Origin of the sequence: Olsenella massiliensis, assembly GCF_001457795.1 — a bacterium.
GTDB classification, from domain to species: Bacteria; Actinomycetota; Coriobacteriia; order Coriobacteriales; family Atopobiaceae; genus Olsenella_F; species Olsenella_F massiliensis.
The window spans coordinates 575,581-632,854 of record NZ_LN898211.1 but is presented as its reverse complement, the minus strand read 5'-3'; the positions used below and the strand labels follow the sequence as shown (position 1 = coordinate 632,854).

Below are 57,274 nucleotides of genomic sequence, written 5' to 3'. Positions count from 1 at the left end.
AAGCTCGCCGGGCAAGGCTCGAGCGCCCTGAGGGCGTCAGGAAGGCGGATCTTGACGCACTCTCGCAACGGCGGGAGCGCGGCGGCAAAGGCGGGGGCGTCCTCTCGCGAGAGATGCTGGTCCTGCGACGGGCGCCACACGCTCGTCAGAAAGTCAGACGCACGCGACAGTTGCGACGAGCAGCACCAGAGCTTGGTGGCTCCCAGGGCATAGAGCCGCGTCGCCGTGGCGAAGAACGTCAGTCGCGAGGCGGGGCGCAGCAAAAACCCGCCCTCCCCTGCCTCGACGACGTCCAAGACGACCTCGGGGTCTCCCTGAACGACCTCCACCGCCTGCGCGCAGCCGCCGACAGGGGCGATCGCCGGCGACGCCTCCACGGCCAGGCGGCGCCCCGCCATAAGACCCATGAGCTCGTCCGTCTCGGGGTCAGAGAGAGGAAGGTCACGGGCAGAGGACGGTCCGACGGCACCCCATGACGCGCGACGACCGAGCTCGCCCGGCGCCCCCGGCCCCGGCGCGTAGGCCTGACGATTCTGCACCGCGCGCGTCAGGAAGGTGACGAGCGCACGCGCGCTCGGGTCAAACGCGCCGAGCTCGTGAGTAAACGCCAGATTCTTGCCATACTCGACCCAGGCGCCAGCCTGCACGCTCTGGGCAAAGGCCGCGACATCCCTGATCGCATACGACCCGCGCCTTCCGGACACCCGCAGGCGCAGAAGCCTGCGCTGGGCGGACGTCAGCACCAGCATGGGCTCCAGACCTATGGCGCCGTCCTGGTCGGCCTGGTCGCGTGACGCCACGAGACGCCGATGCGAGCGCGTCCGCACCCGCTCAAGATACGCGCCCAGGGCCTGCGAGGTGCCCGCGTGACGGTGGTCCTCAAAGCCCTCGAACGACGTGGGGTTCCTGTTGTAGTCAAGGACCAGCGCGACGCAATGCTTGCACGGCCCCGGATGGCGCCCATGCGAGAGGCAGCTGCAGTCGTAGTCGACGAGCTCGTCGGCGGTCTCGTCAAGGGCGACGGAGGCAAGGTAGTGGTCGGCGTAGCCGCTCGTGGAGTCCACGCGCGCAAAAACCTTGGTGAGCGCGCCTTCGAACCGTACCTCGCGCCGCCAGATACGACCGGGACGCCGCGCTATGATGCGCCCACGACTGAAGACCGCCGGCCGACATGACCTGCTCAGCGCGACCTCGGAAATCACCTGCGGCCCCTATCGGACGACTCGGCAACGGGGTCCGCGGATCGCTCGCGCACGCGCGGCACCATGAGCTCGCTCACCAGCACGGCAGCAAAGATGAGGGCAAAGCCCAGCACCAGGCGCGGCGTCAGGAGCTCCCCGTAGAAGATGACGCTGAACAGCACGGCGAACACGCTCTCCAGCGAGAGCAGCAGGGCCGTCTTTGAGGGGTCAACGTGACGCTGCCCCACGTTCTGGGCGAGCGTGGCAAAGATGGTGGAGAGAAACACCAGGTATAGCATTTGTCCCCAGAACCCCAGCGGCAAGGCCCCAGGCGCGGGCAGGGCCTCGGCGTGCAGCGCGTAGCCTAGGCACACCAGCGACGACGTGGCCAAAGACACCACGGTGATGGTCACCGCGTCATGGGCGCTGCCCAGGCGCCCCACGAGCACGATGTTGGTGGCAAACATGAGCGCCGAGGCAAGCGTGAGCAGGTCTCCGCGCGAGAGGGAGGGGCCCAGCTCGCCGTCCATCGAGAGCAGGCCCACGCCCGCGAGCACGACCAGCGCGGCAAGCAGGTTGTTGGCCCTGGGCCGGACGTGCGTCGCCGCCCAGTTGAGAAACGGGACCATGACGCAATAGGTGGCCGTGAGAAAGGCGTTGCGACCTGGCGAGATCTCGATGAGCCCAATGTTCTGGATGAGGTAGCCCACGCCCAGGGGAAGGCCGACGAGCACGCCGGCGAGCAGATGGCTGCCGTCGAGGCTCCCGGTCACGCGAGCGCGAAAGGCGACCGCGACAACCAGCGACGAGGCGGCAAAGCGCAGCGCGAGCAGCCAGCCGGGGGGCATGGCGTTGACGGCTCCCTTGAGCACCACAAAGGACCCGCCCCAGATCATGGCGGACAAGGTGATGGCAAGCTCGTAGGCCCACACGGGGATGTTGGAAAAAAATCTCATAAGGAACAGCTTACCACCCTCGGCGCGGCGTGCCGGGCACGCCGTCGCGCAGGCCGCCCCGTGCGGCGCGCGCTTCCGAGGCCGTCAGGTCTCGTGCGGCATGTGCGCCATGAGCCAGGAGACGACGTCGTCATAGACTCGCCCTCGATCCGCCTCGTTGAGAATCTCGTGACGCATGTGCTCGTAGATGGTGCACGTGACGTCCGTTGATCCCGCGTCGCGCGCCAGCTGGGCCGCCGCCCGCACGCCCGCGCCGTTGCCTCCCACCGGGTCGCCGTCGCCGGCGATATAGAGCAGCGGCAGATCGTGGGGAACCTTGGCCGCGCAGGAGGCGCTGCAGGCCTCGCCCGCGAGGGCCCCCACCGTCGCATAGCCGCCCACCGAAAACGTGAAGCCGCAGGCCTCGTCGGCAATGTAGCAATCGACGTTGTCCCGGTCGTACGAGAGCCAGTCGAGGTCCGTCCGCCGGTCGGCGATGGCCTTGGCATAGGCGCCGACGCCCAGGGAGTCCACGAACGCGGAGCGATGGTCCTCGCCGCGCACGAGGGCGACGGCCTTGCAGATGCCGCGGGTGGCCCGCGCCAGGCCTGCGGTGACCGTGCCCGTTCCGCACATGACGGCGCCGGCCAGGCCCTCCCCCTGCCGCGAGATGTAACAGCGCGTGATGAAGCTGCCCAGGGAGTGACCAAAGACGAAGCGCGGGAGCTCGGGCGACACGCGCTCGTCCATGCTGGCCCTGAGCTTGGCAACGTCACCAATGAGCAGCTCGCCGCCGTTTGCAAGCGGCAGGCAGCCCCAGCGGGACGGGTCGCACGACCTGCCGTGGCCCAGCTGGTCGTGCCCGGCCACGACAAAGCCATGCCCGCAGAGATGACGGGCAAATTCGTCATAGCGCGAGATGTGCTCGGCCATGCCATGCACGAGCAGCACGACGCCGCGGGGCGTCTCTTTCAAATCGAGCGCCGGCCACCAGATGGTGGCGTGGATGACGCTTGAGCCGTCCGTTGACGAAAACTCGACGTTCTCGGTGCAACCCATGCCCGACATGGCAATGCTCCCTCCCGTGGCCCACCGACAAGAAGTATGTCCTTGTGGCGCCCTGCGCCGCCCGCCCGATCTGTGGCCGCCACCCCCCAGCAGGCAGATGGCGCTCTCGGCGGACGATCACCCCTCTCCCACGTGGGGGGTCGGCGCAGGGCAGGGATGGTCGTCCGTCGCGGCGGCCTGCCGCCCGTCGCAGTGACCGCCCGTCGCGGCGACCGACTGCCGCCCGTCTCGCCCTCGCCCGTCGCGGCGACCGGCTGCCTTGGTGAGCGGAAACTTGTCCCTCGCCCCGGCCCGACCGCCCTTTGTGCCGTAAAATGGGGGTGCTGCGCAGATGCGCCGGCAACACCGAAGACGTGCGCCTGCGGAATGGGACCGCGGCGCCCAACGTGGTGGAGAGGAGAATCATGCAGTATTCCGCAGAAGTGGAACGGATGTGCCCGGTGGCCAAGGGCGCATACCACGGACCTGCGCCCATTCCCGAGGAGGGAAAGTGGGTCCAGGCCAAGGAGATCTCTGACATCTCCGGCTACACGCATGGCGTGGGCTGGTGCGCTCCCCAGCAGGGCGCCTGCAAGCTCAGCCTCAACGTGAAGGAGGGTGTGATCGAGGAGTGCCTGGTGGAGACCATCGGCTGCTCGGGCATGACGCACTCCGCCGCCATGGCCGCCGAGATCCTCCCCGGCAAGACCATCCTCGAGGCGCTCAACACCGACCTCGTCTGCGACGCCATCAACGTGGCCATGCGCGAGCTCTTCCTCCAGATCGTCTACGGTCGCACCCAGACGGCCTTCTCTGAGGACGGGCTGCCCGTGGGCACCGGCCTTGACGACCTTGGCAAGGGCCTGCGCTCCATGGTGGGCACCACCTACGGCACCAAGGAGAAGGGCGCCCGCTACCTGGAGCTCACGCAGGGCTACATCACCCACCTGGCCCTTAACGCACAGAACGAGATCATTGGCTTTGAGTACCTCAACCTGGGCAAGTTCACTGACGCCATCAAGAAGGGCGTCGATCCCAAGCAGGCCGTTGACGACGCCATGGGCCGCTATGGCCAGTGGGACAACCCCGCCAAGGTCATCGACCCGCGCCAAGAGTAGAAGAAGGGAGCTGAGCATAGTGGCAGTTACGTTCGAAGGCTACGAGCGCCGCATCGACAAGATCACCAAGGCGTGCGAGCAGTACGGCATCGCTGACCTGGAGGATGCCCTCAAGATCTGCACCGACCTTGGCTTTAACCCCTACGACATCACGGCGGACATCCAGTCCATCGCGTTCGAGAACGCCAAGTGGGCCTATGTCCTGGGCTGCGCGATCGCCGTGAAGAAGGGCACCAAGACCGCCTCCGAGGCCGCGGCGGCCATCGGCGAGGGCCTGCAGGCCTTCTGCGTCCCCGGCTCCGTCGCCGAGGACCGCAAGGTGGGCCTGGGCCACGGCAACCTGGGGGCCATGCTCCTGGGCGAGGACACCGAGTGCTTCGCGTTTTTGGCCGGCCATGAGTCGTTCGCGGCCGCCGAGGGCGCCATCGGCATCGCCAACAACGCCAACAAGGCCCGCAAGAAGCCCCTGCGCGTCATCCTGAACGGCCTTGGCAAGGACGCCGCGCAGATCATCGCTCGCATCAACGGCTTCACCTACGTCAAGACGCAGTTTGACTACTTCACGGGCGAGCTCAAGGTCGTCGAGGAGATCGCCTACTCCGACGGTCCGCGCGCCGCCGTCAAGTGCTACGGGGCCGATGACGTCCGCGAGGGCGTCGCCATCATGTGGGCGGAGAACGTTGACATCTCCATCACCGGCAACTCCACCAACCCCACGCGCTTCCAGCATCCCGTCGCCGGCACCTACTTCAAGGAGCGCGTGCTCGCCGGCAAGAAGTACTTCTCCGTCGCCTCCGGCGGCGGCACCGGCCGCACCCTGCACCCGGACAACATGGGCGCCGGCCCCGCCTCCTACGGCATGACCGACACCATGGGGCGCATGCACTCGAGCGCGCAGTTTGCCGGCTCCTCGTCCGTGCCCGCACACGTGGACATGATGGGCCTCATCGGCATGGGCAACAACCCCATGGTCGGCTGCACCGTGGCCTGCGCCGTCGCCGTTGAGCAGGCGCTTGGCAAGTAACGTCGGGCTTGTGACGACGTACGCGTGCGCCACGTCTGCAGGAGCGTCCGTGCACATGAGTTTTCCAGCTGTCCGCCGCCCTTTAGGGCGGCGGACTTGTGTGTGCCCAGGGTTGTGCCGCAACCAACGCCAAACAATGTGTTGCAGCGACCGTCGCCGTTGTGGGCCGCAGGTGTCAACCGTGGGTTATGTGCCATGAATCGTGGGTCATGAGCCGTGGGACTCGGTCGTGGGCAGCATGCCGTGCGCCAACGTTGCCCCTGGACGTCATACCACCCTTTCATATGCATATAAAACTTGAAAGTATGCACGTCATATTTTGAGGAGGCGGACCGAGTCAGCATTACTCGCACTTTTTCTGTCGATTTCGGGAAAAATGGTCGAGTAATGCCGACTTTACGCCACCCAGCCCGATAGACGTTGCATACCGCACGTCCCTTCAAGCAGAAGGCGCCTCGCCAGGCAGACGAAGCGCCCGGGTATGACCCCCGCAGCTGGCCTTTTGGGCGGCGTCATGCAGACAAGGACCCGACGACGGGACGCGTCCCGTCGTCGGGTCCTGAGAAAAACTAGTCGGAAGGCCTACGACGACCTGACACGAGGTTACTCCTCTTCGGACTCCCCGTCGTCACCCTTCTCGACCTGCGAGAGCAGGTCCTGCAGCGACCCCAGGTCCTCGTTGATGACCTGGTCGCCGCCCGTCGAGGACGCCATGGCGCCGATGAGCTCGTCATCGGAGCTGTGCGTCGAGGGGGCGGCGGCGCCGAGCATGACGTCGCTTCCCGCGTCGGGCGAGAACACCATGTTGAGCAGCTGCGAGAGGTCCTCGCTGTCAGCCTCGTCCTCGTCAGGCTCCAGGATGTACAGCAGGTTGTGCGCCTCAAGGCCGTCACGCAGCTCCTCGATGGCCTTCGCACCGATGCCGTCGATGCGCAGCAGGTCCTCCTCGGTCTTGCCGATGAGGTCGCCGACGGTCTCGATGCCCACCTCGCTGAACTTGTTGGTCCAGCGCTGCGAAACCTCGAGGTCGTCGTACAGATAGAGCTTGGCCTCGTCGCTCGTGAGCGTGCGGCCGTTCTTGGAGTACCCGCCGTAGCCGTAGTCACCGTCGATCCATTCGGCCTTCTTGGGCAGCTGCTCCTCGACCGTCTTGAGGAAGTCGGGCGCGGACTCGGGCAGCGGCTTGGTGTCGGCCTTGGCGATGCCGGTGAGCTTCTCGCCGTTGTAGGTGAGCTCAACGGTGTCGTAGGCGTGCAGCCCCGTGCCCGCCGGAATCTTCTTGCCCACGATGACGTTGCTCTTGAGGTCGAGCAGGTGGTCGACCTCGCCCTTGATGGCGCTCTCGGTGAGGACCCCGGCGGTCCTGATGAAGGACGCGCTCGAGAGCCACGAGTCGATGGAGCTGGCGACCTTGAGCGTGCCGAGGATGACGGGTTCGGCCTCGGGCGGAGTGCCTCCCGCAAGGGTGATGTTGTGCACGGTCTCGGCAAAGACGTAGCGATCGACGTACTGGCCCAGGAGGTAGGTGGAGTCTCCAGGGTTCGTGACCTGGACGCGCCTGAGCATCTGGCGGGCGATGACCTCGATGTGCTTGTCGTTGAGGTCCACGCCCTGCGAGGTGTACACGTCCTTGACCGAGCCCACGAAGGTGTGCATCGTGGATTCGATGTCGGTGAGCTTGCGAAGCTTGCGGAAGTTCACGAAGCCTCTCGTGATCTGCTCGCCGGCGTGCACCTCGACCTCGTTGGCCGCCTCCTCGTCCTTGATGACCTCGTCGATGCGAGGCATGAAGCTGACCGAGGCGGGAATCTTCCACTCGGACAGGACGCGCGAGCGGTCGTCGGCGTCCAGGATGCGCAGGGTCCTCTCGGCGCCCTCGGTGGTCACCTGGAGGATGCCGGTGTCGGGCGCGAGGTCGGCCTCGCGGCCCAGGATCTTCTCGTTGACGTTGCCGACGACGTCAAACATGCGGGCGACCGTGGGGAGGCCCTGCGTGATGTCGCTGGCGCCGGCGACGCCGCCCGAGTGAATCGTGCGCATCGTGAGCTGCGTGCCGGGCTCGCCGATGGACTGGGCGGCGATGATGCCCACCGAGGCGCCGATGTTGACGGGACGCCTCGTGGAGAGGTCCCAGCCATAGCACTTCTGGCACACGCCGTACTTGGACTTGCAGGTGAGAAGGGCCCTGAGCTCGACCTTCTGGAGGCCGTGCGACAGCAGCAGGTCGATGTCGGCCTCGGACTCGATGTAGCCGTCCTTGGCGATGAGCACCTCGCCCGTCTGGGGGTCGACGACGTCGTTGAGCGCGCAGCGCCCGATGAGGTCGATGTTGCGGACGCGCTTCTTGTCCTCGATCTTGGTGAGCTCGTAGGTCACGCCCTCGTCGGAGCCGCAGTCCTCCTCGCGGACGATGACGTCCTGCGCGACGTCGACCAGGCGGCGCGTGAGGTAGCCGGAGTCGGAGGTGTGCGACGCGGTGTCAACCAGGCCCTTGCGCGCTCCGTAGGTGGAGATGAAGTACTCCAGGGGCTGGAGGCCCTCGCGGAAGTTCGCCTTGATGGGCAGGTCGATGGTGTCACCGGACATGTCGGCCATGAGGCCGCGCATGCCGGCAAGCTGCCTGAGCTGCGTCTTTGAGCCACGGGCGCCGGAGTCGGCCATCATGAAGATGGGGTTGTCCTCGCTGAATCCCTGCAGCATCTTCTCGCCCAGGGCGTTGGCGCAGCTGGTCCAGACCTTGACGACCTCGCCGTGGCGCTCGAGCTCGTCAAGCTCGCCCTCCTCATAGAGGTGGTTGATCTGGTCGACCTTGCCCTGCGAGTCGTCAATGAGCTCGGGCTTGTCCTCGGGGATGATGGCGTCCCACACCGAGACGGAAAGCCCGGCGATGGTGGCGTAGTGGAAGCCCGTCTGCTTGATGGCGTCAAGGATCGTCTCGATCTGCGCGGTGGAGTAGCGGTCGCAGCAGTCGTTGACCAACTTGGAGATGTCGTTCTTGGCCATCTTGTAGTTGATGAAGGGATAGTCCTCGGGCAGGCAGCGACGGTTGAGGATGATGCGGCCCACCGTCGTCGTGAAGCGCTGCGGGCGGTCGGTCACGTCGATGTCAACGACCTCGCCCCCCACGTTGCGGACGCGGAAGACCTTCCTGCCGTCCAGCTCGACGTTGGCGTCGCGGGCCGAGACGCGCACCTGGATCTGCGCCTGGATGTCCAGGGCGTTGGCGTCGTCGGCGCCGGCGCCCTCGGCGCAGTCGTAGGCGTGCAGAGCGTCGTCAAAGCTCGCAAAGACGCGGTCCTCGCCCGGCACGCCGTCCTTGTGGGTCGTCAGGAAGTATGCGCCGATGATCATGTCCTGGGAGGGAATCGTCAGCACCTTGCCGGACGCCGGCGAGCGCAGGTTGTTGGTGGAGAGCATGAGCACGCGGGCCTCGGTCTGCGCCTCGGTGGAGAGGGGCACATGAACCGACATCTGGTCGCCGTCAAAGTCTGCGTTGAAGGGCGCGCAGACCAGCGGGTGCAGGTGGATGGCCTCGCCGTCGACCAGGATGGGCTCGAAGGCCTGGATGGAGAGGCGGTGCAGGGTCGGGGCGCGGTTCAGCAGGACGAGACGCCCCTTGATGACCTCGTCGAGGACGTCCCAGACCTCGGGGGCCCGGCGGTCGATCGCGCGCTTGGCGGCCTTGATGTTGTCAATCTTGAGCTTGCCGATCTCCTGGAGGTCAACGAGGCGGCGCATGACGAAGGGCTTGAAGAGCTCGAGCGCCATGGCCGAGGGCAGGCCGCACTGGTGCAGCTTGAGCGTGGGGTCCACGACGATGACGGAACGCCCGGAGTAGTCGACGCGCTTGCCCAGGAGGTTCTGGCGGAAGCGTCCCTGCTTGCCCTTGAGCGACTCGGCGAGCGACTTGAGCGTGCGCCCGCCGCGGCCGGTGGCGGCGCGTCCGCGACGGCCGTTGTCAAAGAGGGCGTCAACGGACTCCTGGAGCATGCGCTTCTCGTTGTTGACGATGATCGCCGGGGCGTCAAGGTCAAGAAGGCGCTTGAGGCGGTTGTTGCGGTTGATCACGCGACGATAGAGGTCGTTGAGGTCGGACGTCGCAAAGCGCCCGCCGTCGAGGGGCACCATGGGTCGCAGGTCGGGCGGAATGACGGGGATGACGTCCAGGATCATGTCGGCAGGGTTGTTGCCGCCCTTGAGGAAGGCGTCAACGATCTCAAGGCGCTTGACGGCCTTCTCGCGCTTCTGCTTCTGCGAGTCGGGCGAGGTGACGATGGAGCGCAGCTCCTCGGCCTCCTTGGCAAGATCGACGCCGCGCAGCAGGTCGCGGACGGCCTCGGCGCCCATGTCGCCCTTGAAGTAGAGCGAGTAGTAGCGCTTCATCTCGGTGAAGAGGCTCTCGTCCGAGATGAGCTCGCGCTCCTCGAGCGACATGAACTTGTCGAAGGCATCCCTGCGGAGCTGCTTCTCCTCGGCGTACTCCTCCTCGAGGTCCACGATGCCGGCGCGAATCTCGTCCTCCGAGAGGGGCTCGATGCCCTCGAGCTCGCCCTCGGCGGGCTCGCCCTGCTCGCGCAGGCGCGTGACCTCGTCGTCGCGCTCAGCGTCAAGCTCCTCGAGGTCGGCGGCGAGCTCCTCCTTGAGGACGTCGGCGTCGGCCTCGCGGGCCTCGCTGTCCACGGAGGTGATCACGTAGCTCGCAAAGTACAGGATCTTCTCGAGGTCCTTGGTCTTGATGTCAAGCAGCCGCGAGAGCGGGAAGCTCGTGGGGCTCTTGAAGTACCAGATGTGACTCACGGGGGCCGCAAGCTCGATGTGGCCCATGCGCTCGCGGCGCACCTTGGCGGTCGTCACCTCGACGCCGCAGCGCTCGCACACGATGCCCTTGAACCTGATGCCCTTGTACTTGCCGCACGAGCACTCCCAGTCCTTGGAGGGACCAAAGATCTTCTCGCAGAACAAGCCGTCCTTCTCGGGCTTGAGCGTGCGGTAGTTGATGGTCTCGGGCTTCTTTACCTCGCCCCGCGACCACTTGCGGATCTCGTCGGCAGACGCAAGCGAGATCTTGATCGCGTCGAAATCGGTGGTATCGAAATCTGCCACGTTCGCTACTCCTTAGTGTCGATGAGATCGGGTGCCTGGTCCTCAAGGGCGAGGCCCTCCGTCAGATCTCCCACGATGTCGTTGAGCCCGTCGGTGAGGACCTCGACGGCGCTCTGCTCGGGCTCGTCCGCGGGGGCGGCAGGCTTGACGTCGTTGCGGTACTTGATGGGCTTGATGTCCAGGGCGAGGGAGCGAATCTCCTTGACGAGGACCTTGAAGGACTCGGGGATGCCCGGCGCCGGCACGTTCTCGCCCTTGACGACGGACTCGTAGGTCTTGACGCGACCGGTGGTGTCGTCGGACTTGATGGTCATCATCTCGTGAAGGACGTTGGAGGCGCCGTAGGCGTAGAGGGCCCAGACCTCCATCTCGCCGAAGCGCTGGCCGCCAAACTGGGCCTTGCCGCCCAACGGCTGCTGCGTGACGAGGCTGTACGGGCCGGTGGAGCGGGCGTGGATCTTGTCGTCCACCATGTGGCCCAGCTTGAGGATGTAGCTCGTGCCCACGGTGATGGGGCTCTTGAACGCCTCGCCGGTGCGACCGTCATAGAGCGTCATCTTGCCCTTGGTGAGCTGCGGGACGAACTCCTCGCGCATGTGCTTGCCATACTCGTGGCGCGCCTTGTTCATGAGGTTGATGTTGGAGCGGCGCAGGGCCTCCTCGACCTCGGTGTCCGTGGCGCCGTCAAAGAGCGGCGTCGCGACGAGCATGTTGCCCTCGACGATGCGGTCGGAGTCCGCGCTCTCGGTGTCCCAGCCGTGCGCGGCGGCCCAGCCAAGGTGGCATTCCATGAGCTGGCCGACGTTCATGCGGGAGGGGACGCCCAGGGGGTCGAGCAGGATGTCGACGGGCGTGCCGTCGGCCATGTAGGGCATGTCCTCCACGGGCAGGACGTTGCAGACGACGCCCTTGTTGCCGTGACGGCCGGCGATCTTGTCACCCTGCTGGATCTTGCGACGCTGGGCCACGAAGACGCGAATCTGGTCGTTGGTGCCCGGGGAGAGCTTGGAGCCCTCGTCGCGGCTAAAGTGCACGACGTCGACGACGCGACCGTAGGCGCCGTGCGGCATCCTCAGCGAGGTGTCGCGGACGTCGTGGGCCTTGGCGCCGAAGATGGCGCGCAGGAGGCGCTCCTCGGCCGTCAGCGCGGTCTCGCCCTTGGGCGTGACCTTGCCCACGAGGATGTCCCCGGGGCCCACCTCGGCGCCGATGCGAATGATGCCGTCGTCGTCGAGGTTGGCGAGCATCTCCTCGGACTGGTTGGGAATCTCGCGGGTGATCTCCTCGGGCCCGAGCTTGGTGTCGCGCGCCTCGGTCTCGTACTTCGAGATGTTGATGGAGGTGAGGAGGTCCTCCTGGACGACGCGCTCGGAGACGACGATGCCGTCCTCGTAGTTGTAGCCCTCCCAGGGCACGTAGGCCACCGTGAGGTTGGCGCCCAGGGCCAGCTCGCCGTTGTCCACGGAGGTGCTGTCCGTGAGGGGCTCGCCCTTCTGGACCCTCTGCCCCTTGCGCACCAGCGGGCGATGGTTGATGCAGGTGCTCTGGTTGGAGCGCTGGAACTTGGGAAGGTCGTAGCGAACCTGCTCGCCGGTCTCGTCGGAGGTGACGACGACGTGCGCGGCGTCAACCTCGGTCACGACGCCCGCCGCGCTGGCGCAGATGAGCTCGCCGGAGTCCTGGGCGGCCGCGCGCTCGAGGCCGGTGCCCACCAACGGCGCGCTGCTCCTGATCAGGGGAACGGCCTGGCGCTGCATGTTGGCGCCCATGAGGGTGCGCTTGGCGTCGTCATGCTCGAGGAAGGGGATGAGGTTGGCGGCCACGGAGAGCAGCTGCCTCGGCGAGACGTCCATGTAGTCAACCTCGCTGACCTCCACCTGGGCGGGGGCGCCAAAGCTGCCGTCAAAGTTCTTGGTGCGCGCGATGACGTGGTTCGCCGCGACGGTCTTGCCTGCGGAGTTGACGCGGACGAAGCGACCGGTCTTGGGGTCCACGGGAGTCGTCGCGGGGGCGATGACGTGGTTCTCCTCCTCGTCGGCGGTCATCCAGTCGATCTGGTCGGTCACGCGGCCCTTCTCGACCTTGCGATAGGGCGCCTCGATGAAGCCGTAGTCGTTGACGTGGGCATAGAGCGCCAGCGAGCCGATGAGGCCGATGTTGGGGCCTTCCGGGGTCTCGATGGGGCACATGCGCGAGTAGTGCGAGTTGTGGACGTCGCGGACGGCCGTGGGCACGTTGGTGCGGCGGCTGGAGCCCGACTTATGGCCGGCGAGGCCGCCCGGCCCCAGGGCGGAGAGACGACGCTTGTGCGTGAGGCCCGAGAGCGGGTTGGCCTGGTCCATGAACTGCGACAGCTGAGACGAGCCAAAGAACTCCTTGATGGCGGCGTCGATGGGACGGATGTTGATCAGGGAGTTGGGCGTGATGTCGTCGGGGTCCTGGGAGACCATGCGCTCGCGGATGACGCGCTCCATGCGGGTCAGGCCCACGCGGAACTGGTTCTGGACGAGCTCCCCCACCGTGCGGATGCGGCGGTTGCCAAAGTGGTCGATGTCGTCCACGGTCTTGGTGGCGTCACCCTCGTGCAGCGCCAGCAGGTACTGGAGCGCCGAGACGACGTCCTCGTTGGTGAGGACGCGACACGTCGGGTCGATGTCAAGCGCGAGCTTCTTGTTGATCTTGTAGCGCCCGACCTTGGCGAGGTCGTAGCGCTGGTTGTTGAAGTAGAGGCCCTCCAGCAGCGAGGCGGCGTTGTCCCTGGTAGGAGGCTCGCCCGGACGCTGACGACGATAGATCTCGAGCAGGGCGTCGTCGCGGTTGGTGGCGACGTCGCGCTCCACCGTGGAACGGACGACCTCGGAGTCGCCCAGCAGGTTCAGGATGTCGTCGTCGCTCTCGGCGATGCCGAGGGCGCGCAGCAGGACCGTCGCGCTCTGGCGGCGCTTGCGGTCGATGGACACGACAAGATGGCCGTGCTTGTCCACCTCGAACTCGAGCCAGGCGCCGCGGGCGGGGATGAACTGCACGCGATGCACCTGGACGCCGTTGTCAAGCTCGCTGGCAAAGTAGACGCCGGGCGAGCGGACGAGCTGCGAGACGACGACGCGCTCGATGCCCTTGATGATGAAGGTGCCGCGATCGCTCATCAGGGGGATGTCGCCCATGAAGACGAGCTGCTCCTTGATCTCGCCCGTGGCCTTGTTGGTGAAGCGCACGTTCACCAGCAGGGGTGCCTTGTACGTGAAGTCCTTGGCCACGCAGCTCGCGATGCTCTCGGGGGGGTCGCTGAACATGTGGTCGCCAAAGGAGACCTCCATGGTCTTGGTGGCGTCCTCGATGGGCGAGAACTCCGCAAACGACTCCGCGAGTCCCTCCCCCATGAAGCGCTCGTATGACTCCTTCTGCACGGAAATGAGGTTGGGGAGCTCCATCGCGGCCGGAATCTTGCTAAAGCTCATGCGCTCGCGCTTCTCCGGGACGGCATTGGAAGACTTTGTGGTAGGCACCAGGCACTTCCTCCTTAAACGTGATACAGCGGCAGTTGTCGCAATCTAATAAAGTAACTAAACTCTCCCCCCCGGTCAAATATAACGTCTTGACAATTGCGCTCAGTTGAACTATGAGAGGCCCTGCGGCTTCTACCTGCATTTTCGTAAAACAGATTGTGTAGCTGCTGTGATGCTGACCAGACGTCCCCCCTCGCGAAAGATGCGACGACTGCAGGCCGTGGCAAGGTGGCGGGAGCCGGCGCGCGGACGTCCCGCGGCCCGGCGGACCGTCTTGCGTCCCGGCGGCCTGGGCGCTGACAAAAAGGGGCTGGACCTTCCGGCCCAGCCCCCGCACGACCATGAACGCGAGACTACTTGAGGGTGACCTCGGCGCCGGCCTCCTCGAGCTGCTTCTTGGCGGCCTCGGCGTCCTCCTTCTTGGCACCCTCGATGAGGACCTTGGGAGCGCCCTCGACGGCCTCCTTGGCCTCCTTCAGGCCAAGCGAGGTAAGGGCGCGGACGACCTTGATGACGGCGATCTTGTTGGCGCCGAAGGAGGTCAGCTCGACGTCGAAGTTGGTCTTCTCCTCCTCCTCGGCGGCGGCGGCACCGGCAGCGGGAGCTGCGGCGACGGCGACGGGGGCGGCGGCGGAGACGCCGAAGACGTCCTCCAGCTCGTGAACGAGCTCGGAAAGCTCGAGGGCGGGCATCTCCTTGAGGGCCTCGATGATCTCATCCTTGGTGACAGCCATGTCAATTCTCCTTTGATGGGGGAACCGTGCGGTTCCCTAGCGGTGATCAAGCAAACGTACGGGTGGTGCCGTGACGCGTGAGGGGCTGACCCTCCTGCGTGCGTGATGCCTACGCGGCGTTCTTCTGCTCCGCGAGGGCGTCCAGGGCCGTGACGAGGCCGCGGGCGGGGCCGGCGCAGACGGACGCGATGCCCCTGAGGGGGCTGGCGACCACGTAGACCAGCTGGGCCATGAGCTCGTCGCGACCAGCCAGGTCGGCGTAGGCCTTCGCCTCGTCGGCAGAGAGGGCGTTGCCGTCGGCGATGCCACCGACCCACTCGATCTTCTTGAGGGCCTCGGCCTCCTTCTTGATGACCTTGGCGGCGTTCACCGGGTCGCTCTCGAAGAAGATGTAGGCGCAGGTTCCCTCGAGGTTGTCGATCTCGGGAAGGTTGGCGTTCTTGAGGGCGATCTTGACGATGTTGTTCTTGTACACCTTCATGTGAGCGCCAGCCTCGGTGAGGGCACGACGAAGCTCCTGGGTCTCCTTGACGGAGAGCCCGCGATAGTCGATCACGAAGACGCCCTTGGAGTGCTCCAGGGAGTCCGCGACCTTCTCGAGCATGGCGATGTTGTTCTTGTTGGGCATGAGTTACACCTCCTTTGGCACGCTCGGGCACGAACCGCCGACATGGGCGGGCCTTTACGCGCAAGACCCCGCCCTGGCGTGCCAGGACGGGGTCACAGAGTCACAAGAAGCTCTGAACCACCTCGGCAGGCGGGAACATCCCCTTTGAGCCGTCGGACCTCGTGGCCGTCGGGCACCGGCTGTCTCTGGCAGCGGACGTGCAGTTGTCAGGTTGCCCGCAAGGGCAGTTCTATATTGTCGCAGCAATGGGGCGCCGCGTCAATAGACGTGCGATACGCGCGCGACGGGCCCTACTCGTCCAGGAAGTTGCGCGTCACGCTCGAGTCGATCTTGACGCCGGGCCCCATCGTCGAGGAGACGGCGACGGACTTGACGTAGCGGCCCTTGGCCGTCGAGGGCTTCACGCGCAGCAGCTCGCTGAAGAGGGCGCCGTAATTCTCGGCAAGCTTCTCGGCAGGGAAGGACACCTTGCCCATGGGGACGTGGCAGATGCCGTAGCGGTCCGCGCGATACTCGACGCGACCGGCCTTGAGCTCCTTGACCATCTTCTCGACGTCCATGGTCACGGTGCCGAGCTTGGGGTTGGGCATGAGGCCGCGGGGGCCGAGGACGCGACCGAGACGGCCGACCTTGCCCATGAGGTTGGGCGTCGCGACGACGGCGTCAAAGTTGATGTTGCCGGCCTGGATGTCGGCGATGAGCTCGTCGGACCCCACGATGTCGGCGCCGGCGGCCTCGGCCTCGCGCGCCTTCTCGCCCTCGGCGAAGACGGCGACGCGCACGCTCTTGCCGGTGCCGTGGGGCAGGCTGATGGAGCCGCGGACGTTCTGGTCGGCCTTGCGGGTGTCAACGCCGAGACGGACGGAGACCTCGACGGTCTCGTCAAAGCCGGCGGAGGCGAGCTCCTTGACGAGCCTCATGGCGGCCAGGGGGCTGTAGAGCGTGCCGCGCTCGACCTTCTCGAGGGCGGCGTTGTACTTCTTTCCGTGCTTGGGCATGTTCGTACCTCCTGAAGGTAGTTGCGAGGTTCAGCGGGCCGCCTCCCACGGCAGACCCTCCCTCGAGATGCTGAGGTTACTCGGCGATCGTGACGCCCATGGAGCGGGCGGTGCCGGCGACGATCTTCTTGGCCGCCTCGATGTCGTTGGCGTTGAGGTCGGGCATCTTGATCTCGGCGATCTTGGTGAGCTGCTCCTGGGTGAGCTGGCCGACCTTGTCGCGCTGGGGGACGCCCGACCCGCTCTTGAGCTTGAGCTCCTTCTTGATGAGCTGGGCCGCGGGGGGCGTCTTGGTGACGAAGTCAAAGGAGCGGTCCTCGTAGACCGAGATCTCGACGGGGATGATGTCGCCGGCCTTGTCCTTGGTCGCGGCGTTGAAGGCCTGGCAGAACTGCATGATGTTGACCTGCGCGGCGCCCAGGGCGGGTCCCACGGGAGGGGCCGGGTTGGCCGCGCCGGCGGGGATCTGAAGCTTGATGAAGTTGACGACCTTCTTCTTGGCCATGGTGGACTCCTTGATCGAACGTGTGTGTCGGTATCGTGCGCAGTCCCGAGAAGCCATCCTCACCGATACGGGACTGGGGGTAATCGCTTACGAGAGCGTCGCGCTCACCTGGTCGAGCGTAAGCTCCACGGGCGTCTCGCGACCGAAGATCATGAGCATGACCCTGACCTTGCCCGCCTCGGGCATGACCTCGGCGACCTCGCCCTCGAAGTCGGCAAGGGGGCCGCTGATGACCTTGACGGACATGCCGACCTCAAGGTTGGTGGTCATCGTGGCGCGCTTGGCGTCGCGCGGGCTGGCGCCCGTGCTGCGGCCCATGAGCTTGTTGAACTCGGAGCGGCGCAAGGGGACGGGATTTCCCTGCGAGCCCACGAAGCCGGTGACGCCGGCCGTGTTGCGCACGACGCTCCAGGTCTCGTCGTCCAGCTCCATGCGAACGAGCACATAGCCCGGGAAGACCTTGACCTCCTTGGTCTCGCGCTTGCCGCCGTCCTTGATCTCGGTCACCTGCTCGGTGGGAATCTGGATGTCAACGATGCGCTCTTCCATGCCATAGGTCTCGATGCGCTGCAAGAGGTCGGTCTTGACCTTGTTTTCGTACCCCGAGTAGGTGTGAACCACATACCAGCGCTTAGCCATTGCCAATCACCGCCCTCAGCCCGGTATACAGATTGAAGAGGTTGACGAACCCAAGGTCGACGAGCCAGACCGCAACGCCCACCACCACAAGCATGACGATGGTGGCGACGGAGTAGTTGACGAGCTCGGGACGGGTGGGCCAGGTGACGCGCTTGAGCTCGGAGCGGACCGCCGAGAGGTACGAGCGCACGCGGCCGGGCTTCTTGGCCTTGGCAAGCTTGTCGCCCCGCTTCGCCTGCGCTTTGAGGGGGCCCTTGTCGGCAGCCCCCCGCGTGGCGTCAAGGGTGGCGGCCTGCAGTGACGCGCGCTCCGCCCGCTCCTGCTGGCGCGCCTGGCGAGCGCTTCTCTTCTGTCGCTCTTTCTTTGCCATTCCTGCCCCTCTTGATAATCCCTCTTCATAGAAACCGGCCAACCCCGAAGGGAAAGCCGGTGGTGTTAGCTGGCACGCCAGGAAGGACTCGAACCCTCAACACTCGGTTTTGGAGACCGATGCTCTACCAATTGAACTACTGGCGTGTGAGAAACCTAGCTTAGCGGGTTTCCTTGTGAACGGTATGCTTGTGGCACCACGGGCAATACTTCTTGAGCTCCATACGGTCAGGAGTGTTGCTCTTGTTCTTATAGGTGGTGTAGTTGCGACGCTTGCACTCGGTGCAGGCGAGAGTAACCATTGTACGCATGAAACCTCCCGTGGTCTGTCGCGGGCAATACCACATTGCCAGCGACGCAACGAAATACGCTACCATTCGTTGGTTTTATCTGTCAACCATCAAGATGGTCAAACTCAATCCTCGACAAAACCAGCAGACGGCCGAGCATTCCGGCGATCGGCCTGGCATGTTGGCGGCCTTTCCAGCACTGTGGCGATCGCCTGGCATGTTGCCGACGCGCCCAAAAAAGGCCCGACGCCCTCACAGAAGGCGCCGGGCCCACATGCCAGTGTTACGCGAGACCCCTACTCGGTGATCGTGGAGACACGACCGTCGCCGACGGTGTGGCCGCCCTCGCGGATGGCGAAGCGCAGGCCCTGCTCCATGGCGATGGGGTGGATGAGCTCGCAGGTGACGGTCACGTGGTCGCCAGGCATGGCCATCTCGACCTTGGCGCCGTTGGCGTCGGTGAGGGCCTGGATGTCGCCGGTCACGTCAGTGGTGCGGAAGAAGAACTGCGGACGATAGCCCGAGAAGAACGGGGTGTGACGACCGCCCTCGTCCTTGGTGAGGACGTAGATCTCGCCCGTGAACTTGCTGTGGGGGGTAACCGAGCCGGGCTTGCAGAGGACCTGGCCACGCTCGACGTCCTCGCGCTTGATGCCGCGCAGCAGCACGCCCACGTTGTCGCCGGCCTCGCAGAAGTCCATGGTCTTGCGGAACATCTCGATGCCCGTGGCAGTGGACGTCTGGGTCTTCTTGATGCCCACGATCTCGACGGGCTCGTTGAGCTTGAGCTCGCCGCGCTCGACGCGGCCGGTGACGACGGTGCCGCGGCCGGAGATGGTCATGACGTCCTCGATGGCCATCAGGAAGGGCTTCTCGTTGTCACGGGCGGGCGTGGGGATGTAGGAGTCGACGGTGTGCATGAGCTCGACGATGGAGTCAACCCACTTCTGCTCGCCGTTGAGGGCGCCGAGGGCGGAGCCGCGGATGATGGGGGTGTCGTCGCCGGGGAAGTCGTACTCGGAGAGCAGGTCGCGGGTCTCCATCTCGACGAGGTCGATGAGCTCCTCGTCGTCGACCATGTCGCACTTGTTCAGGAAGACGATGATGTAGGGAACGCCGACCTGACGGGCGAGCAGGATGTGCTCGCGGGTCTGGGCCATGGGGCCGTCGGTAGCAGCGATGACCAGAATCGCGCCGTCCATCTGGGCGGCACCGGAGATCATGTTCTTGACGTAGTCTGCGTGGCCGGGGCAGTCAACGTGAGCGTAGTGACGCTCCCAGGTCTCGTACTCCACGTGGGAGACGGAGATGGTGATGCCGCGCTGACGCTCCTCGGGGGCCTTGTCGATGTTCTCGAAGGCGGTGTAGTCAGCCTTGCAGCCCTCGGTCTCGGAGAGGACCTTGGTGATGGCGGCGGTAAGGGTGGTCTTACCGTGGTCAACGTGACCAATGGTACCGATGTTTACGTGCGGCTTGCTTCGATCGAACTTCTCCTTGGCCATTGCCGTCCTCCTTCTGAAACAACCCTCAGGCCATCCTGCTGCTACATATCTCAAACGGCGCCGAGGCGCCGTAAGATTCGTGGTACCGGTGACTGGATTCGAACCAGTGACATCGCGGGTATGAGCCGCGTGCTCTAACCAGCTGAGCTACACCGGCGGGTGCCGTTCCCGACAAGGCGAAATGGAGCCCGCGACCAGATTTGAACTGGTGACCTCTTCGTTACCAACGAAGTGCTCTACCGACTGAGCTACACGGGCGTGGTGGGGATGCTTGGACTCGAACCAAGGAACCCAGAGGGAGCGGATTTACAGTCCGCCGCAGTTGCCGCTGTGCCACATCCCCATTTCGGTTGTCAGGCTCGCCGGGACCCGTATTTCCGATGGGTTTCCCATGCGAGCGGAGAAATAGTACGACGTGGGTCAAGTCATGTCAACCGAATCCACGCATCCGGGCGTATCTATCCCATGAATACTGCACAAACCCACGTAGACGGCGGAATGCGAATGCGGGCCGACGGCACTTGCCGCCGACCCGCAAAAATTCCTGGAGCTGGTGGCCGGGCTCGAACCGGCGACAACTAGTTTACAAGACTAGGGCTCTGCCAACTGAGCTACACCAGCGGGCCTAGGTATGATAGCAAACCCCTCCTGGGAGGCGCAATGTGCGGGCGCCCGCTAGCCCCTGCCCAGCAGCGCGTCAAGCCTGGCACGCGTCCGCGGGTCGAGGCGATCGGCAAGCGTGAGCCGCTGGTGGCCGCGCTCCTCGCACGCACGTCTCATGTCGGCGTTCATCTCGCCCACGTCGTGCACGAGCACGTCGCTCGAGATGCGCGTCACCGGCACGCCGCCCACGGTGGCACGAATCGTGTTGTCGCTCGTGACGACGCTCACCTCGCGCGGCTGCAGGCGCGCGCCCGTGACGAGGCGTTCGATGACGTCGTCCGCCGTCTCGCCCCGTGCCGAGAAGATGACGCCGATGCCGGCGCGGGAGAGGTTGGGGCGCTCGGGCGAGACGTTGCCCGCCGCGTCAAAGACCACGACCGCGTCGTAGCGACCATGGGCATAGGCCGCCACGTCAGAGATGAGCAGCTCACGCGCGCGCACGAAGGGGTCGTCGGCGTCCTCGTCCATGAGGCTGGCGTATCGGCCGCCCTTGAAGATGACATTATAGCCGTCGACCACCAAAAGCTCGCGTCGTCCCTGGGCGGACGTGCGCCGTGCCTGGGCCTGGGGCGAGAGAGGCGCCGCCGGCGCGTCATGCCTGGACATCCGCGCCCCTTTCTGTTGCGGCGGCCATGGTGCGACGCAGCCACTCGTAGCACAGGACGGTCGTGGCCTGGGCCACGTTGAGCGACTCGACGCGCCCGCGCTGGGGAAGGCGGCACTCAAAGTCGCAGCTCTCGCGCACCAGCCGCGAGATGCCCGCGCCCTCGCTGCCCATGACCAGGCAGAGCCTGCCCGAGAGCGGCGCCGACCACACCTCGTCTGGCGCGTGCTCCGTGGCGCCGCACACCCAGAAGCCGGCATCCTTGAGCTGGTCGATGGCCGCGGCGAGATTGGAGACCTGCGCTATGGGCAGGTGCATGACGGCGCCCGCCGAGGTCTTGTAGGCGCCCACGCCCACGCCAGCGGCGCGTGCCTTGGCGATGACGACGCCCGCGGCCCCGACGACCTCGGCGGAGCGGACGATGGCGCCGAAGTTGCCCTCGTCGGTCACATGGTCCAGCAGGACGACGAGCGCGTCCTTGGGTCCCGCCGCCTTGATGACGTCCGACAGGCTGGCGTAGGCAAAGGGTGCCGCCTGCGCGACGACGCCCTGATGGGCGCCATGGGAGCTCATCGCGTCAAGACGCTCCCGGGAGACGGCCTGCACGGGGACGTCGGCGGCCGCGAGGCGGCTGACGAGGCGAGCGAGCGTGGCGTCGGAGCCGTCCGCGCCGCCCTGGACCAGGGCGCGTCTCAACGGGATTTTGGCGTCGAGCGCCTCGGCGACGGCCCGACGGCCCTCGATGAGGCCTCCCGCCGGCGCATCATGGGGCCGCCGCCCCTCCGGACGGCGGCCGCCCTGACGAGGGCGATCTTTCCTGCCGCGTCCCGACCCCTCCGGACGCGCCGGGCGCGCGTCGGCGTCGCGAGGGCCTCCGGGACCGCGACCCCCTCCGAGCCTGGAACCCGGTTTCTTGCCCGACTTGGAGGCGCCCTGCCGGACGGCCTTGGGACGGGCCTCCCCTCGTTGTCCGGCGGGTCCGTGATGTCCGCGCGCCATGGGCGACCTACCCCCTCTCCGCCGGATGCAGGCGGACGCCGGCGGCCGTGTCCTCGACGACCAGGCCCAGCGCCGCGATGCCGTCGCGAATCGCGTCAGCGACAGGCCAGTTCTTGTCGGCGCGCGCGACGGCACGAGCCTTGAGCAGCGCCTCCGCCGCCTCCTGGGCGTCGGCGCCACCATAGCCGGCATGCTCGCGAGCGAGTCCCACGAGCTCGGCGGGAAGCTCGTCGGCGGCAGCCGACGCCGCGAGGTCTATGCCCAGGACCTCCATCAGCTCCTGAATCGTGTCGGCGGCGCGCAGGCAGGCGGCCGTGGCAAGGTCACCCCCCACGGAGGCAAGGTACTTGTTCGCGGCGTTCACCAGGCCAAAGACGGCGGCCAGGGCTCCGGACGTGTTGAAGTCGTCATCCATCTGGCGTGTGAACTCGGCCTGCGCCTCCTTGGCCGCCGTCGAGAGTGCGCGGTCCGCCTCGTTGAAGACGCCGTCCTGGGGGGCGTTCTTTGAGGCCCAGCGCAGGTTGCGCACGCAGCTCGCCAGGCGCGCGACGTTGCCCACCGACCCGTCGAGCAGGTCAAAGCGAAAGTCGAGCGACGAGCGATAGTGCGTCTGGAGCATGAGGAGGCGAACGGCGTCGGCGGGGTACCTGTCGAGGACCTCCCTGAGCGTATGGAAGTTTCCCAGGCTCTTTGACATCTTCTCGCCGTCCACGCGCAGCATGCCGGTGTGCATCCAGAACTTGGCCAGCGGCGCGTGCCAGGCGCAGCTCGCCTGGGCCGTCTCGTTCTCGTGATGGGGAAAGACGAGGTCCTGGCCGCCGCCGTGGATGTCGATGGGCGTGCCAAGGTAGCGGTGGATCATGGCGCAGCACTCGGTGTGCCAGCCGGGACGGCCGTCGCCCCAGGGACTGGGCCAGCTGGGCTCGCCGGGCTTGGCCGCCTTCCAGAGGGCAAAGTCAAAGGGGTCGCGCTTCTCGTCGTTGACCTCCACGCGCTCGCCGGCGCGCAGCTGGTCGAGGTCGCGACCGCTCAGCGTGCCGTAGTCGTGGTCGGAGCGCACCGAGAAGTACACGTCGCCGTTATGGGCCACATAGGCGTTTCCCTGCTCTATGAGAGACGCGATCATCTCCTGCATGGCGTCGATCTCGCGCGTGGCGCGCGGGCGAATGTCGGGGTCGAGCACGTTGAAGCGGTGCATCTGCTCTATGAAGGCGGCGGAGTACTCGTCGGCCACCTCAAAGGCCGAGCGCCCTTCCTCGTTGGCGCGATTGATGATCTTGTCGTCCACGTCCGTGAGGTTCTGCGCAAAGGTCACCTGGTAGCCCTTGTAGGACAGGTAGCGACGGATGACGTCAAACGAGACGAACGTGCGAGCGTTGCCTATGTGAATCTGGTCGTAGACCGTGGGGCCACACACGTACATGCGGACCTTGCCCTCCTCAAGGGGAACGAACTCCTCCTTGCGGTGGGTCTGGCTATTGTAAATGAGCATGAGCTCCTCCTTCGTCCTGTTCGAGCAGCGCCACGGCCCACGCGGCGATGCCCTCCTCGCGGCCCACGAAGCCCAGGTGCTCCGTGGTGGTGGCGGCAACGCCCACGCTCTCGACGTCTATGCCCAGGGCGCCGGCGAGGGCGCGACGCATCGCGAGACGATGCGTCGCGAGGCGGGGCGCCTGGGCGGCGATGGTGCAGTCGCAGTCCAGGATGCGATAGCCCCTGTCGCGAGCGAGGCCGGCGACCTGGCGCAGCAGCTCGCAGGAGTCGGCGCCCTCATAGGCGGGGTCCGTGTCGGGAAACAGCTGCCCTATGTCCTCGGCGCGCATGGCCCCCAGCACCGCGTCCATGAGCGCGTGGGTCACCACGTCGGCGTCGGAGTGCCCGAGAAGCCCGCGCGGCGCGGGGATGCGCACCCCGCCCAGGACGAGGTCCCTGCCCTCGGCAAAGGCATGCACGTCAAAACCATGGCCAATGCGCAGCATCAGCGCCCGCCCCCCTTTTCGGCGTCACGGTCGAGCGCGGCGGGGCCTTGCTCGTCGCCCCAGGCGACCAACGTCGCCGCGTCGATGCCGCACCCCTCGCCCATGAGGCGAGCCCTCATGAGCGCCTGGGCGACAAGATAGTCCTCGGGGACGGTGACCTTGATGTTGGCGGCGCTCGACGGGAAGCAGGCGACCCTGCCGCCCAGGCGCTCCACGAGCGAGGCGTCGTCGGTGCCCAGGTAGGCGTCGGCGCGCGCGGCCCGGTGAGCCTCCCTGAGACGGCGGAGGCTGAAGACCTGGGGCGTCTGCGCACGTCGGTAGAGGCTGCGGTCCGGCGTCGCGATGATGGAGCGCCCCTCCACCAGCTTGAGCGTGTCGGTGACCGGCGCGCAGCAGATGGCCCCGGCCAGGCCCTGGCCCTCGCGCAGGCAGGCGATGCATCCCTCTATGGCGCTCACGTCGACGAGGGGTCGGGCGGCGTCGTGCACGGCGACGTAGGGCAGGGCGTCGTCGGCGGCCTGCAGGCCCGAGTAGACCGAGTCCTGGCGCGTCGATCCCGCGCGAGCCAGCGTCAGGGGCTTGGCGAGCGAGACGCTGGGAAGCACGTGGTCGCTGACCTCATCGTCGCGCTCGTCGGACACCACCAGCACCAGCCGACCTACCGAGGGGGCCCGGTCAAAGGCCAAAAGCGACCAGGCGACGACGGGCAGACCGCAGAGGTCGACGTACTGCTTGCCTCGGGGGTTGCCAAAGCGGGCGCCCACGCCCCCGGCAAGGATGACGGCGGTGGTGTCGGGCGTCGCGCCGGAGGCCCTCAGGCGCTGCGGCAGCACGCGGGCGCAGCCCTGGGCGCTCATGCGCGCTTGCCCCACATCCGATAGAGGCTGTCTGCCAGGATGCTGGGATTTTTGACCCCCACGTCGTCAAGGCGCTCGGGATTGCTCTCGATGTTGTCGAGCAGCGTCTGCAGCGAGCCAAACTCGTCGACGATCTTGTCGGCCATGCCCTTACGCACCACCGAGACGTTGGAGAGCGTGCGCAGGCCCAAGGGACGCAGGATGGCGTCCTCGGTCATCTCCTCATAGCCCAGAAGCTCCGCCACGCCCTTGGCGGAGCGCAGGTCGGCGTTGTCCGTGCCGTGCAGCTCGCGACGGATGGCGGCGGCGTTTGCCTCGCTGTTGTCACGCGCATAGTCGCGCAAGAGCAGCGTGTAGTCGTCCGAGGTGTTGCCCAGCAGCTCCTCCCGCTGCATCTCGATCGACTTGCCCTGGCTGCCCAGCTGCAGGACGAGGCTCTCGAGCTCGGCGGAGACGGTCGTGAGCATCTCGAAGAGATAGATCGTCTCGGTGATGTCCGCGAGGGTCACGTAGTTGTCAAGCTCGAGCGTCGTCAGGCGCAGCAGGGCGCGGTCGAGCCTGCCGCGGGTGCTCTCCATGGAGACGAGCAGCTGGTTGACGCTGCTCATGAGCTCGGGCACCGACTTGAGCTGATGCCCCTCGCCCCCGATGTAGACCGTGACCACCTGGCGTCGCTCGGAGACCGAGATGACCGTCGCCTTGGTGAGCAGGCTCATGCGCGCCGCCGTGCGATGGCGCATGCCCGTCTCGGTCGTGGGCAGCGAGGGGTCGGGGTTGAGGTGATAGTTGGCGCGCAGGATCTGGGTGAGGTCCTTGTCGATGACGATGGCGCCGTCCATCTTCGACAGCTCGAAGAGACGGTTTGCCGTGAACGATATGTCGAGCTTGAAGCCGTCGTCGCCCGCGTCGATGACGTTGTCGGAGTCACCGATGCAGATGAGGGCGCCCAGGTGGCCGGCGATGATCATGTCGAGGGCGTGACGCAGGGCCGTGCCGGGCGCCGTCTTCTTGATGGCGTCGCGCAGGCGCTCCTTGACGTCGCTCGTCTCCTGCGTCGGCCGGGCGTCTTCCATGTGGCTCTCCTTAAAAGAGGCCGACCCGCGTCGCGGGCCGGCCGGACTGTCACAGACAGTGTATCACCCGCGCTCATGGGTCTGCCGCATGCGACGTTGCGCCAGAGCCCTCCGCGCGCGCGGCCCCCAAGCAGGCTGGGGGCCGCAGGAGCGAGGGCGCGGGCGCGGGCCTACTGGGTCTGGCGGCTGGCGCCGTCGGCCGCGCCGGAGGCGGGCAGCGGGCGCGAGGCGCTCCAGTGCTCGCGAGCCTTGGGCAGATCCATGTGCAGCCGGGTGGAGGGCTCTGGTATCTCGCCCTCGACACGCTCGAAGCTCAGCTCGTCCGCCGTGCCGTCATGGTCCGCCTTGACGATGTCGCCCTCCTTCCACCTGCCCTCGAGCAGCTGCTCGGAGAGCGGGTCCTCGATGAGGGTCTGAATCGCGCGGCGCAGCGGGCGCGCGCCGTAGACGGGGTCAGTGCCCACCTTGACGATGTGGTCGCGGGCGGCATCGGTGAGCTCTATGGACATGCCCTGGGCGATCATGCGATTGCGAAGCTCGGCGACCATCAGGTCCACGATGCCACGCAGCTGGTCGGACGTGAGCGACTTGAAGACGACGACCTCGTCCACGCGGTTGAGGAACTCGGGCCTGAAGAGCTTCTTGAGCTCGCTCATGACGCGGGAGTTGATCTCCTTGTCCGACAGGCCGCCCGACCCCTGCGCGGAGAAGCCCATGGAGCTCGTCTGCGCGATGTCGCGGGCGCCCACGTTGGAGGTCATGATGATGACCGTGTTGGAGAAGTCCACGGTACGGCCCTGGCCGTCCGTGAGCCGCCCCTCGTCGAGAATCTGGAGGAGCACGTCAAAGACGTCGGGGTGGGCCTTCTCAATCTCGTCAAAGAGGATGACGGAGTAGGGCCTGCGCCGCACCGCCTTGGTGAGCTCGCCCCCCTCGTCGTAGCCCACGTATCCCGGAGGCGCGCCGATGAGCTTGGCCACCTCGTGGCGCTCCATGAACTCCGACATGTCAAAGCTGATGAGCGCGTCGTCACTGCCAAAGAGGAACTCGGCGAGCGACTTGGCGAGCTCGGTCTTGCCCACGCCCGAGGGTCCGAGGAAGATGAACGAGCCTCCGGGCCTGCGCGGGTCCTTGAGCGCGGAGCGCGAGCGGCGGATGGCCTTGGCCACCTTGGTGATTGCCTCCTCCTGCCCGATGACGCGCTGGTGCAGGGCCTCCTCGGCGCGCAGCAGCTTGCTCGCCTCCTTTTCGGTGAGGTTGGAGACGGGCACGCCCGTGATGTCCGAGACGACGTCTGCGACCTCCTTCTCGGTGATGAGCGTGACGGCGGCGTCAGTCTTCTCGTGCCAGGCCCGCTCAAGCTCGTCGCGCTTGGCCCCCAGCTCCCTCTCGCGGTCGCGCAGGCGCGCGGCCTCCTCGAACTCCTGGGCGTCGGCCGCCTTGGACTTCTCCTCCTTGATGCGCGCCAGCTCCTGGTCGACCTGCTTGAGCTCGGGCGGCAGGTCAACCTTGTGGACGCGGGTGCGGGCGCCGGCCTCGTCGATGATGTCGATGGCCTTGTCGGGCAGGAAGCGGTCCTGGACGTAGCGGTTGGAGAGGGTCACGGCCGCCGCAAGGGCCTCCTCCGTGTACTTGGCCCGATGGTGCCTCTCGTAGGCCTCGCGCAGGCCATGCAGGATCTCGAGGGTGTCCTCGGGCGTGGGCTCGCCGACGTAGATCGGCTGGAAGCGGCGCTCGAGGGCGGAGTCCTTCTCGATGTGCTTGCGAAACTCCTCGGCAGTGGTGGCGCCGATGACCTGTATCTCGCCGCGCGAGAGGGGCGGCTTGAGGATGGACGCGGCATCGATGGAGCCCTCGGCGGCGCCGGCGCCGATGATGGTGTGAATCTCGTCGATGAAGAGGATGTCATCCTTGTTCTGGGAGACCTCGGCGATGACCTTCTTGAGGCGCTCCTCAAACTCGCCGCGATACTTGGAGCCGGCGACCAGGCTCGCCACGTCGAGGGTCCAGATCTGCTTGCCGCGCAGGATGTCGGGGACGTTGCCGACGGCCACGAGCTGCGCGAGCCCCTCGACGATGGCCGTCTTGCCCACGCCCGGGTCGCCGAGGATGAGGGGGTTGTTCTTCTGGCGGCGGGCAAGGACCTGCATGACGCGCTCCACCTCGCGGTCGCGGCCGATCACGGGGTCAAGCTCGCCGTCGGCGGCGAGGGCCGTGAGGTTGCGGCTGAACTGCTCGAGGACCGAGTCGTCGCCCTGCTGGCTCTGGCCGGGGCCCATGCCGCTAAAGAACTGCTGGCCAAAGCCAACGCCCGTCGGCTGCTGGGTGGAGGACGCGTCCTTCTCGGCGCTCTTCTCGATGAACTCGTTGACGGCGTTGCGGACGGCGTCGCCCGACACGCCCATGCGCGAGAGCGCGATCATGGCGCGGTCCTCGGGCTGCGAGACGATACCCAGCAGCAGGTGCTCCGTGGCGATGTAGGTCTGGCCCCGCGCCATGGTCTCGCGGTAGGCGTCCTCAAGGACGCGCTTGGCGAGCGGCGTGAAGGGAATGTGACCGCCGGGGATGGTCTCGTTGTCGTCAACTGAGATCTCCTTGACGGTGGCGAGGGTCTCCGTGTAGGTGACGTCGAGCTTGGCGAGCGCCTGGGCCGCCACGCCCTCCCCCTCCTTGATGAGGGCAAGGAGCAGGTGCTCCGTGCCCACGTACATCTTGCCGAGGTTGCGAGCCTCGTCCTGCGCAAGGCTCATGACCTTGCGCGCCTTGTCCGTGAACTTTTCGAACATTGACGTCAACGCCCCCCTGGGTCGTTCGCCGGGGTGCACCCGGCCTCTGTTTGCTGGTCATGCTTGTACCCCGCCCGCGCATGAACGAAACCGGTGTGCGGGCGCGGCAGGGCGGGACGGGGCGGGGCGCAGGGGCGACATCTCAGGCCTCGAGGCACGCGTGCGTTTGGACGGGTCGTAATAATCGAATCCTGGGCAAACGCAAAAGGTAGCCCTCGCAACGCACACGTTAGACGGGACCCCCAAAGTACCAAGCACACAAAAGCGCCGGCGTCCACACAAAAAGCCCCCGCGCCTTCTGACGCGGGGGTGAGCGCGACGTGTGCGCGCGGACTACTCGGCAGCCGCGTCCGTGGGCTTGGCGTTGTAGTCGCCCACGGGAGCGATGGCCTTCATGGCGCCAAGCACGGCCTCCAGGAGCTCGTCGAGCTCCATGCCGTTGAGCTCGGCGCCCATGCGAATCACGTTGCGGTCGCAGCCGGCGGCGAAGCGCTTGTCCTTGAACTTCTTCTTGAGGGACTTGAGCGGCATGTCCGTGACGGAGCCGGACGGGCGCATGCGCGCCGCGGCCTGAATGAGCCCCGACAGCTCGTCCACGGCAAAGAGGACCTTCTCCATCTTGAGCTCGGGTTTGGGCAAATCAAGGTTAACGTCGGAGTTGTGCGTCTGGATCGCCTTGGCGAGCGCGGGATCGGCGCCGGCCTCCGCCAGCAGCTCCGCGGTCTTGACGGTGTGAAGCTGGTTGTCGTCCCACTTTTCCCAGTCAAGGTCGTGCAGCAGCCCCACCTGCCCCCAGAACTCGACGTTCTCGGGGTCATACTGCTCGGCAAAATGGCGCATGAGACCCTCCAGGGTCTTGCCGTGCTGAATGTGGAACTCATCCTCGTTGTACTTCTTCAAAAGGTCAAGAGCCTGCTCGCGAGAAAGTCCGCTTTCGAGCCGTGCCATGGTCCCCTTCCCTTCCGCCGAGCCGCTCGCCCCGGCAACCGAGTCCGCCGCGATCGTGTCAATGCGCGCCGCGTCGTGGCCCAAGGCGCCGCCAACCTGCGCCTCGATGTCCGCCCGCGAGATGGTCTCGGGCTTCATCTGGGGGAACAGGAGGACGTCCCTGATGGCGGGCTGATCGCAGAAGAGCATGATCATGCGATCGATGCCGTAGCCGATGCCGCCCGCAGGCGGCATGCCGTACTCAAGGGCACGCACGTAGTCATAATCGTAGCCCATGGCCTCGTCGTCGCCAAACCCCTTTGCGGTCACCTGCTCGGCAAAGCGCCCGGCCTGATCTATGGGGTCGTTGAGCTCCGAGAAGGCGTTGGCGTACTCATGCCCGCAGATGACGAGCTCAAAGCGGTCGGTCAGGCGCGGATCCTCGTCCTTGCGCTTGGAGAGGGGGCTGACCTCCTCGGGATAGTCGCACACGAAGGTCGGGTTGACGATGGTTCCCTCGCCCAGCTCGTCATAGAGCTCAAAGAGGAGCTTGCCGGCCCCCCAGTTGTCCTGCCACTCGATCCTGTGGTCGTCGCAGACCTGTCGCAGGCGCTCGACGGGCGTGTCCATGTCGAGCTTCTCGCCCACGACCTCCGAGGCAATCTGGGACAGCGAGCGCGACGGCCAGCTGCCGCTCATGTCCACGGCCTGGCCCTGATACGTAATGACCTCATGCCCCTCGGCGCAGCCGCACACCTCACGCGCGATGGTCTTGAAGAGGCCTTCCGTGAGGCGCTTCATGCCGTCGAGGTCGGAGTAGGCGCAGTAGGCCTCCATCGACGTGAACTCGGGGTTGTGCGTGAGGTCCATGCCCTCGTTGCGGAACTGACGACCAATCTCAAAGACGCGCTCCATGCCACCCACGATGAGGCGCTTGAGGGGCAGCTCGGTGGCAATGCGCAGGTAGAAGTCGCGGTCGAGGGCGTTGAAGTGCGTGACGAACGGCCTGGCGTTGGCCCCTCCCAGGATGGCGTGCATCATGGGCGTCTCGACCTCAAGGTAGCCGTCGTCCTCCATGTACCGACGAATCAGGCTGATGATCCGCGAACGCTTGCGGAAGGTCTCGCGCACGTCCGGGTTCATGATGAGGTCGACGTAGCGCTGGCGGTAGCGGACCTCACGGTCGGTGAGGCCGTGAAACTTCTCGGGCAGGGGACGCAGGCTCTTGGAGAGGAGCCTGACGTCCGACGGGCAGACGGACAGCTGCCCGCGTCTCGTGCGCAGCACGACGCCGGTCGCCTGGATGATGTCCCCGCGGTCAAGCTGGCCAAGGAGCCCCCAGGCGTCGCCGAGGTCGTTGACGCGGCAGAAGAGCTGAATCTGACCCGAGACGTCCTCGAGCACGATGAAGCAGACCTTGCCCTGCTTGCGCAGCGCCCTCACGCGACCGGCGACCGTGAACTCGTCCTCGGTCGCGGCGCCGTCCCCCAGGGAGGCGTAGCGCCTCTCAAGCTCGGCGGCATGGGCGCTGACCTCGCTTCTGGTGGGGTACGGGTTGATGCCGGCGTCAATCAGGGCCTGTCGCTTGGCGCGACGCACGGCCCTCTCGTCGTTGATGTCCACCTCTGGGGCGCTTGCAAGCTCGTCTGACACTGGATTCCCCCGATGCTCCTCTTGGCGCAGCCGCGCACGCGCGAGCATGCGGGCGCATCGCCCTGGGCTACTTCGTCGCGCCTCCGTCGGCGGCGTCGTCGTACTTGGGCTTGACCGCGACGATGGTGACCGTCTTGGCCTTGCCGGAGGGAAGCACGTAGGACACCTTCTCACCGATGGTGTGGTTGAAGAGGGCGCCGCCCAGCGGCGAGTTGTTGGAGATCTTGCCGCTGAGCACGTCCACCTCGGACGCGGAGACGATGGTCACCGTGCGGGTCGCCCCCGCCTCGTCGGCGATGGTGACCTCCGACTCGAGCGACGCGAACTCGGTGCTGCTCTCCACGATGACCGCGTTGGCCAGCTGGGAGCGCATCTCGCTGATCTTGGCCTCAAGCTGGCCCTGCGCCTCGCGGGCGTCATCGTACTCGGAGTTCTCAGAGAGGTCGCCATGGTCGCGCGCCTCCTGAATCGCGGCGATGACGCGGGGGCGCTCGACGTCCTCGAGCTGCTTGATGCTCTGCTCAAGGCGGTTGTAGGCGCCCTGGGTCATGATGTTCTTTGTCATACGGTCCTGCTTTTCCATGTCGCGCCTTCTTCTCGGTGTCGCATGGGTCCCCGCCCGTCGCCTATTGGCGGGGGTGCGGGCGGGACTACGACGATGGACGTGGGACTACTCTGCCGAACCCAGCTTGGCGCCGCACTTGCCGCAGAACTCGGCGTCGGCGGCGTTCTTGGCGCCGCACTTGCTGCAGAAGACGTGCGCGGGGGCAGCATCCTCGATGACGTCCTTCTCGTCTTTGACGGAGTCGGTCACGTCGGTGGCGTCGTCGGATTCCGTCATGGCGTCGCCGGCCTCATCCATGCCCTCGCGGATGTTCTTGACGGTCTTGCCCAGGGACTTGCCCAGCTTGGGGAGATTCTTGGGCCCAAAGATCACGAGGACCGCGACGAGGATAAGGACGAGTTCCAAAGGACCCATGCCGAGAAACATGTTGACTGCCCCCTAAAGGTCGAGAAATCATACTGCTTGATTGTGCGGTTTTCGCACATGGTAGTATAGCCGAGCAAGTCCATTACTCATAATCTCTATCGCAGGCGTCCTGTGTGCGGTCGTCATGCGCCCACGTCCCGCAGCATCGCGTCACCCCGCGCCGCGACGAGAATGCGACCTGCATCATCGAGCCAAAGGAACGCCCGTGAGCCAACTTGCCCTCACCATCGTCATAGTCTGCCTCGTCATCGACGCGGTGCTTCTTGTCGCCCTGTGGCTGTTGCTGCGCTGGCGCAAGGTGAGCGTCTACCTCACGCGCTTTGGGCCCGCCCTGGTGTTTGACGGCTCTGACGAGGATGGCGACGCCATCAGGCTCCTCAACGTCAACGGCACCTTCCAGAGCGTGAGCTATGTCCTGCCGTCATCGGACGGCGCGGGGGCTGAACCCGGCGCGGAGGCTACGGACGGAAAAAACGTCGCAGCCGGCGCGGGGGTGGCGGGGGCCCCATCGGACGCGCGACTGTTCGACGGGGGGCCCACGGACCAGCGCTTTGAGCTCGTCTGCGCCTACCACCAGTACTTTGCCGAGGTCATCGACATGCTGGGGCCGGGCGGCACGGGGGGGTGCTGCGCCTTGGACGACGTCCTCGTCGTCGGCGGGGGCGGCTTCTCGCTTCCCAAGTGGCTGGTGGCGCACTGCCCGCGCGCACGAGTTGACGTGGCGGAGATCGACCCCAAGGTCATCGACATCGCCCGCCGGCACTTCTTCCTATCCGAGCTGGAGGCGCGCTTTCACGCCGAGGAGCGGGGGCGTCTCGTGGTGCGCTGCACTGACGGCTGGGACTGGCTCGCGTCGGGCGACCGGCGATGGCGTCTCATCGTCAATGACGCGTTTCGGGCCAGGCGGCCCTTGGGCGCGCTCACCGGCGCCGACGGCGCGCGGACCATCCGCGCGCATCTTCTTCCCGGCGGGGCCTACCTGGCCAACCTCCTCTGCCCGCTCGAGGGGAGGTCCTCGGACGTGCTGCACCAGACCATCAAGGCGTTCGCCGCGGAGTTTGCGCACGTCTACCTGTTTCCGGAATGGCCTGACGATCCCAGGCGCGGCGGCGCGAACGCCTTCGTGGCAACCGACCTGCGGCTTCCCGTCCGTGACGTCTATGAGGTACGCGTCAGGTAGCACGACGGGAGGGGACGGGCGGCGGACGACAGATGGACGACAAAAGGCCCTCAGCGGGGCCGCATGCCCGCCTCAGCGTCGCGCGCCCTCCCGCGTCGCGCCGCGTGGCTGCGCCGGCAGGGCCACGTTGACGACGATGATGCCTGCCGCCACGAGCGCGAGCGCGACCAAGGAGCGGGCGGGGTCGATGGACTTTGCCTCGCCCAGCAGCGCCGCCGACAGCAGAAAGCCAAACACCGGCGTCATGAAGCGAAACACCGCGATGCGCGACACGGGGTTGACGGACAGCATCACGCTCGACAGCGAGTAGGCGCAGGCCGAGATGAACCCCATGTACAGGATGAGCGCCACGCCCGAGGGGCCCGGAAGGGACAGATGCCCGCCCAGCGACAGGCCCGCCCCAGCAAGCACCAGCCCGCCCAGCATGAACTGCCAGCCGCTGAGCATCACGGCGTCATGGTCCTGCGTGAACAGCCGCAGCAGGCACGTCACCACGGCGCCTGACAGGGCCGACAGGAAGATGAACCCCTCCCCGTTGAGCGCAAAGCCGCCGCCCGCGCGAAGCGACCCCAGATTGACCAGCACGACGCCGCCAAAGCCCAGGGCGCAGCCAAGGATCTTGCGCGGCGTCAGCCGCTCCTGCCTAAACGCGAGGGCCGCCAGCAATATCGACAGGAAGGTGGAGCTGGCGTTGATGATGGAGCTGGTCGTTCCCAACGCATGCGACAGCCCCAGGTAGAAGAAGAGATATTGCAGCACCGTCTGAAAGAGCGCGAGCAGGGCCACCACGGGCAGCTCGTCCGGGCGCGGCCGCACGACCCTGCGACGCAGCGCGCTCATGAGCACGACCACCATGAGCCCGGCCAAGAAGAAGCGCACGCCCGCAAACAGGAGCTTGGAGCCCGTGTCGTCGGCCGTGACCGAAAACAGCGCGTACCCCAGCTTGATGCAGGGAAAGGCGCTGCCCCACAAAAGGCAGCAGAAGAGGTTGAGCGCCAGGACGCCCGCGGACGAGACAAAGACGCGCGGCACGACGCGTCCCGTCACGGCGACGGCCGACCTTCTCGCGTCCGTCATGGTCGGCCTGGACGACGGGACGGAGCTCCTCATCACGCTACGCACCAAGGCCCACCCCAATGGCGACGAGCGAGAAGAGGCGCCTCGCCGCCCGCACGTACAGCTCCTCGGCGTGGTCGAGAGCCTCCTCGCCGGCCTCGGACGACTCGACCGTCGGGACGACGGCGGTCAGGCTGCGCACGACCGGGGGCAGGTCGCCCCTCTCCACCTCCCCCACGATCGCCACGCAGGGCACGCCTTGCCGAGCGCAGGCCGCGGCCACGCCCGACATGACCTTGCCGACGCCCGTATGGCCGTCAAGGCGTCCCTCGCCCGTGACGCAGAGGTCGGCGGTCGCCAGGATGTCGTCAAAGCGGACGAGCTCAAGGATGCTCTCTATGCCGCCGTCCAGCCGGGCGGAGAGAAACGCCGCGCACGCGGCGCCAAGCCCGCCTGCGGCTCCCGATCCGGGCTGGTCGCGGACGCTCACGCCCGACGCACGCCCAAAGACGGCGTCCAGCACGTCGGCGTAGCGTGCCATGCCCCGCTCCAGCTCCCGGGCGACCTCGCCCGTGGCGCCCCGCGAGGCGGCATATCCCAGCGTGGCCCCCTCCTCGCCCAAAAGCGGGCTGCGCACGTCACACATGACCCTGAAGCGGGTCTCGCCCACGTAGAGCCTGAAGAGCGAGAGGTCGATGGAGCGCACCAGGGCGAGGTCGCGCCCCACGCCCGCGAGCTCCGCGCCGTTCTCGTCCAAAAAGCGCACGCCCAGCGCGCGCATGCAGCCCATGCCGCCGTCGTTGGCGGCGGACCCTCCCAGCGCGATCGTGACGTCATCGCAGCCCTGGGCCAGCGCGTCCGAAATCAGCTCGCCCGTGCCATAGCTGGACGTCATGAGGGGGTCGCGCTCCTCGGGCATAAGGAGCTGCTGGCCCGACGCCGCCGCCATCTCTATGACCGCGCGCCTGTCGCCCAGAAGGCCGTAGGAGGCCCTGATGGGCCGGCCGAGGGGGTCATGGACGTCCACCCCGCGCAGTTCGCCCCCACAGGCGGCGACGAGCGCCTCCGCCGTGCCCTCGCCTCCGTCGGCCATGGGAATCCCAACGCACTGGCAGTCGGCAAACTGGTCCCGCGCGGCATTTTGGAGCAAGCTGGCCGTCTGCGAGGACGAGAGCGTGCCCTGAAAGCTGTCCGAGGCAAAGACGAACCTGTATGGTGAGGCCACGGTGGCTCCTTCCCTGCATTGCATGCTCCCATCATACGGCATGCTCCCGCCGTCGCCCGCCCGGCCGCGCCCTCGCCGCTTGCGTCCGCTCAAAGATGGCGCTGACAAGAGGGGGCCTGGCCTGGCGACTGAAGAATATGATGGAAACCTGTTGACAGCGGTGTCCCATGTGAGTACGCTACGCTTGTAATATGAATTATTGTTCATGTGTTCATTAACAGAGAGGGACTGGGTGACGCACATGGGTTGCAGCTGCCGCAAGAACACCGACGCCATCAGCAAGGACACCGACGCCATTCGCAGACAGCCTGACGCAGCAGCCGGCCTTGCCGACGACGACTGCGCTGGCGGACGGTGCGTCGAGCACGACGAGGAGGACGAGGACGAGGACGACGAGGAGAGCCCGCGCCAGCTGGGCAGGCGGATCGGCGCCTCTACCGCGCTGCTGGCGGCGGCATGGCTCGCCACGCGCCTCATGGAGCTGCCCCTCGTCCTGCAGCTTGCGCTCTTTCTTCCCTCCTACCTCGTGGCGGGCCTGCCCATCCTGCGCGAGGCCGCCCAGGACCTGCGGGAGGGGGCGGCGTTTGGCGAGAGCGTCCTCATGTCCGTGGCGACGTTGGGGGCCCTGCTCATGGCCTTCGTGCCCCAGGGTGAGCCCCTCTTTGCCGAGGCCGTCTTCGTCATGCTGTTCTTCCAGGTGGGCGAGCTGGCGGAGGGGCTGGCGGAGCAGCGCAGCGAGCGGTCCGTCAAGGCGCTCATGGACATCCGCCCCGACGTGGCCGCCGTCGAGCGCCAGGGCCAGATCGTCAGACTCTCCCCCGGCGACGTCGCCGTCGGCGAGACGATCGTCGTGCGACCAGGCGAGAGGGTGCCCCTTGACGGCGTCATCGTCGAGGGGGCGACGAGCCTGGACACCTCCGCCCTCACCGGCGAGTCGGCCCCCCGCGAGGCACGATGCGACGACGCGGTGACCTCGGGCTGCGTGAACCTCACCGGGGTCATTCGCGTGCGTACGACCAGCAGCTTTGCCGATTCGACCGTCTCGAGGATCCTGGAGCTCGTGCGCGGCGCCGACGCACGTCGTTCGCGCTCGGAGGGGTTGGTCGAGCGGTTCTCCAAGGTGTACACGCCCATCGTGGTGGCCCTGGCGGTTCTGGTCGCCGTCGTTCCCCCGCTCGTGAGCGGCGACCCCCAGGCGTCGGCAGCCACCTGGCTGCTGCGCGCGCTGACCTTCCTGGTGGTGTCCTGTCCCTGCGCCCTGGTGTTGTCCGTGCCCCTGACCTTCTTCGGCGGCATCGGCGGGGCCTCCCGGGTGGGCGTCCTCATCAAGGGGTCAGACCACCTTGAGACCCTCGCTCGTGCCGACACGGTGGTGTTTGACAAGACCGGCACCCTCACCCAGGGGGCCTTCTCGGTCACGGCCGTTCACCCGCAGCTCATCGACAAGGACCAGCTGCTGCATGTGGCGGCGCACGTGGAGAGCCGTTCCCTGCACCCGATTGCCGCCGCGCTGAGGGACGCCTGCCCCATCGACGAGGACGGCTGTATCGTCACCGACATGCGCGAGCTTGCCGGCAAGGGCGTCGTCGCCCTGGTCAACGGCAGGCGCGTCGCCGTGGGTAACGCCCGCCTCATGGAGGACGAGGGCGCGCGCTGGCACGACTGCACCAGCGATGACGCGCGCACCACGCTGCACGTCGCCCTTGACGGGACGTACGCGGGCCACGTGCTGGTGGCCGACCAGCTGCGCCCGGACAGCGCCGCGACCGTCGCGGAGCTCAGGCGCGCGGGCGTGCGACGCTGCGAGATGCTGACAGGAGACGTTGACGAGGTTGCTCGCGGCGTCGCCGCCGAGCTGGGGCTCGACGGCTACCATGCCGGGCTCCTGCCCGCCGACAAGGTGGCGCGGCTTGACGACATCATCCAAGACGCCGCCCGTGCCGGCGCCGGAGGCAGCAGGGGCTCGGTCGTGTTCGTGGGAGACGGCATCAACGACGCCCCGGTCCTGGCCCGCGCCGACGTGGGCGTCGCCATGGGGGCCCTGGGGTCTGACGCCGCCATAGAGGCGGCCGACGTCGTGCTCATGGACGACAGCCCCCGCAAGGTCGTCACCGCCCTGCGCGTCGCCCGTCGGACCCTACGCATCGTGCGCGAGAACATCGCCTTTGCCATTGGGGCGAAGGTCGTCATCCTCGTCCTCGCGACCCTCGGGCTGGCCCCGCTGTGGCTGGCGGTCTTTGGCGACGTGGGCGTGCTGGTGCTCTGCGTGCTCAACGCGTCACGCGCCCTGGCGATTCGCTAGGTCGCGCCGCACGCGGGCGGACTGCGCCGCCCAGGGCCGCGTTACGCTCGTGCATACGCGTACGACGTCACGTACCCCGTGGGAACCGAGCCCTCTTCCACGGTATGGCTGTCTCTTATACACATCTAGATGTGTATAAGAGACGCGCCTACGGCCGTGGCACGACCAGCACGTCATAGCGCACCCCCTTGCCCGCCAGCGCATAGCTGGGCTTGACGCCTCCCAGCCACGGGCCCTTGAGGGGACGCTTGATGACCACCTTGCGCGGGCGGGCGGCAAGGGCGGCCGCAAGGAGCCCCTCCTCGTCGTGCGCGGGGTCCTCCAGCATCTGCAGCAGCTGGAGCTTCTTCTTGGTGGCCGCGTCCTTGCGCTTCTGGGGAAACATGGGGTCCAGGTAGACGACGTCAGGGGCGAGGGCGCCGCTGTCGTCCCCGAGTCCTTGCAGGTACGCGGCGCCGTCGCCCGCGACCAGGCGCATGCACGCCGCCACCTCTGCCAGGTCAGCCAGCGCGGAGGCGCGCTCGAGCGCGTCGGCAAGCAGCCGCGCCACCACGGGGTTGCGCTCGCAGAGCGTCACGGCAAAGCCCGAGGCAGCCAGCAGCAGCGCGTCCTCACCCAGACCGGCGGTGGCGTCAACGGCCGTCGGTCGGGCGTCCGCCCCCCTCACCCGTGCCGCGCGCACCAGCAGCTCACGGGACAGACGGTCCTGCCTCAGCCGGGGAAGCAGACGCAAAAAATCGCCCCTGAGTCCCATGCCACCCGCGCGCAGCGTCAGGCCCGCAGGCTCCCTCGCCAGCTCCATGCCCGCGGGGAGGGACGGCTCGTTGGCGACCATGCCCCCGGTAAGGGATGACCGGCCGACCGCCTCCCGCCGCATCGGATTGTCATGACCTTTGTCCCCGCACATGGCGAACCCTTCCGCAGGACCGCAGGCCCCGCGCGCTACTCGCCTAACGTGGTTTTCTTGGCCGTGATGAACTGGTCAAAGGAGGAGGCGGACTCCTCGAAGCCCGAGGGCAGCACGACCGTTGACGGCCCCTTCTGCGCAAACTGGCTCATCATGTCCACCCACTGCGTGAACTCAAAGAGGCGGTCTGCCTGCTCCTCGCTGACGCCCGTCTCCTTGATGGTGTCGATGGAGTCCTTGATGCCGCGGGCGATGGCGACGCGCTGGTCGGCGATGCCCTTGCCCTCGGCCGCCATGGCCTCGGCGCGGGCCTGGGCGGCGATGACCGTCTTTGCCTTGGCGGCGTTGGCGTCGTTCTTCGCGCTCTCGAGGTTGTTCTTGGAGGCGATGATGTGGTTCATCGACTCCTGGACCTCCCTGGGCAGGCTGATGGACGTGATGAGGGTCGTCACCAGCACGTATCCATACCCCAGCATCTTCTGCGCGACGATCTCGTCGATGGACTGGGCGATCTCATCCTTCTGACCAAAGACCTGGTCAAGCGAGCGCATGGGAATCTGGGAGCGCAGCGCGTCGGCAAGGTAGTCCTGCATCTGGGCGATGGGGTCCTTGAGGGTGTAATAGCTCCTCCAGATGCCCGAGTTGGACTCATCCTGGGACGGGGTCGAGTCAACGTGATACTGCACCGAGACCTCAAGCTCAATGGTCACGTTGTCGCTCGTCTTGGCGTCAAAGGTCATGCGCTGCTCTTCGGTCATGAGGTCGACCATGTGAACCGTGTCGATGAACGGCGCCTTGATGTGAAACCCGGCGTACGCGATGTGCGAGAACTTGCCAAGACGCTCCACGATGGCCGCGTGCTGCTGACGCACCACGAAGGCGAGGGACAGAACGATGGCGGCTGCGATGATGATGAGAGGCAATAGCGGCATGATTCCAAGCAAGAGGGCAAACATGCGGTTCCTTTCGTGGCTGACAGTGGGCCTCCTGTGATTGTACCGTTGCGCGCGGCACCATTAAAACTCAGCCCAAGGCCTTACTCGGAGCGTACCGTACCTTCATCGTCATGCCACATCCCTATGGCGGGCGCAGTGCGGGCGCGTGCGCAGTGCGGCCGCGGGCGCATTCCCGTAGCAGGCGCCGGGCGCGGCGGCGAGCCGCATGGCATGCAACTGACCTGCCCCTACGTGCAGCTCATGTCAGGTCAAGGGGCAGATGTCGCAAGTCGGCGCGACAAGGCGCCGGGCGCGGCGACGCGGGACTACCCTGTACCCGTCAGTTGAGTCGTCACGACATCCCAACGAAGGGGGCGAGAGACTTGGACGTACGCGTTGTGGAGCAAGAGGGCCAAGGCGACATCGAGGTCACCATCCGCTGCGCGCCGGGAGACGAACGCGCCGCTCGGCTCGCAGAGCGCATCCGTGCCTCGCAGGGGAGGCTCGCGGGGTACGAGGGTGGCGGCCTGACACGAAGGCTCGTCTCCCTTGACCAGGTCAGCTGCGTCGCGTTTGAGGACCAGCGAGCCTGGCTCTGCCTGACTGACGGAACGCGGCTTGAAAGCCCGCTGCGCCTCTTTGAGCTTGAGGAGGCGCTGGACGGCACGGAGTTCGTGCGCGCCTCCCGACAGGACCTCGTCAACTTTGACCATGTGCGTGCCATCAGACCGGAGCCCGGAAGCAGGCTGATGCTCACCCTGGACGGGGGGCGCAGGGTGCTTGCCACCAGAACCTATGCCCCCGGCATCAAGAAGAAGATCGGCATCAGACGATAGCGCACCGGGCGCTGCAGAAGGACAGCTCGGCCTCAGGAACGAAAGGAGCGGGTTTTCATGTCAGACACCACCCTTGGAAAGACCGTCGGCCACGGCATCCTGTCAGGAGGCCTCGTGACGGTCATCATGCTCGTCATCTATGTCATCGTCCAACAGGCGATGAGCGGACCCTCCGCCAGCGGAACCATCATCCTGAGCTTTGTGGCCGCCGGCCTTGCAGGAGGCATCCTTCAGCAGCTCTGGTTCGTAAGCCAGGGCGCGATGAGGTTCTCCTATCCCACGCGGATCTTTGGCTTTGGAAGCACCTACCTGATCGTGCTTGTGGGATGCGCCGTCTGGGGCGCATGGCTCCCCGTGCACCTGCCGATGGCCTGGGTCGAGTTTGTGATCACATACCTGGTCATCCTTGGCATCATGACCCTTGTGATGGGGGCGGTGTTCAAGCGGCGCGGCGCCGACTACACGGCGCGGCTCGACGAGTACCACGCCCGCCGTCGCCAGGACTGACGCCGGCGCGCAGGCCAAATGAGCGCGGCGTTACAAGTTGCGCGCCCTTGCCTTGCGGCAAGGCGATCGGACTACACTCATAGAGGACGTACGGGGACGGCGGGACTCAACCTGCCGTCCCACGGGCTTTCGCGAGAGGACGGTCATGAACCCCACCATCAAGCTGCGCAACGAGCACCTCGCTCGCACGGTCATCAAGGGCCTGGCATCCCGCAACATCGAGGGTCACTATGCCGCCACCAAGGAGGAGGCCCTCCAGAAGGCGCTGTCGCTCATTGGCGAGGGCAGCTCCGTCACGATGGGCGGCTGCGCCAGCGCGCGCGAGATCGGGCTCGTTGACGCCTTGAAGCAGGGCAGGTACACCTTCATAGACCGCGACGCCTTCGAGGACGCGCGGGCCGCCATGCTCGCCGCCTACGACGCCGACGTCTACCTGTCGAGCGCAAACGCACTGACCGAGGACGGCGTCATCGTGAACATTGACGGCAACTCCAACCGCGTGTCCGCGATAGCCCAGGGACCTCGACGCGTGCTCTTCATCATAGGCATGAACAAGGTGTGTCCCGACGTTGAGTCCGCCATAAAGCGAGCCCGCAACGTCGCCGCGCCCATCAACGCCGCGCGCTTTGGCAAGGCGACGCCCTGCGTCACGACGGGCGCCTGCGCCAACTGCAAGGCGCCCGACACCATCTGCTGCAACCTCCTCATCACCCGCTACTCCAAGCACCCAGGGCGCATGAGCGCCATCCTGGTCAACGACAGCCTGGGATTCTGAGGGTTCGCGCGACCGGTCATACGCGCACTACCATGCGCCAATAACGGGCAGGGCCACCCATTGCGGGAGGCCCTGCCTCGTCTTAACTATCACGCGCTCACGCTACGGGTGGGCCAGGGCGCGCGTCGCAGATACGAGGCACGCGTCTCGCGCCTATCCCTGACGGCCCGTGCGGCGCAGGCGGAAGACCAGACCCGCCGCCAGCACGAGCGCGCCCGAGGCAACGAGGCCCGTTAGCCCCCGGGCGGCGTCTCCCGTCTGGGGGGTCGCCGCAGACGACGGCTTGGCGCTGTCCTTGACGGTCAGCTCCACCGCCTTGCCGTCCTCGCGAATCTGGACCTGCACCGGGGCGGGGTCAAGCTCATAGCCCTCCGGCGCCGCCGTCTCCACGACCTCGTAGTCGCCATAGGGAACGTCAGCAAACTCGACTTTTCCGTTCGCGTCCGTCACAGCCTCACGCACAACGGCGTCATCCTGCCTGAGCTGGAACGTCGCACCTGCCAGCAGTTTGTTGCCATCGGCGGCGTCCACCTTGGTCACCTTGATGGTGCCGTGGATGCGCGTGTTGGTGATGGTTGCCACGAGGTGGCCATCCTTGGTCTCGTACGCGTACGACGTCACGTACCCCGTGGGAACCGAGCCCTCTTCCACGGTATAGCGCGCAACCTTGCTCGTCGCGGGATTGTTCACGAGAAGATTGTCAAAGCTGCCCTTCCACGGCGTCGCTGAGTCGGGCGCAAGGCTGAGCGCCGCGATGTCCTTGCCGTCGATGTCTTTGGCGGCGCCACCGTCAGCAAGAAGCTTCACACTGATTGCGTCGTGGCGCATATCTTGCCCGTCGGAGCCGTCGGCATTTTTACCCTCAACCCAGAGCTTGCTTACGTCTATCTTGGTGACGCGCGTGAGACCTACGTTAAGTGCGCGTGCATTGGAGGAATTGACGCTCACGCCAGCAACCAAGGCGGACGTCTGGTCGCTTGCGGCCGTCATGACCATGCTCTCTCCCACGGGCGAGAAGCGCACGAAGCGGTCAGCAGACGCTGACGTGGGGTCGGTCGGGTTGTATGCCTTAACGGTATAGGCATCAAGTGCACCGCCAACGCTTGCCGCCCAGTCCTTGAGTCCCTTGAACTCGTAGTGGCCCTGGGCATCCGTGGTCGCCGTGTCAACGACCTTACCCCGCGCGTCAAGAAGCTCCACGCGCACGCCGGCAATCACGTTGGATGCCTCCGCGGCGTCCATCTGCCCGTCGTAGTCGGCGTCCACCCAGGCGGTGCCTGCCAGCACGCCTGGAAGCGGCGTCATGGCAACGGGCTGACCATAGCGATATCCCTTGCCCGATCCCAAATCGCGCAGGTAGATGGGCGTATAGACATCCAGGAGGCTCTTCTCGAAGTCCTCCTTGGGAACGTCGCGCAAGGTGAGGTTGAACTTGAACTGCTCGCGCTGCTTGGCCGCAAAGACACTGTCTGCCGGAGACTCGATGCGCACAAAGTTCACGGCATCCCAGTCCTTCTGCGTCCAAGAGGCGGTATCGGCCTCCTCGGTCCAGGCGAAGCCGTCCCAGTCAAGCGCCTGGCTCGTGGGCGTAGCGTCCTTGGCATAAAAGACCTTATAGCCCGCTGGCAGCTCGCTCTTGATGCCACCATTCAAAAAGAGGTCAAACTGGAACGCTCCCTTGGGCTGGATGGCCTTACCCCAGTCCTGACCCTTCTTGGGCACGGGCCAATACACCTTGAAGCCGTTGGCATCGCTGCTCGTGGGATTATTTGCAATTAGGCGATAGTCCACCGTGCTGTTGGCGCCAATGCCCGTCTTGGCAACGCCGTCGTAGGTGATGTATTGCGAATCGGGCTGGGTGGCCATCTTGGCGGCCGACGTCACCACCAGATCCGTGGGCTCCTTAATTATCCAGTTGCCCATGGGCGCACCCAGAAGGTCGTCCGTGCTGCCGTTGCCGTTGAGGTCCCACTTGTCCTTGGCAAAGCCGTCTTTGCTATACACCAGGTCCTCGGTGGTGTCCGTGTCGTACTCATACCACATGAGCTGGGAATACTCGCCCGGCACGTCCTTCTCGGGGTCGGACGCAAAGCTCACTCGCACCGTGGCTGGAGCAGAATACGCCCAATACGTATCGATAATAGCGTAGGGTGTCAGATCGGCCTCTTCGCGCCATGCCACCAAGGGGCCCGTCGCACGTGTGTCATAGATGTCTTGTTTGGACGTGAAGCCAGAAAAATCAAGCTTGTACACCTTGGCGTTGGGATAGGTGGCCTTGAGGGCGTCCGAGGCGGGTACCTCGTACACGTTTGGTTGCTTGGAACTAATCTGCTCGCCTGCAGCGCCGTCCTTGTTCCAGGCGTCCTTTGAGCCATAGACTGAGCGATACGTCATCTGAAAGCTCAGGTCGTCACCAAGGGGGCTCACGTAGTAGATGGCCTTGTAGGTCTGCTGGCCCTGGGCGCTGCCGTCCCACCTCGGATCAAAATAGGAAAACAGCGAGTTCTTGACAGTGTCACCAACCGTGAAGACCATGGGGTTGCCCTCATGCCAGGCAAACACCGGACCATGGCCCTGGATGAAGCTCTTGCCCGTAAAGGCCGTGAAGGTGTCGCCGATGGTCACGTGGTCATAGGAGCGACCGGGGTACTTCAGGAGCACCTCGCCCTGGCCGTCGTTGAAGTCCCACTTTTCCTGGTTGCGATAGTTCCAGGTGGGCTCCTCCTCGCCCGTGTTCTCAATGCGGATGCGCGTCTTGAAGAGCGTGGGGTCATCTCCCCACTTGCCTTTCTCGCGCACCTCATTGGTGAGCACGCGGCCATGGAAGGGAAAGCTGGCACTTTCGCTCGTGCCCTCGTATCCACCGTTCTCGGTACTATTCTCGTAGCAGGTGAACTTGGTCTTAGCGGGTATGGTGTTAATCTTGTACTCGATATGCTTGATGTAGATATCCTCGGTATGTTTGCCCAGCACGTCATCCACGATAAAGCGCTGTTTGGGATTATCCACCGTGCGGGTGAAGGTCTCACCCGTCTTGCTGTTCCAGAACGTCACCGTAAAGTCGCTCACCTGGGTGGGCTGGGTACCGTCCGGCTTTTCCTTTGAGATGAAGGGCAGCGCCTGAGCCGTGACGCCCGCGATCTTGGTGTCGTTGACGTCGTAGTCGATGATGATGGTCTTGGGCTTGCTGTCGCCGGTGCCGCGATTGCCCAGGGTAAAGTAGCCAAGCGTGCGATTCTGCGTGTGCTCGTAGCCGGGAGCGCCCAGATAGACCTCGTTGTCGGCTATGTAGCCCTCCCACAGCGGCCAGTCCGTGTCATTGGCGTTCTGCTTGTACATGGTGGTGTTGACGTACACGTCCTCTTTGGGCTCAGCAATCTCATAGCGCATGGTCTTGAGCTTGGAGGCGTCATAGGGTAGGTAGGCGCTCGTGCCGGAAGGGCTGTAGAACTTGGCGCCCACGTCAATCTGGCTGATCTCGACCACGCTTCCCACCGGAAAGTCGGCCACAGGAAAGCGCCACATGGGGTTGAAGGCCGTCTCATGGCCGGTGATGGGAACGGTAGCTGCATTCGTGCGTCGCCATACGTAGAGCTTCTTGCCGGCCGGCACGGTGTAGATAGTGCCCGTGCTGAGCGTGAACTGCTCCCCGGGACCATACACCTTGAGGTCCTTCTCCTTTACGCCGTTGTTGCCATCAGGAGAGTAGCGACCCAGGTACTCGGCCTTCTCGGGCGCGAGCATGGCCAGGTAGTAGTCCTCAAGCATCTGCGCCTCGTAGGGGGTGGTGTACTGCGGTCCAAGGCCCGCGATCCAGGCGATGTCATGGCCTGTGCCCTGGGGGTCGTCAGCGCCCACCTCCAGGGTGCCGTTGGCGTTAAGGAGATTGCTGTAATTTTTGGCAAAGCGAATATCTCCCAGCCCAGGCAGATGCGTCACGGACAGGTCGGCACCCACCTTCTGCGTGGTGGGAGCCTGGCCCGCTGTGGTGTAGGCCTGCGTGAGCGTGATGGCATCCGTGATATTTGCCAGGCCCGGATTGAAGTCAAAGGCAAGGCCCATGGGAAGGTCAAAGGTGACCTCCTGCGTGGTGTCCTGAAAACGCAGGGTGAGCGTGCCAGCAGAGCTCCTGCCATACACAACGGACGGCTTCTTGGCAGGATCAGTCTGTTGATGCGGCTTGACGACGCCGTCTGCCTGAAGCTCGCCCACCCAGCCGAGCGTCTTGTCAAAGGCAAAGTCGGTGTCCCACTGCATGCCATAGGGCAGGGCGATCTCGATGGACTTGTCACCCGCCGAGGGAAAGACGGCATGAACGCGCAGGTTGAATTTCCTGCCTTTGGGAAGGCTTAGGCTTGCCTTGGGGTCGGACAGCAATCCGTAGGTAGTCTTGCCATCCTTTGAGACGAGCGTGCCTTCGATAACAGGCTGGGTCGCAGGGGCGCGAAGTGGCGCGGCCTCGGGTGCAGACGTCGTCGCTGGCGAGTCGGCAGCAGGCGCGGCTGCGTTGGCAGCGTCATCCTTGGACGTGCCGGCATTGCCACTCTTGCCAACATCGCCGCTCTCCTCAGGGGAGGTCTGCCCCTCAACCGACGATGACGTCGCAGGCTGCTCGCGCGCCCAGGAAGAGCCGACGAAGAGGGTGAGCTGCGCGGCAAGCAGAATCGCAAGGAGCGCGGTCAGAAGCCGTTTGGTGGCGGTCGTCATTGTCTACCTCTCATCCTGTGCCGTGTGCGAACCCTCATGACGCGGGCGGCGGCTCCGCATGCGCATGCCAAAACCTACGACGGCGGCGCCAAGGGCCGCGACGCCCAGGACAACGGCCACGGGAAGCGTCGTGTCATTGGTCCGCGGCAGCGTCCTGGCGTCCTTGCCACCGGCGGTATGATCGTCGCCGGGACCTTCTGCCTGGGTGACCCTCATGGTCAGCTGGATGGTCTCGTCGTCGCTCGCCACGGCATCCTTGCCGTCAGGCCACTGGACGGCCTCCCAGGCAAACGAGAACACCCTGCGCGTGCCCGACGCGGAGGTGGCCACAGCGGCAAAGGAGCCCTTGACCGTGCCGACCATGGTGAGGTTCTCCCCCGCCGGAGCGTCGCCGTCAATCTTGATGCCGGGCACCGTGAGCCGCATCCACCCGTCGTTCGCGCCGGCGGCGTCCACGACCCTCTCGAGGTCCGTATAGGTCTTGATGGAGGCGGGGTCGCTCAGGCCAAAGGAGACCGTCACGGTCCTGCCGCTCACGCGCACGTCACTCACCTTGAAGCCGTCACCAAAGTCGGCGGCGATGACCTTGCTCGCGTCAAGGTCGGACGGCAGCGTCATGCTGTCAGGAACCGTAAACGTGGCCTCGAACGCGAACCTCATGGCATCCAGCATGATGGCGTCGTGACTGACATTGGGATATGCCGCCTCGATGTTGTTCATCTGCTCTTGGATGGACGCCGCCAAAAGGGCGCCCGTCAGGTCAAACGTGGAGCCCTGGGCGGCCTGAATGGGCGCGTCGTGCTCGGTGTTGGCGCCCACCAGCATGTCACCGGGAAGCGTGGAGGCCATGGGCGCGACAACCTGGACCGTAAACCGAATGCCGTCGTCGACCGACGTGGCCGTCGCATCCATGCCCTCGGGCGTCTGCACGCCCTCCCACATGAAGGAGAATACCTTCGTGGTGCCCGTCGCGACCTTCGTCGCATGGGCCTTGAAGCTGCCGCTCACGGTACCCACGACGGTGGCGGTCGTTCCTCCCAAGACGTCGTCGTCGATCTTGACGCCGGGGAGGGTGACCTTCATGGTGTCGCCGAGGTTGTTGACGACGGCCTCCTGAAGGTCCTTGTAGGTCTTTATGCCGTCCTTGAGCGTCATGGTCACGGTGACGGTGTTGCCGCTGACCGAGACGCCGGACACCGAGAAGGTGTCGGCAAAGCCGTCAGTCCTGATGGCGTCCTTGGTCAGGTTCTGGGGCAGGGTCATGCCCTCGGGAATGGTGAAGGTGGCCGTGAAGGAGGAAGACATGTCCGAGAGCTCGATGCCGGCATAGTCGGTCGTGTTGGGGAACAGGGCCTCTATGCCTCTCATCTGAGTCTTTACCACGGACGCCTCGATGGTGCCCGTAAAATCGACGGTCTGGCCGGCAAGGACGGGATACACGCTCTCGTGCTCGGTGTCCCCCCCGACCAGGATGTCGGCGGGAAGCGTCTGTTGAGCGGGCTTCACCACCAGGATCGTCTGTCGAATGCCCGCGCCCCGGGGATCCTTGCCCCCCTGGACCTGCTCGCCGTTCCATGCGTAGTCGAACTTCTTGACCTTGCCCGAGACGGTGTTCTCCGCATACGAGGAGAACGTGCCGCTCACGACGCCCGTGGCAGCAAGCTCCTGGCCGTTGGTCACGTTGTCGGCGTCAAGCGTGAGACCCGCGACGGTGACGGTGATCGGCTTGGCAATCACCTCGCTTGGCGCATCGTCCTTGCCGGTGGACTCCACGGCGTCCTTGAGCTGCCGGTAGTTGGCATAGCTGCCCTTCAGGCCAAAGGTCACGGTAACATCCTGGCCGTTGACGGACGTGCCGGTGACCTCAAAGCAGTCCCCGAGGCCCGTCGTCGTGACCGTGGGATCGGACGGCACGACGACGCCGTCGGGCAGCGTGATGGTTGCCGTGAAGGTGGACGAGGTGTCAGAGAGGGCGATCTTGGTGAGGTCGTCCAGGCCGCCTGCGATGGAGGCCTCAAGCGCGTTCATCTGGCTCACGATGCCCGCGGCATCGACGGCGCCGGTCATGCTGAAGGTCTCGCCCGTGACGGCTTCCTTGACGGACGTGGTCTTGTCCTGGGAGCCGCTCCACATGTCGCTCGGAATCGTGGTCGTGCCCTCGACATGCTCGATCGCAGGGTCGACGTTCCACTTGAGGTAGTAGGTCATGTCCTGCGTCAGCTCGGCGGCCCCGTCAATCTTGGCCTTGGAGGAGCCGGCGGCGTCCGTGAACCAGTAGTAGTACTCATGCCCGTAGACGACCCCAAAGAAGATGAGCTCGACGTCCTCGTTGCCCAGCACGTGTCGCGCGCGGCTCGCGATGCCCGTGTAGGCGGCGTCGGTGTTGGTGCCGGTAGGGCTGGCGATGCCCTTGGTCTTCGCCGAGACGGAACCGTCGCCCAGGGATGCGAGCAGTGCGTCGAGGGTCGTCTTGTCGGTGGCCTTGGGGCGCCTCTTGACGACGGCGACCTCGCCGCCGTTCTCGTCGGTCGTGACGTCAAACACGGCAGGGTTCCTCTTGAACACGCTGTCGGCGGAGAAGACGCCGCCGTTTGCGGAGAACTTGACGCTGACCAGTCGGTCCTCCCACGTGGCATACAGGTCGATGACGCTGGTGCCGGCGGGGACGGCAAGCCTGCTGCCCGCGGCGACGGCGTCGCCCGCGCCGTCAGGCTGGGTGGTCCATCCCTTGAAGACCTTGCCCGCGACGGCAAAGGAGGGGGACGCCTTCATAACGTCGTCCCCGGAGAGCACCTTGATGGTGCGGGCGGGGTCGCTCGACGTGGAAAGATACGTCGCGTCGGTGGCGGCGCCGTTGTGATACCTGACGGCGTAGGACGAGGCGTCGCTCTCCCATGTCGCATAGACCGTCATGTCAGAAGAGACCGTGGTGCTCGCGGAGAACGGCTGCTCGGCGCCGGTCGCGTCCTTGTAGAACCAGCCACGGAACTTATAGCCCGCCGCCACGGGCGCCTCCGGAGCCTTGGTGGAGCCTCCCGCGACGGACGCGGCCGTCTCAAGCGCATAGCCGCGCATCGCGAGCGCGGTCACGTCGGCCGTGGACCCATCGGGATAGGCCGCCGCGACCTGCTGCGTCGCGTCGGCCGCATTGAGCTTGAAGGTCACGGTGGCGGCGGGGACCCAGACGTGCTTCTCGCCGTCGCTCGACGCCCTGGCGACGGCGTAGTCGTAGGGCTGGCCGCTCTTGTTCAGGGGCTTGAGCACGGCCGTGGACGGGTCCGCGAGGGTGAACAGCGAGAGCCTCTCGTCGCCGTTGGCGGCACCGTTGGCGGGGATGGTGCTGCCCATGGCGCTGTTGTAGCTCGGCGCGTACTTGACGCGATACGAGCCTCCCGTCACGACGAAGTTCTTCGTCGTCTGGCCGGCGCCGTTGTCGACGTCGCGCGCCGCCGGGGTCTCGACGAGGCAGTCTTCCCTGAACTCGATCGAACCCTTTGCCTGCGCCCCAAAGAGGGCGCCGCCGTTGCGCCCGTCGCCCTTGATGGTCGAGTTGGTGAGGACGACCGTGCCGGTGTTCACGTTGAGACCGCCCACGCCGCCGTTGGTGAACTCGAGCGTGGAGTTCGTGACGTTGACGGCGCCGTTCTCGACGCCGACCGAGATGCCCGCGGTGGAGCCCGCGTTGGCCGTGATGCGCGAGTTGACGATGTTGGAGGCCCCTTGAATGGTCATGCCCGTCCTACCGTAGAATGACGGGTTGATCGTGAGGTCGGAGTCCTCCATGTTCAGCTTGCCCACATAGAAGGTCTGGCCAAAGCCTTTGACCGTGAGAGACGCGTTCCTGAGGTTGAGGTCAAACGCGTCAAACCAGGTGCGCGCCCGGGAGTTCACGTTGATCGTGCAGTTCTCGAACGTGATGCCAGGCGCGTAGAAGTTGGTGTTGCTCTTGTCGTCCGCCGTGATGGTGAGCTTGTCCTTGCCCGCGGAACCCTTGACGGTGCCGGCAAGGAACAGGCCGTGCGTGCCGCTGCCGGCTGCGTTGTCCTTGAGGACGTAGGTGCCGTCCGTGATGGTCGAGCCCCTCTCGGCGGTGAGCGCGGTCTTGAAGCCGGTCATCGTGAGCGTGCCCGCGCCCGTGAGGGTGGCGCCGCTCTTGAGGACGATGCCGTCAACGCTGTTGTCGCTACCGGTGACCTGCGCGCCGTCGGCCGCAACGGAGAGCGTCACGCCCGAGGGGATGCTGGCCGTTGCGGGCAGGGCGATGTTGCCCTTGACGCACATCGTGGTGATGGTTGGGTTGGCGGCCTGCATCTGGAGCGCCTTCGCGAGCGTCTTGAGCGCCCTGCCGTCAAACGACGACCCGTCGTTGGCGTCATCGCCGTTTGTCCCGTCAACGAAGACGGTGCTCATCGCGCCCGGTGCGCGATGAGCACGCGCCTGCGAGGTCACGTTGGTCAGGGCCGTCGCAAGGGCGGTCGTCCCGCCGGCATCGGGGCCTGCGTCGGACGACTCGCCGGTAGGGGCGGTCTTGTCGCTCCCCTCGGCCGGGGTCGAACGCCCGTCGTCGCCCCTGTGCGAGGCGTCCGGGATGCCCGGCGCGAGCACATCCTCCCTGGCGGAATCACTGCCCGCCCCACTGTCGTCCTGCTGGACGGCGACGCCCTCCAGGCTCGCCGCCTGCTCGCCATAGACGAGCGCCGGCACGAGGAGGCTGGACAGGGACAGCACGAGCATGGCAGCTAGCAGGCCTTTGGCCACGTTTCCGATTGGTCCGGCCCCAAACCGCCGCACGCCATTGCTCGTCTTCATATGTCTCCCACCGATATGCAGTCTGATATCTGACATTATGTTACCTACAGATACATTGAAGTATGACCCCCCCCCACCTGAAAATCAAGGTAAACCGCTAGGAAATGCCTTGTCGTGGCGCACGATTCGGCCAGCGCCCAAGGGAAGGCGCCCCAAACGGCAAGGTCGTCCCAGCGACCGGCAGGGTCAAAAAACCATCCGGGCGGCACGGGCCATGCGCCGCTTGGGGGCACGGGCCATGCGCCGCTTGGAAGCAGTGGTCATGGCCGCTTGGGTGGCAGAAGCCCGTCCTGACATGGTGACATCGTCGCTTGCGGGTATACGGACGATATGCAAGCCCGACGACGATGCGCCATGCCGTGTCGTCGAGCTCATGAAAGCAGTTCGACCGTCAGGGCCGCACGCTTGCGCGAGCCCGCGACGCGCCGGCACGGCGGAAAGCGAGGATGCCCGAATGTCCAAGTCAGATATCATCTGTCCCTGCCGGCACGTCTCAAGGCAGGACGTCATCGATGCCGTGGCAGACGGCGCGCAGAGCATGCACGACATCAAGAAGATGACCAAGGCCTCCACCAAATGCGGCAAGTGCGCCAAGAAGGTGGAAACGTGCCTGGAACAGGCCTTATCCAAGGGCGGAAGCAAAGCGAACGGCAAGAAGGACAAAAAGGACAAGGGCAAATCCAGCAAGAAGGGCAAGGCGCATACGTCCGGTAAGAAGGGCAAAAAGGACTAGGGCCACCATGGAGTCGTCGGGGGAACGGCCTGAAGGCCGTCCCCCTTTCATGATATGCATATTAAAGGCATAGATATTCATCCCCTATTTGGGCGTGTCGGACATAGTCGGCATTACTCGGCCTTTTTTGGCTCATTCGCCCCAAAAAGGGCCGAGTAATGCCGACTTATGCGTCGCCCGACGCCTAGCGAGTGAATGATACCTCCTCGACCATCCATACCGCCACGCTCTTGGCCGGCTGACGCGCGTTTGGCATTCAACATTGACTGTCAGCCGCCCCGGCGGGCCGCTGCGTCATAATGAGACAGGCCAAAAAAGGAGGTCCCCCATGAGCACGGCGCTTCTCATAGCAAATCCCAGCTCGGGAAAGGCTGATGCCGAGGAAGAGGTTTCGACCGTCAGCGAGCTCCTCAGCGAGCACTTCGACGAGGTGACGACCCAACTGAGCACCAGTGCCGAGCACGCCATGGAGCTGGCGCGCGAAGCTCGGACCAGCGGTGTTGATGCCGTCTTCTCCCTTGGAGGCGACGGCACCGTGAGCCTGGTGGTCCGCGGCTTGCTTGACGGCGCCGCAGACGCCGACGAGCTTCCCGTCCTCGGCATCCTTCCCGGCGGCACGGGCAATGGGTTTGCCCGCACCCTGGGCATTCCCTCCGACGTGACGTCCGCCATCGAGGCCATGGACTTCACGTCCACGCGCCCCATCGACATCGGCACCGTCAACGGAACGCCCTTTACCTACACGGTGACCGGAGGGTCGCTGCCCGAGGGCATCCGCGACGTTTCCTCCGAGGACAAGAGCCGCTTTGGGTTCTTGGCCTATGTGACGAGCGAGCTTCAGCGCATTGGCGACGACGAGAGCCATCGCCTGCGCATCACCGTCGACGGGGAGCGCTCGGTGGAGGACGTCAACTCCTTTGTCGCCTTCTCGGTCAACACCATGGTCAACATGATCACCACGGAAGAAAGCTCCGGGGAGAGCGACGGCCTCGTTCATCTTGCCGTGCTCAAGGAGGCGACGCTCCCCTCGCTCATGTCTCTCCTTCCGAGCATCTTGACGAGAACTGCCGAGGAGAGCGACCAGGTGCTCCTGCTGAGCGGAAAGAACATCCGCGTCGAATGCCTTGACGGCAACCTGCGGTGCGGGCGCGACGGAGACGACGGGCCAGAGCTGCCCATTGACCTGGGAGTCCTGCCGCAGCGCGTCAGAATCTTTGCCATGAGGGGATGACGCGGGGTCGTCCGGGCGATCGCGAGCCGCGCTCGCGGTCAGCATAGGCTCCCGGCGCTACGACGTGACCTCCATCAGCACGTCGCCCGCCGTCACATGCGCGGGCGCCACGTCTCGCACCGCGCGACCCGACGAGACCAGCTCGTCCGTGTTGGAGACGGCCAAGATGACCACGTCGGGATAGCCGGCCTGGGCCACCTTGCCCCTGTCAACCCGCACGAGGGTCTGTCCGGCGAGCACACGCCGCCCCTTGGCGACCCTCACGTCGAAGCCCTCGCCTCGCATCTCGACCGTGTCAACCCCCACATGCACGATAATCTCGACCCCGCCCGGGGTCGAGATGCCGTAGGCATGCGGCATCGCCGCAGTGACGGTACCGTCCACGGGGCAGCGCACCTCGTCGTCATCCGGCCAGATGCCCACCGAGACGCCCATCATTCCCTCCGAGAACACCGGGTCGGGTATGTCCGCCATGCGTACGACCCTCCCGGTGGCGGGAGACAGGATTTGCAGGGGGTCGGGCCCCTCGGCGCGTTGCGCGCCCGTGAACGCATCGCATAGTCCCATGAAACCGCTTCCTTCCGCTTGGGCGACCCGTCCTTGGGTTCGCCCGTCCCCTTGCCCTCGATTCATGACCGCAACGCCGACGCCCACCGCCGACGCCCGACGCCGCCAGGGTCGCGGTGTCGCTGAGGCCGTCGAGGCCGTTGGCTTCGGCGGGGCCGTTGGCGTCCAGTTTGACAGAACCATTACACCAGGAAGACGTTGCCCTGGTGAAAGAACGCTATGCTGAGGCATCAACTTTGCGCCCCGCCCGCCTCGGCGCGTCCCCGTCTGCCTTGCCGCGAGACGCGCGGGCGGAACCGACGCCAAACGTCTTGGAGGGTCCTTGGACGTCATCGTGCATGACCTTGGCAAGCATTACAGCACCATGCTCGCGAACCACTGCGATCACGTCATTGAGGCGGACGGCCGATATGCCGGCTGTCAGGGCTGCTTTGGCTGCTGGACCAAGCACCCTGCCGCGTGCTTCATCAAGGACAAGCTCCACATGGTCTGCCGCGTCATAGGCCAGGCGGACAGGATCACCATCATCACGGAGAACCTCTACGGTAGCTACAGCCCGCAGGTCAAGGCGGTGCTCGACCGAAGCATCGGCAGCTCCACGCCCCTGAGCTGCTATCGCGGGGGCCAGATGCACCACTGCCTGCGCTACGGGCCCCACGACCTGTGGAGGGTCGTCGTCTATGGGGACGTCACCGCACAGGAGCGCGAGACCTTCCGGCTACTTGCCCGGCGCAACGCCATCAACGAAGGCTTCGAGCGGTTCGAGGTCGCCTTCCTTGAGGACCTCTCGAAACTGCGAGGCGCGCTATGAGGACCCTCATCGTCAGCTGCAGCCCCAAAAGGCGGCTGAGCGCCTCCGGGCTGCTGGCGTGCGTCCAACGCCTGAGCGTGCGCGGGACGGTGCGGCGCCTCGCGCTCAGGAGGCACGGGGACTTGCCGGCCGTCCTGGAGCACCTCGGCCAGGCAGACGCCGTCATCCTCAGCATGCCGCTCTACGTGGACGGCGTGCCCTCTCACGTTCTCGAGTTTCTCAGGGAGGCGGAGGCGTTCTGCAAGGCTAACGACCTTCATCCCCGGCTCTACTGCATCGCGAACAACGGCTTCATCGAGGGCAGGCAGAGCGAGCCCCTCATGCGAACGCTCGAGAACTTCTGCGCGCGAGCCGGTCTTGACTGGTGCGGGGGCGTGGGCATCGGCGGCGGCGTCATGCTCAACGTGAACGCCGTGCTCATGTGTGTCAAGCTTGCCCTGCTTCCCGTGAGCCTGCTGCTGAACCGGCTGCTGCCAGACGGCTCCACGCCGCTTGACGTCCTGGCGGACACGGCGATAAATATGCTGATCCTGCTCGCCCTATGCTCGACCATCCTGTTCTTCCTGGTACGTCAGGGGCGCGCCGTCAGCGCGGGCGCAGATGCCGGGACCCACTACACCCGCGTCCTCATCCCGTCGTTCATTTTCATCCCCATGGCCAACGTGTTCTTTGTCATCGTGTCCCTGTTTCAGGGAGGCCTCTTTAGGGGCTGGCTGGCGCCAAAGGAGATCAGCCAGCCCAACCCCGAGGCCTGAGTTCCCAGGCGCGAGACAGACATCCGAACGCATGCCTCGTCGGGCGGGTCGAACGCTCCCCGCGCGCACTCTGGGCGCCCCGCAAACGTATACTCAAGACACAATTCGGAACGAGCGAAGGGGCGTCGCACCATGATGATCGACTTTTCGAGCGTCGAGGCAGTCAGCCACACCAACTTCAAGGGCGGCACCGGCAGCGTCACCATGCAGGCGGTTGACGACGGGTCGGTCCGCGTGATGCGTGCGACCCTGCAGCCCCACTCGTCGCTGGGCCTGCATCGTCATATGGGAGATGCTGAGGTGGCCTACGTGCTCTCCGGCACGGGTCGCATCATTGACGACGGGATCGAGCGCCCTCTGACGCCCGGCGCGCTCACCTACTGCCCCAACGGCAAGGAGCATCAGATCGTCAACGACGGGGACGAGGACCTCGTGGTCTTGGCGGTGATTCCTCGGCTGTCAGATGAGCGCCCTGCTGACTAACGAAAACCCCAAAGGGTGACAGCAGCAACTCCCCTCGCCCTGCCCGCGTCTTCGTTGACGGTCTGGCGGAGGGCGCGGACCCGCCGACGACGCGACCGCGCGCGTCAACACGCCCTTTGACGTCTGGCAGGCGATTCAGCAGCATTCCCGTCCCAAAGAATGGAAAGATCCAGACCACCTATGCACGCGTCTTGACGAGGGTCATCAAAAAGTCGGCATTACTCGACGGTTTTCCCCCATTTTGGGCCCAAACACCCGAGTAATGCCGACTCGCAAGGGGATGCCCGGAGCACGTGCTGATAATCCGGTCAATACTATGCAAAACAATCTGCAACGAGCGTCGGTCGACTTTGGCGAACGCCACATGACCCAACATAGCCCCGGCAAACAGACAGAAAAGTAAAGAGTTCTTGACATATATCCCACGGCGCCCTATCGTAATCGAAAAATGTAAAGCTTGCTTTACATACGACAGAAGCGTCAGAGGAGATGGGAAGGGGCGATCAACGTGAGACAGATGGACGAGATGGAGCGAGCGGTCCTTACGAGGTCGGAGGGATGGGGCTATCGGGCCCTACTGCTGGCGATGTCCGCCTGGGTCCTTGGCTGCTGCCTTACGTCCGCCCTGAGCAGGACGAGGCTCGACCCCCTCCCCGGGCTCGTACTGCTGTTTGGCAGCTTGGTACAGGGAGTCTCGAGGCTCGTCATCGGACGGAGGCTCGCCTCCGGGGGCGAGGAGCCCCATGAGCCAAACCGGCTCCTCCTCATGCTCGTCGAGATCACGGCGATCGTCGCTGCACTGGTGGCGATGGGGGCCTGCCTCGTCTCCGGAGCATGAGGCATGAGAAACGCCGTCAGGGAGCTCCGGAAGAAGGACGGCCTTCGCCAGGCTGACCTCGCAGCAATGCTGGGGGTCAGTCGCCAGACGGTCATAGCCATAGAGAACGACCGGTATGACCCTTCCCTCGCCCTCGCGATCAAGATCGCGGGGCTGTTTAGGATGCCAGTGGAGGAGATCTTCTTCCCCGACAACTGAGCCTGGGCGCTCGCGCAGATCGGCCCGGCTCCTGGGAGCCGGGCCGATTCGCTTGAGGGCGGCCGCGCGCTGGCGTGCCGCGCAGCCTGGGACGGTAGCCTCCTTGCGACGCGTCGTCGTGGAACCCTACTTCGTGCTGTTCGCAATCGCCTGATCAATCAGCCTGTCCAGCGCCTCCCTCTGCGCGGCAGACGTAATCGCGCCCACGATCGGCTCCCCCACGACGTTGCCGTTGCCATCGATGACGTAGGTGGTCGGGAAGGAAAACAGCCCCGAGACGAGCTTGCCGGCGTCGCCGTCCGTATTGA

At 65.7% G+C, this 57,274-nt stretch carries 45 protein-coding genes and 5 tRNA genes (2 of these 50 running past the window's edge); 14 read left to right on the top strand and 36 right to left on the bottom strand.

Features of this window, described 5'->3' with window-relative positions; translation table 11 throughout:
• The 3 genes from BN3001_RS06825 to BN3001_RS06815 form a co-directional block, all read right to left on the bottom strand.
• Positions 1-1,064 carry the start of a DEAD/DEAH box helicase gene (locus tag BN3001_RS06825; RefSeq protein WP_235815073.1) on the bottom strand. Its footprint begins 2,098 nt before the window's first position, so only the first 1,064 of its 3,162 coding nucleotides appear in the window; the start codon lies at positions 1,062-1,064; its stop codon lies off the left edge, out of view.
• Positions 1,065-1,198: 134 nt separating this feature from the next.
• Positions 1,199-2,137, bottom strand: a complete 939-nt coding sequence (locus tag BN3001_RS06820) for a DMT family transporter (RefSeq protein WP_058271002.1) — start codon at positions 2,135-2,137, stop codon at positions 1,199-1,201.
• A gap of 84 nt (positions 2,138-2,221) precedes the next feature.
• A complete protein-coding gene (locus tag BN3001_RS06815) occupies positions 2,222-3,184 on the bottom strand; it encodes an alpha/beta fold hydrolase (protein WP_058271001.1) in 963 nt (320 codons plus the stop codon).
• Between the two features lie 404 nt (positions 3,185-3,588).
• Between BN3001_RS06815 and BN3001_RS06810 the strand changes: the two genes are divergently transcribed.
• Together BN3001_RS06810 and BN3001_RS06805 are read left to right on the top strand one after the other, a co-directional pair.
• Positions 3,589-4,281, top strand: a complete 693-nt coding sequence (locus BN3001_RS06810; RefSeq protein ID WP_058271000.1) for an iron-sulfur cluster assembly scaffold protein — start codon at positions 3,589-3,591, stop codon at positions 4,279-4,281.
• A gap of 19 nt (positions 4,282-4,300) precedes the next feature.
• A complete protein-coding gene (locus BN3001_RS06805; protein WP_058270999.1) occupies positions 4,301-5,305 on the top strand; it encodes a GGGtGRT protein in 1,005 nt (334 codons plus the stop codon).
• Positions 5,306-5,908: 603 nt separating this feature from the next.
• Here BN3001_RS06805 and BN3001_RS06800 read toward each other — a convergent pair.
• The 25 genes from BN3001_RS06800 to BN3001_RS06685 all read right to left on the bottom strand — a co-directional run bounded on the left by BN3001_RS06800 (position 5,909) and on the right by BN3001_RS06685 (position 32,111).
• Entirely contained in the window at positions 5,909-10,408 is a 4,500-nt protein-coding gene (locus tag BN3001_RS06800) for a DNA-directed RNA polymerase subunit beta' (RefSeq protein WP_058270998.1), read from the bottom strand.
• A 5-nt stretch (positions 10,409-10,413) separates the two neighbouring features.
• Positions 10,414-13,914 (bottom strand): DNA-directed RNA polymerase subunit beta, encoded by a 3,501-nt coding sequence (gene rpoB / locus BN3001_RS06795; protein ID WP_058270997.1) that lies wholly within the window; start codon positions 13,912-13,914, stop codon positions 10,414-10,416.
• A 353-nt stretch (positions 13,915-14,267) separates the two neighbouring features.
• Positions 14,268-14,648 (bottom strand): 50S ribosomal protein L7/L12, encoded by a 381-nt coding sequence (rplL, locus tag BN3001_RS06790; protein WP_058270996.1) that lies wholly within the window; start codon positions 14,646-14,648, stop codon positions 14,268-14,270.
• Positions 14,649-14,757: 109 nt separating this feature from the next.
• Complete coding sequence (rplJ, locus tag BN3001_RS06785; RefSeq protein WP_058270995.1) at positions 14,758-15,276, bottom strand: 50S ribosomal protein L10; 519 nt, start codon at positions 15,274-15,276, stop codon at positions 14,758-14,760.
• 290 nt (positions 15,277-15,566) lie between these two features.
• Entirely contained in the window at positions 15,567-16,274 is a 708-nt protein-coding gene (gene rplA / locus BN3001_RS06780; protein WP_058270994.1) for a 50S ribosomal protein L1, read from the bottom strand.
• Between the two features lie 76 nt (positions 16,275-16,350).
• On the bottom strand, positions 16,351-16,779 hold the full coding sequence (gene rplK / locus BN3001_RS06775; protein ID WP_058270993.1) for a 50S ribosomal protein L11: 429 nt from the start codon (positions 16,777-16,779) through the stop codon (positions 16,351-16,353).
• A gap of 87 nt (positions 16,780-16,866) precedes the next feature.
• Positions 16,867-17,418 carry a transcription termination/antitermination protein NusG gene (nusG, locus tag BN3001_RS06770; RefSeq protein ID WP_058270992.1) on the bottom strand — a complete coding sequence of 184 codons (552 nt, stop codon included), beginning with the start codon at positions 17,416-17,418 and terminating at the stop codon, positions 16,867-16,869.
• Positions 17,411-17,788: a preprotein translocase subunit SecE gene (gene secE / locus BN3001_RS06765; protein WP_058270991.1), complete on the bottom strand. Its 378-nt coding sequence runs from the start codon at positions 17,786-17,788 to the stop codon at positions 17,411-17,413. The genes nusG and secE overlap by 8 nt, the downstream gene beginning before the upstream one ends.
• A gap of 70 nt (positions 17,789-17,858) precedes the next feature.
• Positions 17,859-17,934: transfer RNA gene (locus BN3001_RS06760), tRNA-Trp, on the bottom strand.
• 14 nt (positions 17,935-17,948) lie between these two features.
• Positions 17,949-18,098: a 50S ribosomal protein L33 gene (gene rpmG / locus BN3001_RS08245; protein ID WP_082630080.1), complete on the bottom strand. Its 150-nt coding sequence runs from the start codon at positions 18,096-18,098 to the stop codon at positions 17,949-17,951.
• Positions 18,099-18,373: 275 nt separating this feature from the next.
• Positions 18,374-19,579 carry an elongation factor Tu gene (gene tuf / locus BN3001_RS06755; RefSeq protein WP_058270990.1) on the bottom strand — a complete coding sequence of 402 codons (1,206 nt, stop codon included), beginning with the start codon at positions 19,577-19,579 and terminating at the stop codon, positions 18,374-18,376.
• 80 nt (positions 19,580-19,659) lie between these two features.
• Positions 19,660-19,736: transfer RNA gene (locus BN3001_RS06750), tRNA-Met, on the bottom strand.
• A 25-nt stretch (positions 19,737-19,761) separates the two neighbouring features.
• Positions 19,762-19,837: transfer RNA gene (locus tag BN3001_RS06745), tRNA-Thr, on the bottom strand.
• 1 nt (position 19,838) lies between these two features.
• Positions 19,839-19,922, bottom strand: a tRNA-Tyr gene (locus BN3001_RS06740).
• Between the two features lie 202 nt (positions 19,923-20,124).
• Positions 20,125-20,200: transfer RNA gene (locus BN3001_RS06735), tRNA-Thr, on the bottom strand.
• Positions 20,201-20,254: 54 nt separating this feature from the next.
• A complete protein-coding gene (locus BN3001_RS06730) occupies positions 20,255-20,848 on the bottom strand; it encodes an NYN domain-containing protein (protein ID WP_058270989.1) in 594 nt (197 codons plus the stop codon).
• Positions 20,835-21,845, bottom strand: a complete 1,011-nt coding sequence (rlmB, locus tag BN3001_RS06725; RefSeq protein ID WP_148362967.1) for a 23S rRNA (guanosine(2251)-2'-O)-methyltransferase RlmB — start codon at positions 21,843-21,845, stop codon at positions 20,835-20,837. The genes BN3001_RS06730 and rlmB overlap by 14 nt, the downstream gene beginning before the upstream one ends.
• A 7-nt stretch (positions 21,846-21,852) precedes the next feature.
• On the bottom strand, positions 21,853-23,337 hold the full coding sequence (cysS, locus tag BN3001_RS06720; protein WP_058270988.1) for a cysteine--tRNA ligase: 1,485 nt from the start codon (positions 23,335-23,337) through the stop codon (positions 21,853-21,855).
• Positions 23,321-23,824, bottom strand: coding sequence for a 2-C-methyl-D-erythritol 2,4-cyclodiphosphate synthase (gene ispF / locus BN3001_RS06715; protein WP_058270987.1), 504 nt, complete (start codon positions 23,822-23,824; stop codon positions 23,321-23,323). Before ispF ends, cysS begins: the two co-directional genes overlap by 17 nt.
• Positions 23,824-24,681, bottom strand: a complete 858-nt coding sequence (gene ispD / locus BN3001_RS06710; protein ID WP_082630040.1) for a 2-C-methyl-D-erythritol 4-phosphate cytidylyltransferase — start codon at positions 24,679-24,681, stop codon at positions 23,824-23,826. Before ispD ends, ispF begins: the two co-directional genes overlap by 1 nt.
• On the bottom strand, positions 24,678-25,754 hold the full coding sequence (gene disA / locus BN3001_RS06705) for a DNA integrity scanning diadenylate cyclase DisA (protein ID WP_058270986.1): 1,077 nt from the start codon (positions 25,752-25,754) through the stop codon (positions 24,678-24,680). Before disA ends, ispD begins: the two co-directional genes overlap by 4 nt.
• 170 nt (positions 25,755-25,924) lie before the next feature.
• Complete coding sequence (locus tag BN3001_RS06700; RefSeq protein ID WP_058270985.1) at positions 25,925-28,540, bottom strand: ATP-dependent Clp protease ATP-binding subunit; 2,616 nt, start codon at positions 28,538-28,540, stop codon at positions 25,925-25,927.
• A 333-nt stretch (positions 28,541-28,873) separates the two neighbouring features.
• Positions 28,874-31,168: a lysine--tRNA ligase gene (gene lysS, locus BN3001_RS06695; protein ID WP_197407468.1), complete on the bottom strand. Its 2,295-nt coding sequence runs from the start codon at positions 31,166-31,168 to the stop codon at positions 28,874-28,876.
• A gap of 19 nt (positions 31,169-31,187) precedes the next feature.
• Positions 31,188-31,685: a transcription elongation factor GreA gene (gene greA / locus BN3001_RS06690; RefSeq protein ID WP_168163957.1), complete on the bottom strand. Its 498-nt coding sequence runs from the start codon at positions 31,683-31,685 to the stop codon at positions 31,188-31,190.
• A gap of 105 nt (positions 31,686-31,790) precedes the next feature.
• A complete protein-coding gene (locus tag BN3001_RS06685; protein WP_058270982.1) occupies positions 31,791-32,111 on the bottom strand; it encodes a twin-arginine translocase TatA/TatE family subunit in 321 nt (106 codons plus the stop codon).
• A 205-nt stretch (positions 32,112-32,316) separates the two neighbouring features.
• On the opposite strand from BN3001_RS06685, the gene BN3001_RS06680 reads away from it, so the two are divergent.
• Positions 32,317-33,291: a spermidine synthase gene (locus BN3001_RS06680; protein WP_058270981.1), complete on the top strand. Its 975-nt coding sequence runs from the start codon at positions 32,317-32,319 to the stop codon at positions 33,289-33,291.
• A gap of 72 nt (positions 33,292-33,363) precedes the next feature.
• Here BN3001_RS06680 and BN3001_RS06675 read toward each other — a convergent pair whose 3' ends face one another.
• Both BN3001_RS06675 and BN3001_RS06670 read right to left on the bottom strand, forming a co-directional pair.
• Positions 33,364-34,368 carry a DMT family transporter gene (locus BN3001_RS06675; protein ID WP_058270980.1) on the bottom strand — a complete coding sequence of 335 codons (1,005 nt, stop codon included), beginning with the start codon at positions 34,366-34,368 and terminating at the stop codon, positions 33,364-33,366.
• A gap of 37 nt (positions 34,369-34,405) precedes the next feature.
• Positions 34,406-35,572 carry a glycerate kinase family protein gene (locus tag BN3001_RS06670; protein WP_235815072.1) on the bottom strand — a complete coding sequence of 389 codons (1,167 nt, stop codon included), beginning with the start codon at positions 35,570-35,572 and terminating at the stop codon, positions 34,406-34,408.
• 205 nt (positions 35,573-35,777) lie between these two features.
• Here BN3001_RS06670 and BN3001_RS06665 point away from each other — a divergent pair, with 205 nt between their 5' ends.
• Positions 35,778-37,874: a heavy metal translocating P-type ATPase gene (locus BN3001_RS06665; protein ID WP_235815071.1), complete on the top strand. Its 2,097-nt coding sequence runs from the start codon at positions 35,778-35,780 to the stop codon at positions 37,872-37,874.
• A gap of 148 nt (positions 37,875-38,022) precedes the next feature.
• Here the strand turns inward: BN3001_RS06665 and BN3001_RS06660 are convergent, their stop codons facing one another.
• The gene (locus BN3001_RS06660) at positions 38,023-38,709 is read right to left on the bottom strand and encodes a class I SAM-dependent methyltransferase (RefSeq protein ID WP_235815070.1); all 687 of its coding nucleotides are present in this window, start codon (positions 38,707-38,709) and stop codon (positions 38,023-38,025) included.
• A 107-nt stretch (positions 38,710-38,816) separates the two neighbouring features.
• Positions 38,817-39,737 (bottom strand): SPFH domain-containing protein, encoded by a 921-nt coding sequence (locus tag BN3001_RS06655; protein ID WP_058270978.1) that lies wholly within the window; start codon positions 39,735-39,737, stop codon positions 38,817-38,819.
• 362 nt (positions 39,738-40,099) lie between these two features.
• Here BN3001_RS06655 and BN3001_RS08495 point away from each other — a divergent pair, with 362 nt between their 5' ends.
• The 3 genes from BN3001_RS08495 to BN3001_RS06640 all read left to right on the top strand — a co-directional run bounded on the left by BN3001_RS08495 (position 40,100) and on the right by BN3001_RS06640 (position 41,834).
• The gene (locus BN3001_RS08495; RefSeq protein ID WP_058270977.1) at positions 40,100-40,552 is read left to right on the top strand and encodes a LytTR family DNA-binding domain-containing protein; all 453 of its coding nucleotides are present in this window, start codon (positions 40,100-40,102) and stop codon (positions 40,550-40,552) included.
• A 57-nt stretch (positions 40,553-40,609) separates the two neighbouring features.
• A complete protein-coding gene (locus BN3001_RS06645) occupies positions 40,610-41,059 on the top strand; it encodes a hypothetical protein (protein WP_058270976.1) in 450 nt (149 codons plus the stop codon).
• A 145-nt stretch (positions 41,060-41,204) separates the two neighbouring features.
• Entirely contained in the window at positions 41,205-41,834 is a 630-nt protein-coding gene (locus tag BN3001_RS06640) for a lactate utilization protein (RefSeq protein ID WP_058270975.1), read from the top strand.
• A 153-nt stretch (positions 41,835-41,987) separates the two neighbouring features.
• Here BN3001_RS06640 and BN3001_RS06635 read toward each other — a convergent pair whose 3' ends face one another.
• Complete coding sequence (locus BN3001_RS06635) at positions 41,988-46,541, bottom strand: MSCRAMM family protein (RefSeq protein WP_058270974.1); 4,554 nt, start codon at positions 46,539-46,541, stop codon at positions 41,988-41,990.
• A gap of 3 nt (positions 46,542-46,544) precedes the next feature.
• Positions 46,545-51,350: an InlB B-repeat-containing protein gene (locus BN3001_RS06630; protein WP_058270973.1), complete on the bottom strand. Its 4,806-nt coding sequence runs from the start codon at positions 51,348-51,350 to the stop codon at positions 46,545-46,547.
• A 262-nt stretch (positions 51,351-51,612) separates the two neighbouring features.
• On the opposite strand from BN3001_RS06630, the gene BN3001_RS08490 reads away from it, so the two are divergent.
• Positions 51,613-52,083 (top strand): (2Fe-2S)-binding protein, encoded by a 471-nt coding sequence (locus tag BN3001_RS08490; RefSeq protein WP_197407467.1) that lies wholly within the window; start codon positions 51,613-51,615, stop codon positions 52,081-52,083.
• A gap of 328 nt (positions 52,084-52,411) precedes the next feature.
• A complete protein-coding gene (locus BN3001_RS06620; RefSeq protein ID WP_058270971.1) occupies positions 52,412-53,314 on the top strand; it encodes a diacylglycerol/lipid kinase family protein in 903 nt (300 codons plus the stop codon).
• A gap of 57 nt (positions 53,315-53,371) precedes the next feature.
• Here BN3001_RS06620 and BN3001_RS08485 read toward each other — a convergent pair whose 3' ends face one another.
• A complete protein-coding gene (locus BN3001_RS08485; protein WP_058270970.1) occupies positions 53,372-53,881 on the bottom strand; it encodes a PTS sugar transporter subunit IIA in 510 nt (169 codons plus the stop codon).
• A 322-nt stretch (positions 53,882-54,203) separates the two neighbouring features.
• On the opposite strand from BN3001_RS08485, the gene BN3001_RS06610 reads away from it, so the two are divergent.
• From BN3001_RS06610 to BN3001_RS06590, 5 genes are all read left to right on the top strand, one after another.
• Positions 54,204-54,692, top strand: coding sequence for a flavodoxin family protein (locus BN3001_RS06610; protein WP_058270969.1), 489 nt, complete (start codon positions 54,204-54,206; stop codon positions 54,690-54,692).
• Complete coding sequence (locus BN3001_RS06605; RefSeq protein WP_058270968.1) at positions 54,689-55,447, top strand: hypothetical protein; 759 nt, start codon at positions 54,689-54,691, stop codon at positions 55,445-55,447. The genes BN3001_RS06610 and BN3001_RS06605 overlap by 4 nt, the downstream gene beginning before the upstream one ends.
• A 132-nt stretch (positions 55,448-55,579) precedes the next feature.
• Entirely contained in the window at positions 55,580-55,930 is a 351-nt protein-coding gene (locus BN3001_RS06600; protein ID WP_058270967.1) for a cupin domain-containing protein, read from the top strand.
• A 508-nt stretch (positions 55,931-56,438) separates the two neighbouring features.
• Positions 56,439-56,768: a hypothetical protein gene (locus tag BN3001_RS06595; RefSeq protein ID WP_148362965.1), complete on the top strand. Its 330-nt coding sequence runs from the start codon at positions 56,439-56,441 to the stop codon at positions 56,766-56,768.
• 3 nt (positions 56,769-56,771) lie between these two features.
• The gene (locus BN3001_RS06590; protein ID WP_058270965.1) at positions 56,772-56,966 is read left to right on the top strand and encodes a helix-turn-helix transcriptional regulator; all 195 of its coding nucleotides are present in this window, start codon (positions 56,772-56,774) and stop codon (positions 56,964-56,966) included.
• Between the two features lie 126 nt (positions 56,967-57,092).
• Here the strand turns inward: BN3001_RS06590 and BN3001_RS06585 are convergent, their stop codons facing one another.
• Positions 57,093-57,274: the 3' end of a TlpA family protein disulfide reductase gene (locus BN3001_RS06585; RefSeq protein ID WP_058270964.1), read on the bottom strand. The gene runs 799 nt beyond the window's last position; 182 of the gene's 981 nt are visible here — the last part of the coding sequence; the start codon falls outside the window, past its right edge; its stop codon occupies positions 57,093-57,095.

What these genes read in the sequence shown, in the direction of transcription:
- BN3001_RS06820 (WP_058271002.1), bottom strand. Translation starts at nt 2,137, where the DNA reads ATGAGATTTTTTTCCAACATCCCCGTGTGGGCCTACGAGCTTGCCATC.
- BN3001_RS06815 (WP_058271001.1), bottom strand. Translation starts at nt 3,184, where the DNA reads ATGTCGGGCATGGGTTGCACCGAGAACGTCGAGTTTTCGTCAACGGAC.
- BN3001_RS06810 (WP_058271000.1), top strand. Translation starts at nt 3,589, where the DNA reads ATGCAGTATTCCGCAGAAGTGGAACGGATGTGCCCGGTGGCCAAGGGC.
- rplL (WP_058270996.1), bottom strand. Translation starts at nt 14,648, where the DNA reads ATGGCTGTCACCAAGGATGAGATCATCGAGGCCCTCAAGGAGATGCCC.
- rplJ (WP_058270995.1), bottom strand. Translation starts at nt 15,276, where the DNA reads ATGCCCAACAAGAACAACATCGCCATGCTCGAGAAGGTCGCGGACTCC.
- rplA (WP_058270994.1), bottom strand. Translation starts at nt 16,274, where the DNA reads ATGCCCAAGCACGGAAAGAAGTACAACGCCGCCCTCGAGAAGGTCGAG.
- rplK (WP_058270993.1), bottom strand. Translation starts at nt 16,779, where the DNA reads ATGGCCAAGAAGAAGGTCGTCAACTTCATCAAGCTTCAGATCCCCGCC.
- nusG (WP_058270992.1), bottom strand. Translation starts at nt 17,418, where the DNA reads ATGGCTAAGCGCTGGTATGTGGTTCACACCTACTCGGGGTACGAAAAC.
- secE (WP_058270991.1), bottom strand. Translation starts at nt 17,788, where the DNA reads ATGGCAAAGAAAGAGCGACAGAAGAGAAGCGCTCGCCAGGCGCGCCAG.
- rpmG (WP_082630080.1), bottom strand. Translation starts at nt 18,098, where the DNA reads ATGCGTACAATGGTTACTCTCGCCTGCACCGAGTGCAAGCGTCGCAAC.
- tuf (WP_058270990.1), bottom strand. Translation starts at nt 19,579, where the DNA reads ATGGCCAAGGAGAAGTTCGATCGAAGCAAGCCGCACGTAAACATCGGT.
- BN3001_RS06730 (WP_058270989.1), bottom strand. Translation starts at nt 20,848, where the DNA reads ATGTCCAGGCATGACGCGCCGGCGGCGCCTCTCTCGCCCCAGGCCCAG.
- rlmB (WP_148362967.1), bottom strand. Translation starts at nt 21,845, where the DNA reads ATGGCGCGCGGACATCACGGACCCGCCGGACAACGAGGGGAGGCCCGT.
- cysS (WP_058270988.1), bottom strand. Translation starts at nt 23,337, where the DNA reads ATGCTCATTTACAATAGCCAGACCCACCGCAAGGAGGAGTTCGTTCCC.
- ispF (WP_058270987.1), bottom strand. Translation starts at nt 23,824, where the DNA reads ATGCTGCGCATTGGCCATGGTTTTGACGTGCATGCCTTTGCCGAGGGC.
- ispD (WP_082630040.1), bottom strand. Translation starts at nt 24,681, where the DNA reads ATGAGCGCCCAGGGCTGCGCCCGCGTGCTGCCGCAGCGCCTGAGGGCC.
- disA (WP_058270986.1), bottom strand. Translation starts at nt 25,754, where the DNA reads ATGGAAGACGCCCGGCCGACGCAGGAGACGAGCGACGTCAAGGAGCGC.
- BN3001_RS06700 (WP_058270985.1), bottom strand. Translation starts at nt 28,540, where the DNA reads ATGTTCGAAAAGTTCACGGACAAGGCGCGCAAGGTCATGAGCCTTGCG.
- lysS (WP_197407468.1), bottom strand. Translation starts at nt 31,168, where the DNA reads ATGCTCGCGCGTGCGCGGCTGCGCCAAGAGGAGCATCGGGGGAATCCA.
- greA (WP_168163957.1), bottom strand. Translation starts at nt 31,685, where the DNA reads ATGACAAAGAACATCATGACCCAGGGCGCCTACAACCGCCTTGAGCAG.
- BN3001_RS06685 (WP_058270982.1), bottom strand. Translation starts at nt 32,111, where the DNA reads ATGTTTCTCGGCATGGGTCCTTTGGAACTCGTCCTTATCCTCGTCGCG.
- BN3001_RS06675 (WP_058270980.1), bottom strand. Translation starts at nt 34,368, where the DNA reads ATGACGGACGCGAGAAGGTCGGCCGTCGCCGTGACGGGACGCGTCGTG.
- BN3001_RS06665 (WP_235815071.1), top strand. Translation starts at nt 35,778, where the DNA reads ATGTGTTCATTAACAGAGAGGGACTGGGTGACGCACATGGGTTGCAGC.
- BN3001_RS06660 (WP_235815070.1), bottom strand. Translation starts at nt 38,709, where the DNA reads ATGGTCGCCAACGAGCCGTCCCTCCCCGCGGGCATGGAGCTGGCGAGG.
- BN3001_RS06655 (WP_058270978.1), bottom strand. Translation starts at nt 39,737, where the DNA reads ATGTTTGCCCTCTTGCTTGGAATCATGCCGCTATTGCCTCTCATCATC.
- BN3001_RS06645 (WP_058270976.1), top strand. Translation starts at nt 40,610, where the DNA reads ATGTCAGACACCACCCTTGGAAAGACCGTCGGCCACGGCATCCTGTCA.
- BN3001_RS06640 (WP_058270975.1), top strand. Translation starts at nt 41,205, where the DNA reads ATGAACCCCACCATCAAGCTGCGCAACGAGCACCTCGCTCGCACGGTC.
- BN3001_RS06635 (WP_058270974.1), bottom strand. Translation starts at nt 46,541, where the DNA reads ATGACGACCGCCACCAAACGGCTTCTGACCGCGCTCCTTGCGATTCTG.
- BN3001_RS06630 (WP_058270973.1), bottom strand. Translation starts at nt 51,350, where the DNA reads ATGAAGACGAGCAATGGCGTGCGGCGGTTTGGGGCCGGACCAATCGGA.
- BN3001_RS08490 (WP_197407467.1), top strand. Translation starts at nt 51,613, where the DNA reads ATGGCCGCTTGGGTGGCAGAAGCCCGTCCTGACATGGTGACATCGTCG.
- BN3001_RS06620 (WP_058270971.1), top strand. Translation starts at nt 52,412, where the DNA reads ATGAGCACGGCGCTTCTCATAGCAAATCCCAGCTCGGGAAAGGCTGAT.
- BN3001_RS08485 (WP_058270970.1), bottom strand. Translation starts at nt 53,881, where the DNA reads ATGGGACTATGCGATGCGTTCACGGGCGCGCAACGCGCCGAGGGGCCC.
- BN3001_RS06605 (WP_058270968.1), top strand. Translation starts at nt 54,689, where the DNA reads ATGAGGACCCTCATCGTCAGCTGCAGCCCCAAAAGGCGGCTGAGCGCC.
- BN3001_RS06600 (WP_058270967.1), top strand. Translation starts at nt 55,580, where the DNA reads ATGATGATCGACTTTTCGAGCGTCGAGGCAGTCAGCCACACCAACTTC.
- BN3001_RS06590 (WP_058270965.1), top strand. Translation starts at nt 56,772, where the DNA reads ATGAGAAACGCCGTCAGGGAGCTCCGGAAGAAGGACGGCCTTCGCCAG.